Here is a 55,894-nt window from a genome sequence, read left to right on the forward strand (position 1 = left end):
CAGTATTCACTTGTGTTGTGCTTGTTGCGTTCGTCCGGCCGCGCCCCCTTGATTGTTGGGGGCGGGGCCTGCGGCGTCTGGTCGACGTGAGTAGCGTGCGGTCATGCGCTTCTCCTGGGACCTGATCGCACCCGTGATGCCCGTGCCGTACGTGCCGACCCTCGGCCCCGTCCGCCAGGACGACCCGCTGCCCGACCTCTTCGAGGCGGTCGTCGAGACCGCGGGCACCGACCGCTTCCTGCCCTACGACAAGGACCAGCGATGGTTCGAGAGGAAAACCGAACACGTCATGGCCGACGCCATCGAGCACGACCGGCACCTGACCCTGATCCCGACGCTCGCCGAGCGGGCCGGGGGCGTAGTCAAGGTCCACGTGTACGGGTCGGCTCCGGACAGCCTGTCGGCCGGCTCCGACCTGGCCCGCAAGCTCGCCGCCGTCCACGGCGCGAGGCAGGCCCGCGTGGTGTGGTTCCTCGGCCCCGACCAGCCCGAGGCGTACGCCCGTGGCGTCGGGACGCGGGTCCAGCTCAAGGAGTTCACCGGCGGCCCCGGCGAGGCCCCCGGCGTCCAGGTGGTGGAGTACGACCAGCTCGACGAGCCCGAGCGGTTCGGCGTCTTCGCGGACCTGATGGCGGCCGACGGCTTCGCGTTCCTTCACGAGCAGATGGTCGACAGGGCCGTGGGTCCGGTGCTGTGCGTCCTCGACGAGGGGGCGGTGGCCGGCGCCATCGGCCCGATGGAGACGATGACCGACGCGGTAGGGCGCGAGAGGCTGCTGCCGCAGTACTTCGGCGTCCTGCCGCAGTACCGGGGCGTCGGCTACGGGCGGGCGCTGTGGCGGGCGGCCATGCGCTGGGGCCAAGAGCACGGCGCCGACTACCAGTTGCTCCAGACCGAGGTCGGCGGCGCCTCCGACCGGCTGTGCACGGCCGAGGGTCTGACGTCCCTTGGGTTCGTCAACCAGAAGGCTGCATGAGCGAACAGATGCACGGTCGCATGGCTCTGGGATGCTGGGGAACACGGGCGGGTGTCCTCAACCCCTCCCGGTAACCGGACCTTTGTGTGCAAGATAGTTGTCCACGAAAATGGTTGGCTTTGGGAATGAACTCGCCGTGCCCCGTGCGCGGTGGGGCGGCTCTGGCCCTTGCTCCGCAGGCAGGTCCACGAGTCGCTAAGCGAGTCCGGCACCCCTTGCTCCGCAGCGAGGCGCCGGACTCGCGGAGGTGGGCCCGGCAGACCTAATGCCGGGCCCACCGTTTATTCGGCGACCTCCATCGCCTGGATGCGCCCGCGGTGTGCAACCGGCCAAGATTGTTCGGTGAATGGCTGAGACGCGAGCGGTCCCGTTGCGCGCCGACTCGCCCGTCCTAGCAGGCCGCGTGAGGGTGCGCCAGAGCGTGCGCCAGTTGGCGCACCAGACCGTCACAAGGCGTGGAGATGCGGGGGGATGTGTGAAAGTGCGGGAGCATTCGACGAGGTCACAGCATCGCCGCAGGTCAGAGGGCGTTCCGGGTCAGGTTCAAGTCCGGCTCCGGGCACCTTCCGCCATCGGCGTCACCCCCCTCAGAGCACCGAATCACCGCACGACCGTTGGCACTCGGCTCCATGCGGTCGGAAGACTCACGCCCGAGCCGGCGAAGGAACGTTCACTCGGCGGCCGGTTGCTGCTGGCGCGGTTGCTGCATCGGGGCGGGGTAGAGGCGGTCGTCCTGGAGAGCCGCGACCGGGGGTACGCCGAGCGGCGGCAGCGGGCCGGGATCCTGGAGCAGGGGACGGCCGACGCGCTGCGCGCCGTCGGGGCCGGGGAGCGGATGGACCGGGAGGGACTGCGGCACGACGGGATCGAGCTGCGGTTCGGCCGGCGCCGGCACCGCGTCGACTTCCCCGCGTTCACCCGAGGGGGTGGAGGGCGACCGGGTGCGGATCCCCTTCCGGCACCAGGGGCGCGAGGACGTGCTGAGTGCGACTACGCCGTCGGCTGCGACGGGTTCCGGGGGCTCGCAAGCCTTCCCGGCCGGGATCTCCCGGGTGTCCGAGCGGTCGTCCCCTACGCCTGGCTCGCCGTCCGTCTCCCGGCTCTACCTCCAGGTGCCCCCCGGAACGGAGGCCGGGCGGTGGGGCGACGAGGAGATCCGGGACGAGCTGGAGCGGCGGTTCGAGACGGGCGACGGCTGGTGGCATGTCGGAGCGCATGGGGGTGACCGACTTCCGGGTGATGGCCCCGCACGGTCGGCCGTCCGTCCGTGGCCGGGAATCAGTCGTCCGCGTAGCGTGTTGCGCAGCACGGCAGGGGAAAGATCCTCCTCAAGTATCACGTCGATCCTTTGCCAATCCATTACCCTTGAGGCCAAGGCTGCACTCGGCAGCCATGGAGGAGTGAAATGAGGAGCAGCAACCCGGTCTTCTCGCGACGGGGGTTCAGCCGCGACAACGGCTACGCCGGCTTCAACACCGCACCGCAGGCCGGGTACGCACAGGGCAACCCCTACGCGCAGAACCCGTACGCGCAGAACCCCTACGCGCAGACGGACGCCCCGTACGGCGCCCCGCCCCAGGCCCCGGTCACCACCGACCGGATGACCATGGACGACGTCGTCGTCCGCTCGGCCCTCACGCTCGGCACGGTCGCCGTCGGCGCCGTCCTCGCCTGGGCGCTGCTGCCGGTCTCGGGCACCAGCTACGGCCTGGCCATCGGTGCCGCGCTGGTCGCGTTCGTCCTGGCGATGGTCCAGAGCTTCAAGCGCACCCCGTCGCCCGCGCTGATCCTGGGGTACGCGGCGTTCGAGGGTGTCTTCCTCGGCGTCTTCAGCGAGATGTTCAACAGCCGGTGGAGCGGCGCGCCCTTCCAGGCGGTGCTCGGCACCATGGCGGTCTCCGGCGCCACCCTGCTGGTCTACAAGGCCGGCTGGATCCGCGTCACCGCGCGCTACGCCCGCATCGGCATCGCCATCGCGATCGCCTTCATGGTGGTCATGGCGATCAACCTGCTGCTGGTCGCCTTCGGCGTCGCCGAGGACGGCGGCCTGCGCAGCTTCGGGCCGCTCGGCGCGCTCGTCGGCATCATCGCGATCCTGCTCGGCGCGTTCTTCCTGACCCTCGACTTCAAGCAGATCGAGGACGGCATCGCCTACGGCGCCCCGCGCAACGAGTCCTGGCTCGCCGCGTTCGGTCTCACCATGACCCTGGTGTGGATCTACGTTGAGATGCTGCGGCTGGTCGCCATCTTCAGCAGCAACGACTAGCGCGTCCGCCGGTCACCGGCAGGGCCCCGGGCGATCCGCCCGGGGCCCTGTGCCGTTCAGAGCAGCTTGCGCGCCGCCCTCCTCAGGTCGTACTCGTGCACGATCGCCTTCGCGTGGCCGTACGCGAGGTCGTACTCGTGCCGGAGCCAGCTGACCTTCTCCTCGAAGCGGAACAGGGACGGGCCTTCTTCGACGGTGCGCAGCCAGTCGGAGACTTCACGACCGGTGCAGTGGGGGATGCGGGCGAGCAGATTGCGGTGGGTCTCCTCGGAGAAGACGTGGGACATCGGCGCCTCCGAACACAAAGGGGATGTAAGCCGGTCCTTCAGGTCACCGTGCCTGAGCGTTCGCGTATTGGCAACAGTGCGGCACGTTACGCTCGGCGCGTGGTTGATACGACGCCCTTGGCCCAAGCAGTGGATCACTTCGCCGACCGGTTGCGGGCGGCACCGCAGAGCCGGCTGCAACGGAGCGCTGCCGCGGAGGCGCTGGCGCTGGCCCGGGAGTTGTCCGCGTGGGCACAGCGGGTGGAGTCGCCCGGGGCCGAGCCCCGGGTGATGCCGGACGCGGGGATGTTCGCCGCCGCCGACCAGATCCTCGTCGCCGCGCACGACCTGGAGGTCGTGCTGCAGAGCGACGATCAGGTCGCCGAGGCCGTGCGGCTGGTGGAGGAGGCGCGCGCGAGGGCGGGGGTCTGAGACCGCCCTCAGAGGGACGCGATCACCCGGTCGGCCAGGATGTACACGGTCTCCTCGCCGCACGCGAACGTCAGCGTGTAGGCGCCGGAGATGCCCGAGCCGCCCAGCAGGTACGGGGCCTCGCCGGACTCCAGGGCCGCCGCCAGGCGTTCCGCCGTCTCTCGGTGGCCCGGGGTCATGCACAGGGTGGTGCCGTCGGCGAAGACGTAGACGTCGAGGGTGCCCAGCGGGCCGGGGCGGACGTCGGAGAGTTCGACGCGCCCGGCGGCCAGCTCCTCCAGCGCGGTCACCGTGCGCTCGTGGTCGTTCACGGCCGGCGACTGCACCGGGACGAAGTCGGGGTGCGAGGGGTGCCGGCGGCGGGCCGCGGCGAGTTCGGGGGACTCCCCGGCGAACTCGTCGGTGTCGCCGCCCGGCTCGGACACCGGCTCCAGCGGCTCCAGACCGGCGAAGTCCGCCTGCCGGGGCAGGAACACGTCGGCCTCGGGCAGACCGAACAGCGTGGGCGCGTCGGAGGCGTCACGCGCCTCCTGCGCCGCCCAGAAGGCGCGCGCCTCGGCCAGCTCCCGCTCCCGCTCCTCGGCGAGCGCCTCGGCCACGGCCGCGCGTATCCGGTCGGCGTCGGCGCTGGTGCGGGCGCCCGGCAGGGGGACGTGCGCGGTCGCGGCCTGGTTCTCCGCGAGCTGCCGCTGGAGCTCCGTCAGCTGCCTGCGCAGCTTCAGGACGGTGCGCAGGACGGCGACGCCCACGGCGCCGGTGGCTGCCGTGGTGAGCAGCAGGGCGATCGGCATGGCGCTCACTGACATACTCCCGGTTCAAGGTCGACCCCCGCCTTCCTACATCAGCTTGAAGGGCGGACTAACCAGCTGTCAGTGCGTAACGTCACGAAACGGACAGGACTTTGGCTTCGTGGTTTCGTCGTGCGCCATGCTGACCCGCGCTGACCTGCACCGATGTGCCGGGCGAGCGAGATAGGTCACATCCTGGGGGAGATTGGATCACGGAAAGGCCCAGAACCTTGGCGTTTCCTCGGTTCTGGGCCCTTCTGCCACGTAAAGTGGCCGATTCGCTACGGGCGGTGGGTCAGCTGAGGCGCTCGATGACCATCGCCATGCCCTGGCCGCCGCCGACGCACATCGTCTCCAGGCCGAACTGCTTGTCGTGCCACTGCAGCGAGTTGATCAGGGTGCCGGTGATGCGGGCGCCCGTCATGCCGAAGGGGTGGCCGACGGCGATGGCGCCGCCGTTGACGTTCAGCCTGTCGAGGTCGATGCCCAGCTCCTGGTACGAGGGGATCACCTGGGCGGCGAAGGCCTCGTTGATCTCGACCAGGTCGATGTCGCCGATGGTGAGGCCGGCGCGCTGGAGGGCCTGCTTGCTCGCCTCGACCGGGCCGAGGCCCATGATCTCCGGGGAGAGACCGGAGACACCGGTGGACACGATCCGGGCGAGCGGGGTCAGGCCCAGCTCGCGCGCCTTGGTGTCGGACATGATGACGACCGCGGCGGCACCGTCGTTGAGCGGGCAGCAGTTGCCGGCCGTGACCAGCCCGTCCGGGCGGAACACCGGCTTCAGGCCCTCGACGGCCTCCAGGGTGACCCCGGCGCGCGGGCCGTCGTCCTTGCTGACCACCGTGCCGTCGGGCAGCGTCACCGGGGCGATCTCGCGCTCCCAGAAGCCGTTCTTGATGGCTTCCTCGGCGAGGTTCTGCGAACGGACGCCGAACTCGTCCATCTCCTGGCGGGTGATGCCCTTGACGCGGGCCAGGTTCTCCGCGGTCTGGCCCATCGCGATGTACGGGTCGGGCAGCAGGCCGTCCTCGCGCGGGTCGTGCCAGGTCGTGCCCTCCTGCTGGGCGACGGCCTCGGTGCGGGCCTGCGCCTCGGCGAACAGCGGGTTGTAGGTGCCCGGCATGTCGGAGGTGCCGTTGCGGTAGCTGGAGACCATCTCGACACCGGCCGAGATGAAGACGTCGCCCTCGCCGGCCTTGATGGCGTGCAGCGCCATGCGGGAGGTCTGCAGGGAGGAGGAGCAGTAGCGGGTGACCGTGCAGCCCGGCAGGTGGTCCATGCCCATCTGCACGGCGACGATCCGGCCGAGGTTGTGACCCTGCTCGCCGCCGGGGAGGCCGCAGCCGAGCATCAGGTCGTCGATGTCCCGCGGGTCCAGCTCGGGGATCTTGGCGAGCGCCGCCTGGACGATCGTGGCGGCCAGGTCGTCGGGGCGCAGGTCCTTCAGGGAGCCCTTGTTCGCGCGGCCGATGGGAGAGCGGGCGGTCGAGACGATGACGGCTTCGGGCATCACGGCTCCAGTGGAAGGGGGTTGGGCAGGGCCGGTTGGGAAGTTACCCGGCCGTACTTGAGAGGTCATCGGTGTCGGGGTGTGACACTGACCGCACTTTCTAAGCGCTTGCTTGGCTGTAGGGGGAGCCGGTCAGAGCGACGGGGTCGCCGGCTCGGCCTCGGGGACCCGCCGCCGGCGCCGCCGCTTCAGCAGCGCCCAGGGACCCCGCGGACCGGTGGGCATCGCCGCCGTCACCTCGGTACCGGCCTCCGACGCGGCCTCGGCCGCCGCCCGGGCGACCGGCAGGAAACCCTCGCGGCGCGACACGTCCGGCCGCTCCTCCTCGGCCGGCCACAGGCCCAGCGCCGCGCACACCGTCGGCAGCACCGCCATCGCCGCCGTCGCGTACCCCTCCGCCGAGGGGTGGTAGTTGTCCGGCCCGAACAGCTCCCGCGGGTTGGCCTCGAACTCGGGACCGAGCAGGTCGCCCAGCGACACCGTGCGCCCGCCCTGCTCCACCACCCCGATCGTCTGGGCCGCCGCCAGCTGCCGGGACGTCCGCCGGGCCAGCCAGCGCAGCGGCTGCTGCACCGGTTCGATCGTGCCCAGGTCGGGACAGGTGCCGACCACCACCTCCGCGCCGGCCGTGCGCAGCCGGCGTACCGCCGCCGCCAGGTGCCGTACCGAGCGGGTCGGCGGCATCCGGTGGGTCACGTCGTTCGCGCCGATCATGATCACGCAGATGTCCGGGACGGGGGACGGGGACGACAGCACCAGGGCCACCTGCCGGTCCAGGTCGTCGGACCGGGCCCCGGGCGACGCCACGTTCCGCAGTTCCACCGGCCGCTCCGCCACCGCCGCCAGCCCGGAGGCCAGCAGCGCGCCCGGGGTCTGGCCCGCCCGGTGCACACCCTGCCCCGCCGCCGTGGAGTCGCCGAGCATGGTCAGGCGGAGGGGTGGTTCGCCGGGGATGTCGTACGCGTGGCCGTACACGCCGTCGGCCACCGGCACCCGGCCGCTGCTGCCGTTGCCCACATGGCGCCGCGCCAGCCGCAGCTCCGCCAGCACCAGACCGACCACGGCCGCGCCGGCCAGTCCGACCCCGCCGCCGCCGTAAGCCGCCCCGGCCGCGATACGCCGGGCCACCCGTGCCCTCGACATGCTCGTCATGCGTCGCCGACACCTCCTCGTAGCCGTACACCCACTCCTTGCCCCGTACGGACCGTGCGTCAATCTCAACGCCCTGTGAACGACCGCGCTCGCCACACCGCTGGCCTTAGGCTGGCGACACCACTACGAACAGTTCTTTTTGCAGCGACCGGAGACAACGGTGCGATACCACGACTCGATGATCAGCCTCGTCGGCAACACCCCGCTGGTGCGGCTCAACAACGTGACCAAGGGCATCCAGGCGACCGTCCTGGCCAAGGTGGAGTACTTCAACCCGGGCGGCTCCGTGAAGGACCGCATCGCCCTGCGCATGATCGAGGCCGCCGAGGAGAGCGGGGAGCTGAAGCCGGGCGGCACGATCGTCGAGCCGACCAGCGGCAACACCGGTGTGGGGCTTGCCATCGTGGCCCAGCAGAAGGGCTACAAGTGCATCTTCGTGTGCCCCGACAAGGTGAGCACCGACAAGATCAACGTGCTGCGGGCCTACGGCGCCGAGGTGGTCGTGTGCCCGACCGCCGTCGCGCCGGAGCACCCGGACTCGTACTACAACGTCTCCGACCGGCTGGTCCGGGAGACCCCGGGCGCCTGGAAGCCCGACCAGTACTCCAACCCCAACAACCCCCTGTCGCACTATCACTCGACCGGCCCCGAGCTGTGGGAGCAGACCGAGGGGAAGATCACCCACTTCGTGGCGGGCGTCGGCACCGGCGGCACCATCTCCGGCACCGGCCGCTACCTGAAGGAGGCCAGCCAGGGGAAGGTGAAGGTCATCGGCGCCGACCCCGAGGGCTCGGTGTACTCCGGCGGCTCCGGGCGGCCGTACCTGGTCGAGGGCGTCGGTGAGGACTTCTGGCCGACCGCCTACGACCGCGGTGTCGCGGACGAGATCGTCGCCGTCTCCGACAAGGACTCCTTCCAGATGACCCGCCGACTGGCCAAGGAGGAGGGCCTGCTGGTGGGCGGCTCCTGCGGCATGGCCGTCGTGGCCGCGCTGGAGGTCGCCTCGCGGCTCGGCCCGGACGACGTCGTGGTCGTGCTGCTGCCCGACAGCGGCCGCGGCTACCTCAGCAAGATCTTCAACGACGAGTGGATGGCCGACTACGGCTTCCTGGAGGACGAGGGCCCCAGCGCCCGCGTCGGCGACGTCCTGAACGACAAGGCGGCCGGTGCCATCCCGTCCCTGGTGCACATGCACCCGGAGGAGACCGTCGGCGAGGCCATCGAGGTGCTGCGCGAGTACGGCGTCTCGCAGATGCCCGTCGTCAAGCCGGGCGCCGGCCACCCCGACGTCATGGCCGCCGAGGTCGTCGGGTCCGTGGTGGAACGGGAGCTGCTGGACGCCCTGTTCAGCAAGCGGGCCTCGCTGGAGGACCCGCTGGAGAAGCACATGTCCGCCCCGCTGCCCCAGGTCGGCTCCGGCGAGCCGGTCGGCGACCTGATGTCCGTGCTCGGCTCGGCCGACGCGGCGATCGTGCTGGTCGAGGGCAAGCCGACCGGTGTGGTCAGCCGGCAGGACCTGCTGGCCTTCCTGGCCAAGGGCGGCAACAAGTAGCGAACGGCCGGTGAACCGCCCGCGACCTCGGGGGACTTGGGGTGCGGGCGGGGTTCGCGCAAGTGGTACGAGCGTGTCACGTGTACGCAGCACCTGCTTAACACGCGTCCGGCACAGTAGTGGGTGTCGGCAGGGAGGGGCTCTCCTCCCGGGCCGGCACCGAACGGCGCCAAGGACCTCCGGAGCGGCTCCCGGACCTCCATGGACGCCACGGACGCGGGGGCCCGGCCTGACCCGGCCCGCGTCCCTCGCGGGGACCGCCGTCGTCCCGCCCCCCGGCAACGGGGGTGCGGCGGTCCCCGCGCAAACCCCCTCCGGCCGGCACCGGCCTCAGACGGTGGCCCAACTCCCCAGCAGCGCCAGGCGCTCCGCCGTCTCCGAGCCGGGTTCCGGGGTGTACGCCACGATCGTCTGCTCCGGGTCCGTCGGGGTCGTCATGGTCTCGTACGGCAGGGTCAGCAGGCCCGCGACCGGGTGCCGTACCTTCTTCACGCCGTACGCGCACTCCCTGACCTCGTGGTCCGCCCACAGCCGGCGGAAGTCCTCGCTCCTGACGGAGAGTTCGCCGACCAGGGCGCACAGCTCGGGGTCGGCGGCGTACCGGCCCGCGCTCACCCGCAGGTGGGCCACCGTCTGGGCGGCGACCGCGGACCACTCCGGGTACAGCTCCCGGCCGGCCGGGTCCAGGAAGACCTGCCGGGCCACGTTCCGCTCGCCCGGGGCCAGCCGGCTGAAGCCGTACACCGCGTCGCCGAGCGCGTTCCAGGCCAGGACGTCCATGCGGCGGCCCAGCACGAACGCCGGGCTGTGCTCCATGGCGTCCAGGAGGAGCTGCACCCCGGGGCGGACCCGGGACGTGCCGGCCGGCTGTCTGCGCTGCCGGCGGGGACGGGCCACCGTACGCAGGTACGCCTGCTCGGTCTCGTCCAGCCGCAGCACCCGCGCGACGGAGTCCAGGACGGCGTCGCTGACGCTCGCGCCCCGGCCCTGTTCCAGCCGGATGTAGTAGTCGACGCTGACGCCGGCGAGCTGGGCCACCTCCTCGCGGCGCAGCCCCGGCACCCGGCGCCGCCCGTGCGCGGGCAGCCCGACCTCCTCCGGCCGGATGCGGGCGCGGCGCGAGCGCAGGAAGTCGCCCACCTCTGCTTCGGTCCAGTCCCCGTTCATGCGCCGATCGTAGGCGAGGGGCGCGGCCCCCATCCTGGTACTGGCAGACCCAGGAAAACCGTATCCCTGGGTACGGCCGCCGGACGCGGCGAGAGTGGTGCCGGCCGCCGGGGAACCGCCCCGGCGCGAACCATCAGGGGGAACACCCATGTCGTACGCGAACCTCTCCGGCCGTACCGCCGTCGTGACCGGAGCCGCCAGCGGGATCGGCGAGGCCGTCGCCCTGCACCTGGCCGCCGGGGGCGCCCGGGTGGCGCTGCTCGCCCGGCGCGCGGACCGGCTCGACGCGCTGGTGGAGAAGATCCGGGCCGAGGGCGGCGAGGCGCTCGCCGTGACCGCGGACGTCACCGACGACGCGTCCGTCGAGGCGGCCCGGGACCGGGTCCACGAGGCGTTCGGCGCCGTCGACCTCGTCGTCAACAACGCCGGTGTCATGCTGCCCAACCCGATCCTGGAGGGCCGGCTCGACGAGTGGCAGCGGATGCTCGACACCAACGTCACGGGCGTGCTGCGGGTCATCCGCGCCTTCGGCGCCGGCCTGGTGGTCGCCGCCGGCGAGGGCCGCACCGCGGACCTGGTGAACATCTCCTCGATCGGCGCCCACATCCCCTTCCCGAACTACGCGGTCTACGGCGCCACGAAGGCCGCCGTCACCTACCTCTCGCAGTCCCTGCGCACCGAGTTCGGGCCGCAGGACGTCCGGGTCACCAACATCGAGCCGGGGCTGACGGAGACCGAACTGAAGACGCACGTCGACAGCGCGGAGCTGTCCGGGCAGCTGGACGGCATGTTCGAGGTGATCGGCGCCCTGGCGGCGGCGGACGTCGCGGACGTCGTCGCCTACGTCACCAGCCGCCCCCGGCACGTCAACCTGCGCCAGATCATGGTGCTGCCGACCCGGCAGGCCTGACGCCCCGGGGGGCCGGTCACCCGTCCCGGGGCGAGCGGTCGCCGCCGCCCCGGCCGGCGAGCAGCTCCGGGTGCAGCCGTACGGCCTGCACCGCGTTGACGCCGACGACGCCGAGCCAGGTGACCACCATCCCGGACAGCCCGGCGAAGGCGCCGGCGATCGAGGACAGCGGGATCGCCAGGACCAGCGTGATCAGGGCGAAGCCGTAGCGCTCGCCCCAGGAGTCGGCCGGCCTCGGCCGCCGGGTCTCGCGTGCCGTCTCCAGCTGCTGCTCGGCCAGCTGCCGCCGCACCCGGCGGTCCACCGTGTCGTCGATCCGCTGTCCGACCTTCTCCAGGAAGGACTCCACCAGCGCCGTGTCGTAGTCGTCGCCCAGTTCCCGGCGGGCCCGCACGGTCGCGTCGAGGTCCTTGCCGAGGTCGGGGTCCGCCCGGAGGGCGGCGTCCCGCGGCTCGCGTGTGGTCATGTCGGTCAGCCTAGGCAGCGGCCGGCTGCGCCGCACTGGGGCCAACCCCCCGGTCCGGGGCCGGACCGGCCACCGCGTCGCCGCGCGCGAGGGCGAGGGCGTCCCGGCTCCGGGCGCCGTGGTCATGCGGTCCCCCCACCCCGGGCTGTATAACGGTATGCAGCGACATACTGCATGAATAGGCGGCCCGTGTTCGTCCATGCCCCGGCGCTGTACTCTCCCGGGGCGTCGAGGAATCCGGAGGGGGAGTTACGTGATGAGCGGGACCGACAGCCCTGCCAACCGATTGCAGGCGCTCTTCGAGGGCCACCGGCTCACGCCGACCCAGCGCCGCATCGCGCACAGCATGGTGCGCCGGGCCGCCGACGTGCCCTTCCTGTCCAGCGTGGAGCTGGCCGAACTGGCCGGGGTCAGCCAGCCTTCGGTGACCCGGTTCGCGGTCGCCCTCGGCTTCGACGGCTACCCCGCCCTGCGCCGGCACCTGCGCGAGGTCGTCCCGGCCGAACCGGCCGCCGAGGCCTCCGCCTACAACGAGTACCAGCAGGCCGTCGAGGCCGAGATCGAGAACCTCAAGCACCTGGCCGAGCTGCTCGCCGACCCGCGCCCGGTGCAGCAGGCCGGCCGGATCCTCGCCGCCTCCCGCCCGCTGCCGGTGCTCGGACTGCGCGCCGCCGCCTCCCAGGCCTACGGCTTCGCCTACTTCGCCGCCAAGGTCCACCCGGACGTCCGGCTGCTCAACGAGGGCGGCACGATGATCCACGACCGCGTCGACGCCGCCGTCCGCGCCGGCGCCACCGCCCTGCTGTGCTTCGCGCTGCCCCGGCACCCCCGCGAGGTCGTGGACACCCTCGCCTACGCCAAGGACGCCGGACTGACCGTCGTCACGGTCGCCGACTCGGCGTTCGCGCCGGTCGCCAAGCACTCCGACCTGCTGCTGCCCGCCGCCGTCGGCACCGGGCTCGCCTTCGACACCGCGTGCGCGCCGATGCTGCTCGGCCGGGTGCTGCTGGAGGCCCTCTGCGACGACCTGCCGGACGCCCAGGCCCGGCTGGAGGAGTTCGACACGAAGGCGGCGGCTCGCGGTCTGTTCGTGGAGTGACCGGGCCCCGCCGCTCTCATGTTCGTCTCACGTTCTGCTATTAGCGTCCCTGCGAGACACATGCGCTGTGGACACGTGACACGGGAGGCCGACGTGGCGCGCGGAGGACAGGGGCTGGCCCGGGTGGCCGTCGTCGTACGGGCGGGCGCCGCCCCGCTGTGGTGGCTCGGCGTGGTCGCCGGGGGCATCGGGACCGTGCCGGAGGGAGTGACCGGGCGCCGGATCGGCGCGCTGGCCGGGGCCGTGCTGTTCCTGGTCGGCGCGGCCGTCGTGGCACTCGTGCGGCGGGGCCGGTACACCGCCCTCGCCCGCGGGGCGGCCCGCGCGGGCAAGTACGACGTCCTGCAGGACCGGGCGGTGACCGTGCGCGTCTGGCGCCGGGGCCACCGCTGGTGGCTGCTGCTGGGCGGGGCGCTCGCGCTCGGCTCCGCCTTCGCGGTGCCCGCGGCCGGCGGCATGCTGCTGGCCGGGCTCGGCACCGGGCTGCGGCTGAAGGCCGCCTGGCTCGGGCGGCTGGAGCGGGCGCGGGAGACGCTGCTGTGGGTGCGCGTCGACTGGCTCGACCGGCGCGGCGGACGCCCGGCGGGCAAGGCCGTGAAGGGCCTGCGCGGTACCGGCGTCGCGGCCGGCGACGCGGCCCCGGGCGGGGCCCGCCGCCGTACCGCCGCACTGGTCTGATCCGCTGTCAGACCTCCAGGTCCTCCTCGATCCGCTTCAGCTGGTGCCGGGCCATCGCCAGGTTGGCCCGGCTGGCGTCGAGGACCAGGTACAGGAACAGACCGTTGCCGCCCCGGCTGCTGAGCAGACGGATCAGGTGGTACTGGTCGGACAGGGTGATCAGGATGTCCTCGATGCCGGCCTTGAGGCCGAGCATCTCCATCGTGCGCATCTTGGCGCGGATCACGTCGGTGTTGCCGGCGGCGGCCACGTTCAGGTCGAAGCTCTTGCTGCCGCCCATCGTGCCCAGCGCCATCCCGCTGGTGTAGTCGACGAGCGCGACGCCGGTGGCGCCCTCGATGGAGGTGAGGGCTTCCTTCAGTGCGGTCTCGGTGTTGGCCATGGTGGTCCCTTTCAGCTGTCGGTTGCGGTGCGTGCCTCGGCGGCCGTGGTGCGGGGCGCGCGGGGGGTGCGGGTACGTACGGGGGTGGTCCTGGGCAGCGGGCGTAGGGCCTCGGCGGCGTCCAGCAGCTCTCCGATGCGGGCGCCGGCCCGGCGGCCCTCCAGGTGCAAGCGGCCGACGTTGACCCGGTCCTGGGCGAGCAGGGTCAGGACGGCGGTGCGGCCGGCCGCGTAGGTGGCGATGTAGCCGCGCTCGCCGCGCACCAGCAGCTCCCGGAAGCCGCCGTGCCCGGTGGCGTCGGCGACCCGCACGGCGACGCCGAGCGCGGCCGCGGTGAGCGCGGCCAGGCCGTCCGGGTCGACGCCGGGGGTGTCGTGGGCGACGACGAGGCCGTCGACGCCGGCCGCGAGGGCGCCGGTGAGCTGCGGCACCCGGGTACGCAGCCGGCGCAGCTCCTCCACGACGGTGCGCAGGTCCTCTTCGGCCACCATCAGGTCTCTCCTCTCGGCGGGGCGGTGCCGTTCAAAGCGCCTCCAGTGCATCCCTGAGCCTCTTCAGCAGCGCGATGTCGGGGTCGGTGGTGACCTGGTAGGGCGGGAGCGGCGGCGGGGCGGGTGCCGTGGACGCGGGTGCGATCTGCCCGGCCGCCGTGAGCCGGCGTACGTCGACCAGCGTGTGGAACGCCTGCCGGCCCAGGTTCCGGGCGATGTCGGCGGCCGTGCGGACGCCGTCCACCCGGTCCAGGACGGCCCGCTGCCGGGGGGTGACCGGTGCGCCCGGGGCGCGGCCGGCGGCCGGGTCCGCGCGGATCAGCGGGGCGCTGTCGGCGGCCGGGTCGGACCACAGCCGGTGCAGCAGCAGCCGGCGGCGCAGCGTCTCGCGTTCCAGCGCGACCACGGGGACCGAGGGCAGCGGGCCGAGGTGGGGCGCGTGGTCGTACCGGAACCGCCCGGGGGTGCTGCTCGGGGCCAGCGCGAAGTACCCGGCGTCGTACAGCGCGTCCAGGTGGCACAGCTCCAGCGCGCCCGTGGGCAGCACCCCGGAGCGCAGCAGGAGTTCGGCCGCGTGCAGCGGGCCCGGGGTCCGGGCCGCGGCCTGCTGCCAGGCGGCGCCCGCGAGCGTGCCGTGGGCCGTGAGGAGCACGTCGAGACCGGGGGCGAGGGGGCTCTCGGCGTGCACCACCCGGCCCTCGGCGAGGTGCAGGACGCCGTGTTCGCGCACCAGGACGCCGGTGGCCCGCTCCTCGGCGAGCCGGGTCAGCATCGGGGACAGGGCGCGGGTGGCCGCCTTGTCCCGCACGGGCAGGGCCGGCTGCGGGGCGCTGATCACGGTCATCCCAGCACCAGCCGTGCGGCCATCTCGCCGAGCCGGATCCGGGCGAGCGCGAGGTTGCCCTCCTCGCGGCCGAGCCACAGGTGCAGGAACACGCTGCTGTCGAAGGACGTGTCCACGAAGCGCAGCAGGTGGTAGCTGTCCCCGTTGCTGATGATCACGTCCTCCACGGGTGGCAGGTCGTCGCCGGCCGCCGCGAAGGTGCCGTGCTCGGCGGCCATCCGGGCCAGTTCGGCGGCCTCGGCGGCGGTCGTCTCGTGGTCGCCGCCGGGCGCCTCCCCGACCGTGCCGAGCGCCAGTCCGCTCGTCCAGTCCACCAGCGCGGCCCCCCGGGCACCGGGCAGCCGCATCGCTTCCAGTAGGCACTCGTCGATTCCGGGCACCGTGGCTCCCCTCCCGCCTGGGACTCCGGTTGAGTGACGCCGACACTACGCAACGTAGACGCGAGGGGTGAGGCCTTTGGCATTTTCCGGTGGAACATGCGTCCGGCGTACTAGTGTGGGTCAACTGACGTGGGTGCCAAGGCGGTTGAACCATTTGTTCGAGTGGTGACCGGGGTCTGTCAACGGCTCCCGGGAGCGCGGAGGGTGGTGAGCGCGGACGCGTGCGCCCCTCCGGATTCGGCCACCACCTCCGCGAGCGTCTGCGGCTCCCGCACGACCGCGAAGGCCGCGCCCCCGGCGCCGTCCGGCACATAGCCGTAGATGCCCGGCCGGGCCAGGGAGTTGTAGGCGTAGTGGTGGGCGAAGCCGTACGCGCCCGTGTCCAGCGCCGCCGCGTAGTCGCCCTGCTCCAGCAGCGGCAGCGCGCGCCCCTCGGCGAGCAGGTCGCCCGAGAAGCAGGCCGGTCCGGCCACGTCCTGCACCACCTCCGGCCCCGTCTTCGGCCGCCCCCCGGCGTCGTACGCGGCGATCCGCAGCGGCCACGTCCCCGGCACGTACACCGTCCGCGCCGCCACCTGCACGCCCGCGTGGGTCACCGCGATCCGCCGGCCGCCCGCGCTCTTGGCGTACTCCACCCGGGCCACCACCGTCCCGTGCCTGGCCAGCAGCGACCGCCCGAACTCGGTCACCAGCCCGTACCGCCCGTCGAACAGCCCCGGCACCCGGCCGGCCAGCTCCCGCGCGTACGCGGCGTACGTGGGCTCGGCCGCCTCCGACGCGACGTCCACCGGCAGCCCGCCGCCGATGTCGATCGTGTCCACCTGCCGCCGCCCCACGGCCGCGTTGATCTCCTCGGCGAGCGCGTACACCTCCGCCACGCCCCGCGCCAGCAGCGGCAGCGGGATGCCCTGCGAGCCGGTGTGCGCGTGCAGCCGGGTCAGCCACGGCCGCTCCGCGTACGCCCGTACGACCCACTCGCGCGCCCCCTCGTCCCGCAGGGCCACCCCGAACTTCGAGGTCCGCGTCGCCGTGGAGGTCGCCCCGATGGTGCCGGCGCCGATCTGCGGGTTGACGCGGAGCCCGAGCGGGGACCGGGCGGGGGCGGAGCGCACGAGGGCGTCGAGCCGGTCCAGCTCCTGCGGGTTGTCGGCGTTCACCGCGACGCCCAGGGCCAGCGCCTCGCGCAGCTCCGCCGGGGTCTTCGCCGGCGAGTCCAGCACCGTCCGGGCGGGCGGCACCCCGGCGGCCCGGGCCAGCGCCAGCTCGCCGGGGCTGGCCACCTCGGCGCCGATGCCCGCCTCGTGCAGCAGCCGCACCACCGGCACCAGCGGGGTCGCCTTCACCGCGAAGGCGTGCAGCACCGGGGTGCCGGGCGCCGTCACGGCGTCGAACGCCGCTCGCAGCGCCGCCGCCGACTCCCGGATCCCGGTGACGTCCAGCAGGCCCGCCACGGCCGCGTCCGGTCCCAGCAGGCCCTGCTCGACGGCCGCACGCACCGCCTGGTCCCGCCGCTCCGCCCGCTCCCGGGCCCGGCCGTCGATGTCCGCCATGGATCTCCCCGTCCTGTCTCGGCTACCGGTGCTTCCAGCCAAACACCCGCCGTACGCGGACGCGGCCCTCCCGCGTATTGACTAGCTCTATTCAGGAAGACAGGATGTGAATAGACGTAGGCACAGGAGGAGGCTGACGATGTCGGGACCCCGCCCCGTACGAGCACCGCGCGGCACGGAACTGAGCGCTCTGGGATGGCAGCAGGAAGCCGCCCTGCGGATGCTGCAGAACAACCTCGACCCCGAGGTCGCCGAGCACCCCGACAAGCTCGTCGTCTACGGCGGCACCGGCAAGGCCGCCCGTGACTGGCGCTCCTTCGACGCCATGGTCCGCACCCTGAGGACCCTCAAGCAGGACGAGACCATGCTGGTCCAGTCCGGCCGCCCGGTCGGCGTCATGCAGACCCACGAGTGGGCCCCGCGCGTCCTCATCGCCAACTCCAACCTCGTCGGCGACTGGGCCAACTGGGAGGAGTTCCGCCGCCTGGAGGCCCTCGGCCTGACCATGTACGGCCAGATGACCGCCGGTTCCTGGATCTACATCGGCACCCAGGGCATCCTCCAGGGCACCTACGAGACCTTCGCCGCCGTCGCCGCGAAGAAGTTCGGCGGCACCCTCGCCGGGACCATCACCCTCACCGCCGGCCTCGGCGGCATGGGCGGTGCCCAGCCGCTGGCCGTGACCATGAACGACGGCGTCGCGATCTGCATCGACTGCGACCCGCGCGCCATCGAGCGCCGCATCGAGCACCGCTACCTCGACGTCCGGGCCGACTCCCTCGACCACGCCCTCCAGCTGGCCACCGAGGCCCGGGACGCCCGGCGCCCGCTGTCCATCGGCGTCCTCGGCAACGCGGCCGAACTGGTCCCGCAGCTCCTCGCGATGAACGCCCCCATCGACATCGTCACCGACCAGACCTCCGCCCACGACCCGCTGTCCTACCTGCCGGTGGGCGTGGCCTTCGAGGACATGGCCTCCGAGGCGGCGAAGGACCCGGCCGGCTTCACCACCCGCGCGCGTGAGTCCATGGCGAAGCACGTGGAGGCCATGGTCGGCTTCATGGACGCCGGCGCCGAGGTCTTCGACTACGGCAACTCCATCCGCGGCGAGGCCCAGCTGGCCGGCTACGGCCGCGCGTTCGCCTTCCCCGGCTTCGTCCCCGCCTACATCCGCCCCCTCTTCTGCGAGGGCAAGGGCCCCTTCCGCTGGGCGGCCCTGTCCGGCGACCCGGCTGACATCGCCAAGACCGACAAGGCGATCCTGGAGCTGTTCCCCGAGAACGAGTCCCTGGCCCGCTGGATCAAGCTGGCCGGCGAGCGGGTCCACTTCCAGGGCCTGCCCGCGCGCATCTGCTGGCTCGGCTACGGCGAGCGCGACAAGGCCGGCGAGCGCTTCAACGACATGGTGGCGAGCGGCGAGCTGGCCGCGCCCCTGGCCATCGGCCGGGACCACCTGGACTGCGGATCCGTCGCCTCCCCGTACCGCGAGACCGAGGCCATGCTCGACGGGTCCGACGCGATCGCCGACTGGCCGCTGCTGAACGCGATGGTCAACGTGGCTTCCGGCGCGTCCTGGGTGTCCATCCACCACGGTGGCGGGGTCGGCATGGGGCGGTCGATCCACGCCGGTCAGGTGACGGTGGCCGACGGCACGAAGCTGGGCGGCGAGAAGATCCGGCGCGTCCTCACCAACGACCCCGGGATGGGCGTCATCCGACACGTGGACGCGGGCTACGACATCGCGGAGTCCGTCGCGGGCGAGCGGGGGGTCCGGGTGCCGATGCGTGAGGGTGACGAGGCGTGACCCAGGCCCAGGAGCCGCAGCCCGGCGGGGGCAGCTCCTTCCACGAGATGTGGGCGGAGCTGCTCCCCATCGGGCGGCACCCCGAGTCGCGCGGTTACCGGCGCTACGCCTGGACCGGGGCCGACGCCGACTGCCGCGCCTGGTTCCGGCAGCAGGCCGAGGACCGGGGGCTGGCCTACGAGGTCGACCGGAACGGGAACCAGTGGGCCTGGCTCGGCGACCCCGCCGCCGGGGACGCCGTCGTCACGGGCTCCCACCTCGACTCCGTGCCGGACGGCGGGGCCTTCGACGGGCCCCTCGGCGTGGTGTCCTCCCTCGCCGCGCTGGACGAACTGCGCGCGCGGGGAGCGGAGTTCACCAAGCCCCTCGCCATCGTCAACTTCGGGGACGAGGAGGGGGCCCGGTTCGGGCTCGCCTGTGTCGGATCCCGGCTCACCGCCGGGCAGCTGACCGTCGAGCAGGCGCACCGCCTCACCGACGGGGACGGGATCAGCCTGCCGCGCGCCATGGAGGCGGCCGGCTACGACCCCGAGGCCATCGGGCCCGACCCCGAGCGGCTGGCCCGGATCGGCGCCTTCGTGGAGCTGCACGTCGAACAGGGCCGCGCGCTGGACCTGTCCGGGGACCGGGTCGGCGTCGCCAGCGCCATCTGGCCGCACGGCCGCTGGCGGTTCGACTTCCGGGGCGAGGCCAACCACGCCGGCACCACCCGGCTCGTGGACCGCCGCGACCCGATGCTGTCGTACGCCGAGACGGTGGTCGCCGCCCGCCGCGAGGCCGAACTCGCCGGTGCCGTCGCCACCTTCGGCAAGATCTCCGTCGAGCCCAACGGGGTCAACGCGATCCCGTCCCTCGTGCGCGGCTGGCTCGACTCCCGCGCCGCCGACCAGGACACCCTGGACACGGTGGTGGGCGGCATCGAGAAGGCGGCCCGGGAGTACGCCGACGCCCACGGCATCGACCTCGACGTCGTCCGGGAGTCCTTCACCCCCGTCGTGGAGTTCGACCACGCCCTGCGGGACGAACTCGCCCGCATCCTCGGCAAGGACACCGGCCTGACGGTGCCCGTCCTCGGCACCGGCGCGGGACACGACGCCGGGATCCTGTCCGGGAGCATTCCGACCGCCATGCTGTTCGTGCGCAACCCCACCGGTGTCTCGCACTCCCCGGCCGAGTCCGCGGCCGAGGACGACTGCGTGGCCGGGGTGCACGCACTCGCCGACGTACTGGAAGGGCTGGCCTGCAGGTGACCCAGGGAACCTACTGGTTGGAGCACGCCTGGCTCGGCACGACCGTCGAGCCGGGGGTGACCGTCGAGGTCGCGGACGGGCGGATCAGCGCCGTCCGCACCGGGACGCCCGCCCCGCCGCCCGGCGCCGAGGTGCTGCGCGGGCTGACCCTGCCGGGGCTCGCCAACGCCCACAGCCACGCCTTCCACCGGGCGCTGCGCGGCACGGTCCAGATCGGCTCCGGCACCTTCTGGACCTGGCGCGAGGTGATGTACTCCGTCGCCGACCACCTGACCCCGGAGACCTACCACGCCCTGGCGCGCGCGGTGTACGCCGAGATGGCTCTGGCCGGCATCACCTGTGTCGGCGAGTTCCACTACGTGCACCACGCCCCCGGCGGCACCCCCTACGCCGACCCCAACGCCATGGGCGAGGCGCTGATCGCGGCCGCCGCCGAGGCCGGCATCCGCATCACCCTCCTCGACACCTGTTACCTCTCCTCCGGCTTCGGCGAGGCCCCGAACACCCACCAGCTGCGATTCTCCGACGGCAGCGCGGAGGCCTGGGCGACACGCTGTGCAGTTCTCAAGGAGCGGGATCACGCACGGATCGGGGCGGCGATCCACTCCGTACGGGCCGTGCCCGCCGCCCAGTTGGCGACCGTGGCGGGCTGGGCGCAGGAGCGGCGGGCCCCGCTGCACGTGCACCTGTCGGAGCAGACCGCCGAGAACGACGCCTGCCTCGCCGCGCACGGCCGCACCCCCACCCGGCTGCTCGCCGACCACGGCGTGCTCGGGCCGCGCACCACCGGGGTGCACAACACCCACCTCACCGACGAGGACATCGCCCTGCTCGGCGGCTCGGGCACCGGCACCTGCATGTGCCCCACCACCGAACGAGACCTGGCCGACGGCATCGGCCCGGCCGTCGCCCTCCAGCGGGCCGGCTCCCCGCTCTCCCTCGGCTCCGACAGCCACGCCGTCATCGACCTGCTCGAAGAGGCGCGCGCGATGGAGCTGAACGAGCGGCTGCGCACCCGCACCCGCGGCCACTGGACGGCCGCCGCCCTGCTGCGGGCCGCCACCGCCGACGGCCACGCCGCCCTCGGCTGGGACGAGGCCGGCACGATCGAGACCGGCGCGCTCGCCGACCTGACGACGATCGCGCTGGACTCGGTCAGGACGGCCGGGCCACTGCCCCGACTGGGCGCCGAGACGGCCGTCTTCGCGGCGGGCGCGGCCGACGTGCGGCACACGGTCGTGGGCGGCCGGCATGTCGTACGCGACGGGGCGCACACGCTCGTACCGGACGTGCCGCAGGCCCTCGCGCGGGCGGTCGAAGCCCTCCGCGCCTGACGATCACCCACGAGGACACCATGAGCAGCAGCACCGTCATCACCAACATCGCCACACTGGTCACCAACGACCCCTCCCTGGGCGACGGCTCCCCCCTCGGTCTGATCCAGGACGCGGCCGTCGTCATCGACGGCGACCGTGTCGCGTGGACCGGTGAGTCAAGCAAAGCACCCGCCACTGACAACCGGGTCGACGCGGGCGGCCGGGCGGTGCTGCCGGGCTTCGTGGACTCCCACTCCCACCTGGTGTTCGCGGGCGACCGGACGCAGGAGTTCAACGCCCGCATGTCCGGCCGCTCCTACACCGCGGGCGGCATCCGCACCACCGTCGCGGCCACCCGGGCCGCGAGCGACGCGGAACTGGAGGCGAACCTCACCCGTTACCTCGACGAGGCCCTCCGCCAGGGCACGACGACGTTCGAGACCAAGTCGGGCTACGGCCTCACCGTCGAGGACGAGTCCCGCGCCCTGCGCCTCGCGGCCAAGCACACCGACGAGGTGACGTACCTCGGCGCGCACATCGTCAGCCCCGACTACGCCGACGACCCGGCGGCCTACGTCGCCCTGGTCACCGGCGAGATGCTGGACGCCTGCGCGCCGCACGCCCGCTGGATCGACGTCTTCTGCGAGAAGGGCGCCTTCGACGGCGACCAGGCCCGCGCGATCCTCACCGCCGGCAAGGCGAAGGGCCTGCATCCGCGCATCCACGCCAACCAGCTCTCCCACGGCCCCGGCGTGCAGCTCGCCGTCGAACTGGACGCGGCCAGCGCCGACCACTGCACCCACCTCACGGACGCGGACGTGGACGCCCTGGCCAACAGCGCCACGGTCGCCACCCTGCTCCCCGGCGCCGAGTTCTCCACCCGCGCCGAGTGGCCGGACGCCCGCCGCCTCCTGGACGCCGGTGCGACGGTCGCCCTCTCCACGGACTGCAACCCCGGCTCGTCGTTCACCTCCTCCGTCCCCTTCTGCATCGCGCTGGCCGTCCGCGACATGCGGATGACCCCGGACGAGGCGGTCTGGTCGGCCACGGCCGGCGGCGCCGCCGCCCTCCGCCGCACCGACATCGGCCGCCTCACCCCGGGCGCCTTCGCCGACCTGACCCTGCTGGACGCGCCCAGCCACGTCCACCTCGCCTACCGGCCGGGCGTGCCGCTGGTCAGCGGTGTGTGGCGGCGGGGGGTCCGGGTGGTGTGACGACGGGGACGCTCACCTCGCCCCCGCACGCCATCGCTGGCCGCGGCTGTCGGACAGGGCGCGCAGGGACACGCCGTCGCCGTCGGCCGGGGTCACCGCCGTCTCGATGGCGATGGCCGGGCGGATCGTGCCGTCGGGGTCGACGGTGAAGCGGAGGTTCTCGCCGTTGCGGCCGTCGATTGAGTCGCATTCCCAGATGCCCACGCCCCGGTCGACCGAGCCCCGGCTGTCCAGGCAGACGTCGTCGTCGGCCGCCGAGCGGAGCACGCCCAGGGAGGCGTCGACGCTCCAGCGCTGGGTGGCGGAGGAGTCGCAAGCGGCCGTGACGACGTCGTTGCCCTTCGACAGGTCGCCGTCGCGGATGTCCAGGCAACGGCCCGTGGCGAGGTTGACGACCTGGGCGTAGGCGGCGCCCGGCGGGGCGGGCGGAGGCGTCGGGCTGGGGGTCCGGCGGCGGGGCGGGGCCGGAGCCGGGCGGTGTGACGTCGGCGTGGGGGACGGGGACTTGGAGGTGGGGGACGGGGAGGGAGAGCGGGACGGGGGGATCGAGACCGTTGCCGTCACCGTCACCGACGAGGGCGCGGGGGTTACCGCCGCCGGGCGCCGGTCGGTGGAGTGCGCGGGGCTGAACAGGAAGATCAGGAGCGGGATCAGGGCCACGCCCAGGGCCGCCGAGCCGAGCAGGAGGGGGCCGCGGAGCGGCCGGCCCGGTGTGCCCGCCGTCGCGGGCACGGCGGCGGGTCCGGGGCGCTCCTCCTGGCGCAGGTACGCCGTTCCGCGCCACGGCAGCAGACCCTCGGCGAGGGTCTGCCGGGGTGCGTCCCGCAGCGCCCGCAGCTCCTCGAGCGCGGCCGCGCAGTGTGGGCAGCGCGCCATGTGGGTGTCCAGGTCGGCGCTGCGGCGCGGGGCGTCCGGCCGTACCGCCTCCTCGATCAGCCGCCGGAAGTCCGGGCAGCGCGGGTCGTCGGAAGCAGCCAGCCGGTGCCGCAGGCAGGCCCGGGCCAGGGCGGCGAGGGCTCGCGGGGTGTCGTGCGAGACGTCCGCGAGGCCGATGCCGAGGAAGGCGGCGGTGCGCTCCTCGGGTTCCGCGTCGAGGACGCCGTACCAGAGCAGTCCCTGGGCGCGGGACGGCAGTGACTGGAAGGCCGGGAGCAGGGGTGGGGTCGGGCCCTCGGGGTGGCCGGCCGTGGTCAGCACCAGCAGCAGGCCCGGGTCGACGCCCGCCGCGCGTTCGCCGCGCGCCCAGCCCGCCGCCAGCCGCACGGTGAGGAGCAGCAGCCGGTGGCGCAGGGGGACGGGCGGGTCGACGCCCCGGGCCGTCTCGCGGGCCGCCGTGGTGAACGTCTCCGCCGCCAGCCGGCGGGCCGCGGACTCACTCGTCGCGCACAGCCGGGCGTAGGCGAGGACCGCCGGGTGGTGCCGGCGGCGCAGCTCCTGCAACGCCGGGTACGCCGTGGGCGTGGGCGAGCGCAGCAGTTCGGTCAGCCGTGCGTCCGGCGCGTCTTCGTGGTCCCCCGCCATGGCGTGGTCCCCCTCGGCCATGCAACACCCTCCGTCCCGAGAAGGCAGCTGACATACCAGCCAGTTTGGGGACCCATAGTGGTGGACGGCGGCGGCCGCGGAAAGAGGTTGCTGTGAGGAACCGCATAACGGTTGGGGTGTGGGGCACCCGTGAGCCGGTGGCGTGCGTCCCGGGGACGGCGAAGCGGCCCGGCGTCCTCGGCCGAGCCGCTTTCCGCATCCGCGAGCGCCGCCGGTGTCACTCCTCCACGGTCAGCCCCTTGCGCAGCCGGACCAGGGTGCGCGAGAGCAGCCGGGACACGTGCATCTGGGAGATGCCGAGTTCCTCGCCGATCTCCGACTGGGTCATGTTCGCCACGAACCGCAGGGAGAGGATCTTGCGGTCCCGGGGCGCGAGTTCGGCGATCAGCGGCTTGAGCGACTCGATGTACTCGATGCCCTCCAGGCCGTGGTCCTCGTACCCGATACGGTCCGCGAGCGCGCCCTCGGTCTCGTCCTCCTCGGGCTGGGCGTCCAGCGAGGAGGCGGTGTACGCGTTCGAGGCGGCCATGCCCTCGACGACCTCGTCGTTGGAGATGCCGAGGCGTTCGGCGAGTTCGGCGACCGTGGGGGCGCGGTCCAGCTGCTGGGCCAGCTCGTCACCGGCCTTGGCGAGGTCGAGCCGCAGCTCCTGCAGCCGGCGCGGGACGCGCACGGACCACGAGGTGTCACGGAAGAACCGCTTGATCTCGCCGATGATGGTCGGCATCGCGAAGGTGGGGAACTCGACGCCGCGGGAGAGTTCGAAGCGGTCGATCGCCTTGATCAGGCCGATGGTGCCGACCTGGATGATGTCCTCCATGGGCTCGCTGCGGGAGCGGAAGCGGGAGGCGGCGAACTTGACGAGCGCGAGGTTCAGCTCGACGAGGGTGTTGCGGACGTACGCGTGCTCGTACGTCCCTTCCTCCAGCGACTCCAGCCGCTCGAAGAGGGTCTTGGACAGGGCCCGCGCGTCGACCGGGCCGATCTCGTCGTACGGGGGGATCTCCGGGAGCCCCTCGAAGAGGTCGAGGGTGTCGATGGGATGATCCAGTTGGTCCGGTGGGGGTGTCGACGTCGCGAGCGGGGTATGCGATGCGTCGAGCCGGGGTGACATGGGTGTCCTCCATCGTTCTCGGCATAAGGCTGCCGAAGCCAGTGGGTGCACTGCGGTGTGCGGCGCCTCCGAAGCCGGCGTGTAGGGGTGTGTGTCCTTACTAGCCCTACCCGGTGGAGCGAGTGAGTCGCAAGTGCGTTCTGTGTCGATATGTCCGATTGTGTGCGGATGTTCGGGTGTCGGAGTGCGCATGGAAGGCGTAATGTTCGAGGGCATCAGCAGCCACGACCTCGGGAGAGAGAGACGGCATGGACCACGGGACGGTCGGCAGCGCACAGTCGGGCCGGCTTCTGGTGGAGGTGCGGGAAGAGGGCTCCAGCGCCGTTGTGACACCGGCCGGCGAGCTGGACCACCACACCGCCGATCTTCTGCGTGAGCCCCTCGACGACCTACTGGACAAGGGCTTCGCGCGGCTCGTCGTGGACTGCTCACGCCTGGAGTTCTGCGACTCCACGGGACTGAACGTCCTGCTCGGCGCCCGGCTGAAGGCGGAGGCCGCCGGAGGCGGCGTCCACCTGGCCGGAATGCTGCCGGTGGTCGCCCGCGTGTTCGAGATCACCGGAGCCGAGGCGGTCTTCACCGTCCACGATTCCGTGGAGGCGGCCCTGGCCGACGGTGCCGACTGAGCCGCCACCCCCGCCCGGACCGCCGCGCGCACCGGCTCCCGAGGGCGTCGTCCGCGTCACGTCCAATACGGGGGTGTTCCGCCGGATCGGCCGGGCAGGAGAGGGCAGAGGAAGGCAGGAGGCGTCCTGCCGACCGCCGGATCCTCCGGGACCGGCGAACGACCTGACGGAACGCGCGTCCGACGCGCGGACGGGACGGGACCCCGCCCGGGCGGCGGAGGAACAGCCGACCCGCCGGCGGACGGGGACGGGGACGACCTGCGTACGACCAGCGGACGGCGTACGGACCGGCCGGCGCCGACGGTGCCGGACCTATGGCCCGGCCGCCGGCCGGACTACTGACCGGATATTGAATCGTGAACTGGTGAATCGGTGAGGTGAAGCGCTGATGAGCACCACCCGGCCTTACTCGCCGGGCGACCGCGGCCCGGAGCCCAGCGGCGCTTCCGGGGCGTCCGAGGGGGAGGCGCCGGCCACTGGCGCAGCCACGGGGGCAGCCGCGCCGTCCGTGCCGTCCGTGTCGCCCGGGGCGGCCGACGGCGCGCCGCAGGCCCGGGGCCGGCAGGCCCGCAGACTCCGCCTGGAAGGGGAGAGCGGGGTGGTCCCGCTCGCCCGCGACTTCACCCGCCAGGCGCTGTACGCGTGGGGCTGGCTGCCGGCCGACTCGGCCGACCAGCGGGCCGCCGCCGAGGACGTGCTGCTCGTCGTCTCCGAACTGGTCACCAACGCCTGCCTGCATGCCGAGGGTCCCGACGAACTGCGCCTGGCCTGCGACAACAAGGTCATCCGGCTCGAGGTCTCCGACCGGGGCACCGGCCAGCCGACCCCGCGCACCCCACACCGCGCCGGCCGCCCCGGCGGCCACGGCATGTTCATCGTGCAGCGGCTGTGCCTGGACTGGGGCGTGCTCCGCGCCCCCGGTACGCCGGGCAAGACGGTCTGGGCGGAACTGGGCGCCCCGGCCTGACCCTCGTACGCGGCACCTCTTCGCGCACGCCGGATCGCCACAACTCCGGCGTGTGACGCGTCTTCCAACCTCACGGCCCCCGGCGTACCTTGACGGCCCAATCTGATGTGCCGTCAGGAATGAATGGGGTGGACCGAACGTGTCGTACCCGAAACGAACCGCCGCGCTCGCGTCCGCCGCGGCCCTGGCCGGCTCGGCGGTGCTGCTGGCCGCGCCGGCCGCCCACGCCGGCGTCGTCGACGTCAACTACCGCTGCCAGACCCCGATCGGTGTCAAGAGCGCCGTCTCGCCCATCGACATCAAGGGCGTCCGGAGCGGCAGCGGCTACAAGATCACCATGTCCTGGCAGAAGGGCGTCTCCTCCAGCCCGGTCGAGCTGGGCAAGGGGGCGATGAGCCCGAGCGCCACCATCAGGCTGGGCGGCGCCGACAGCGGCACGCTCGCCGTCAGCGGGCCCGCCAACGCCGCCGCGATCCCGGCCGACACGCCCATCAAGATCAGCGACTTGAGCGGCACCTACACGCCGAAGAAGAGCGGCAAGGTGACCTTCACGCCGGGCACGCTGACCATCAAGGCGCTCGGTACGACGACGACCTGCACGCCGACCAACAGCCCGAAACCGTCCCTGACCCTGGACGTGACGGCGGCCGGCGGCTCGTCGTCCTCTTCCTCGTCATCCTCCTCTTCCTCGTCGTCCTCCTCGTCGGGCGGCACCTCCTCCGACGGGCAGCTGCCGCAGACCGGTCCCGAGGACTCCGCGGTCGCCCTCGGCACGCTCGGCGGAACGGTTCTCCTCGCCGGCGCGGCGGGCACCCTGTGGCTGACCCGGCGCGACCGGACCGCCCGCCGCTGACCGGGACCGGCCGTCTCTGACCGGGACCGCCCGGACCGCCGCCCCTGACCGGGACCGGCCAGACCGCCCACCGCTGACCGGGTCCGGCCGGACCGCACCCCGCCGCCGCCCCGGCGCCGCCCGTCGAACCGTCCGGCCATCACCGCTGGAGCCGCCCATGCCGCCCGCGCCGCCCCCTTCGCGGATGCCACTGCTCGTCACCCTGCTCCTGCCGCTCACGCTGCTGACCGCCGCCCCGCCCGCCCACGCGCAGTCCGGCGGCTGGTCGCTCGCGCCCCTGGGCGGCGGGCGCCCCGCGTTCTACGCCGAGGGCGCGCCCGGGGCGGTGCTCCAGGACACGGTGGCCGTGACCAACCGCGCCCGGACACCGCTCACCGTCCGGCTGCGGGGCACCGGCGTGCCGGCGACCCTCGCCCGCGCCGCCCTCACCGTCCCGGCCCGGACCCGTGCCGAGGTGCCCTTCACGGTGACCGTGCCGCGGGGGGCCGCGCCCGGCGACCGCACCGGCGCGATCGTGGCGCGCGACGCGCACGGCCGAACCGCGACCGTGCCGGTCCGTGTGCGCGCCGTCGGCCCGGCGCTGGCCGCGCTGACCGTCGAGCACCTCGCCGTACACGCCGACCGGATCACGTACGAGCTGGTCAACCGCGGTACGACCGTCCTCGCACCGACGCTCGCGGTCCGCGCCGACGGGCTCTTCGGCCCGGTCCTGGACCGCGCCCCGCGCACCCTGCCGGTCCGGTTGGCCCCGGGCGCCCGGTGCACGCTCAGCGAGCCCTGGCCCGGCCGGCCGGCGCTGGACCGGGTCCGCGTGCGGCTGACGGTGACGGCACCGGGCGGTGCGCACGACACCGCGAGCACCTCGGCGGCGTACGTCCCGTGGGGCGCGGTGGCCGGCACGGCGGGTGGGGCGGCGGCGGTCACGGCGGTGATCCGGCGCAGGCGGCGCGGCGCCCGCTGTTCGACAGGGGTGGTGGCGTGAAGCGGGGGGCGCTGGTGGTTCTCGTGGCACTGCTGGTGGGACTGGCCGGACCGGTCGAACAGGGGGCGGCGGTGCAGCGGCCGGCGGTGAGGCTGTCGGCGGCGCAGTCCGGGGTCGGTGGGTCGGTCACCGTCAGCGGGACCGGCTGGCGGCCGCGCACGCTGCTGATGATGCTGGTGTGCGGCCGGGCCACCCCGGCCCAGGGAGTCGTCGGCGGCACCAACTCCTGTGCCAACGGCGATGGCCGGGCCGTGACCACCGGCGCCGACGGCACCTTCCGCCGGAGACTGCCGGTCGCCGAACCTCCCGTCCCCTGCCCCTGCGTGGTGCACGTGGCCACCGTCACCGGCGCCGGGGCCGAGGCGGACGCCGTCCTCCAGGTCGCCGGACACCCCGTGGCCCCGCTGCCCGCCGAGCGCTCCGCCGGCCGGCTGGCGGTGCTCTCCGACACCCGGCTGACCGGCTCCAGTGGGCTGCTGACCTGGTTCGGGGCGCCGCCCAGCCGCACCCTGGTGGTCACCGTCGGCAACACCGGCACGAGCCCGATCGAGAACCCGGTGTTCCAGGTCGGCACCGCGCACGGCGTGTTCGCCCCCGAGTGGGACGAACGGCAGTGGCACGGCACCCTGGCGCCCGGGAAGAAGGCGCAGGTCGAGCTGCCGGTCGAACTGCCCGCGGGGGCGCACGGCGACTACACCGTGACGCTGCGCCACCGCGGCCGGGTACTCGCCGAGCAGCCGTGGGGCGTGGGCCGGCCGTGGGGCGTGACCCTGTTCTGGATCCTGCTCTGCCTGGTCGTACCGGCCGCCCTGTTCCGCATCGGCATGGCGGTGGTGGACCACCTCCGCCCGCACCGCCCCGGCGGCACCCCCCGCGCGCCCCGGCCCGCCCCGCGCCTGCGCCTGCCGCTCCCGCGCTCCCGCACCGCCCGGCCCCTGGCCGCCCGGGCCGCCCCCACTCCGACCCTGCCGTGGTTCACCCCGGACTCCGCTCCGGGCGGCCCGGCCGGCCGGTCCTCCGCACCGCACGACCACAGCCCGACGAGTCCTACGACTCCCACCACGAAGGGACCCACGTGAGCATGCGAAGGAGAGGCACAGCGGCCGGGAGCACGGGCGCCCTGCTGGTGCTCTGTGCGGCGGGCGTCCTGCTGGGCCCGATGGTGGCGCCCGCGCAGGCGGCCGAGGTGGCCTACGCCACCCACTGCGTGCCGCCCGCGGGCATCGACCCCGTCGACGGCACCACGAAGGTCGAGATCACCGCGCCGGCCACGGCCAAGGTGGGCGACACGGTGGACATCGGGTGGAAGTTCGTCCAGGCCGCGTCCAGGAACCCGGACATCATCGACCTGCCCGCGAACTCGGTCCAGCCGTCCGGCGTCCTGAAGGCGGCCGGCGCGCAGACCGCCGACATCGCCCTGCAAGGTCCGCGGGAGAACCCCGCCATCCCCAAGGGCGGGAACATGGTGCTGTCCGACATGAAGGGCAGCCTGAAGCTGACGGCGGCCGGCGAGGTGACCCTGACGCCGGACGCCTACACCGTCAACGCGATGTCGACCGACACCAGGTGCGCGCCCAAGGAGGCCGTGCAGAAGGCGGCGACGATCCGGGTGACGGCGGGCGGCGGTACGGCGACCGCCACCGCGCCCCCGACGAAGTCGGCGCCCCCCACCCACTCGGCCACGGCCACGGCGACCGGCGGCACCGGGCAGACCGACTTCCCCGGCAAGGAGGTGCAGGTCCCCTACGCCTGCAAGACCCCGATAGGCGACAGGAGCGCGACCTCGCCGGTGCGGATCGACGCGAAGAAGGACGGCGGGAGCTACGCCCTCACCGTGCGGTTCGGGAAGTCGGTGATGGACAGCCCCGTCGACATCCCGAAGGACTCCGTGAAGCCGTCCATGGAGGTGGTGCTGGGCGGCGCCGACAAGGGCACGGTGCACGTGGAGGGACCGACGAACGCGAGCCCCGTCAAGTCCGGCGAGCCGATCGAGATCCCCGACCTCACCGGCACCTACAAGCCCGGCGCCGGCGGCACCTCGACGCTGTCCCCGGGCATCCTCACGGTCAAGGCCCTCGGCACGACCACGACCTGCACCCCGACGAAGACGGAGGTCTCCCTCACCCTGGACACCACCGGGCAGCCGGGCGGCGCCGCCGGCGGGACGTCGACGTCGGGCGGATCCTCGGGCACCGCCACGACCGGCGGCGACAACGGCGACAGCGGCTCCGGCGGCCTGGCCGAGACGGGCGCGGGCGACCACGGCGCCCTGAAGGCCCTCGGCCTGATCTCGGGAACGGCGATCCTGCTGGGCGGCGCGATCTTCACGGTGCTTCCCAGACGAAGGGCGCGATAGCCGACCCGGGGGGCGCGGGGAACTGCGCGACAAGCCACACCCGACCCGCGGCCACCCAGACGCCATGGTCTGAAGGACACTCGGCGCCCCCGTACACACCAGGAGGGCCGCCACACCCACCCGGGTGCAGCGGCCCTCCCGGCCAAGTCCCGAAGGACTAGTGCACGTTGCCCATCAGCTTCTTCACCTTGCCGCGGTACATCCACACCGCGACACCCGCGACCACGGCGAGACCCGCCTCCAGGGCGACGAAGCCCATGCGGTCGAGGTTGACGCCGCCGACGGCCGGGTTGGACAGCAGGGCGGTGACGGAGTCGCCCGCGGTGACCGCGAGGAACCAGACACCCATCATCTGCGAGGCGTACTTCTTCGGCGCCATCTTGGTCGTCACGGACAGACCGACCGGAGACAGCGTCAGCTCACCGATGGTCTGCGCGAAGTAGATGGCGACCAGCCACATCGCCGCGGCCTTGTGACCGCCCTCCGCGATGGACAGCGGGGCGAGGAAGACGAAGAAGGACGCACCCACCAGCACCAGGCCGGAGGCGAACTTCACGATGGTGCTCGGCTCCTTGCCGCGGCGGTTCAGCCACAGCCACAGCCAGGCGAAGACCGGCGCCAGCGCCATGATCATGACCGGGTTGACCGACTGGTACCAGGAGACCGGGAACTCCCAGCCGAAGATGGTGTTGTCGGCCCGCTTCTCGGCGAACAGCGACAGGGTCGAGCCACCCTGGTCGTAGATCATCCAGAACACGGCGGCGGCGACGAAGAACCAGATGTACGCCGACACCTTCGACCGCTCGGCGGAGTCCAGGTCCTTGTCCCGCAGGATGCGGGTGATGACCATGATCGGCACGAGCAGGCCGATGAGGGTGAGCGGGATCAGCGCCCAGTTCAGGGTGAAGTGGCCGGTGCCGCCGACGACGCCGTAGAAGACCACGGCGACGGCCAGCCAGATCAGGCCCTTGCGCAGGGTGGTCGCCTTCTCGGCGGGCGTCAGCGGGGTCGGGACCTCGCTGCTCTTCGGGTTCAGGTGGCGGCCGCCCAGCAGGTACTGGGCGAGGCCCAGCGCCATGCCGAGCGCGGCCAGCGCGAAGCCCAGGTGCCAGTTGACGTTCTCACCGACGGTGCCGATGACCAGCGGCGCGACGAAGGCACCGAGGTTGATGCCGATGTAGAAGAGCGTGAAGCCGCCGTCCCGGCGCGGGTCCTCGGGGCCGTCGTACAGGTGGCCGACCATCGTGGAGATGTTGGCCTTCAGCAGACCGGAACCGATGGCGACGAGACTCAGGCCGACGTAGAAGCTCGCGGCGGCGGGCAGCGCGAGGCACAGGTGGCCGAGCATGATGACGATGCCCGCGACGGTGACCGTCTTGCGGGGGCCGAGCACCCGGTCGGCGAACCAGCCGCCGGGCAGGGTGAGCAGGTAGACGAGCGACAGGTAGACGGCGTAGATCGCCGTCGCCGTGCCCGCGTTCAGGTGCAGGCCACCCGGGGCCACCAGGTACAGCGGGAGCAGGGCCCTCATGCCGTAGTAGGAGAAACGCTCCCACATCTCGGTCATGAAGAGAGTGGCCAGTCCGCGGGGGTGGCCGAAGAAGGTCTTCTCGGAACCGGGGGTGCCCGGGTGGACCGAGTCCTTCGTCAGGCTGGACGCCATGGTCGTTCCTTGCTGGTCGGGACGCGGCTGCTGGAGCGTTGCGCGCCCGGTGGGGGTGCGGCCGGCACCGGCAGGTCGGTCGTCCACCCCCACGCCCAGGGGGAGCCCGCTCCGGATCACGGAGTGGCGGACGGCGACCACCGGGATCCACGCCCCACGACGCTTCAGCGCGCCCGGAGCCCGGCCAGAGGTCGTTCCTTTCAAGGCTGATCTTGGTCAGCCCGCACACGAAAGAGACCTTCAGCGTCACTGCCCGCCAAAGGTCCCCGGTGTACTACAGGCGTTCAGATCACCATACGGCAGGACACTGCCGGATATGGAAGGACTTGAGACGCGGATCACAGGTGTCGCGGGAACCGTGCGCGGGAATTCGAAGGTCCTTCCCAGGATCGCATCCCCAGGTCAATGGTTCGTACCAGCAGGCCCGGAAGGTAAGAAGCCCGGGAACCGATCACACCCCGGCACCGCACCCGGGCGGTCTACCATCACCTCATGACCCGTGTACTGCTCGCCGAGGACGACGCGTCCATCTCGGAGCCGCTGGCCCGCGCCCTGCGCCGGGAAGGTTACGAGGTCGAGGTGCGCGAGGACGGACCCGCCGCGCTCGACGCCGGAATGCAGGGCGGCGTCGACCTGGTCGTGCTCGACCTGGGCCTGCCCGGTATGGACGGCCTGGAGGTCGCCCGCCGGCTGCGCTCCGACGGCCACGCCGTGCCGATCCTCATCCTGACCGCGCGCGCCGACGAGGTGGACACCGTCGTCGGCCTGGACGCGGGCGCCGACGACTACGTCACCAAGCCCTTCCGGCTCGCCGAACTGCTCGCCCGGGTGCGGGCCCTGCTCCGGCGCGGCGCCGCCGAGCCGCAGCAGCCGCCGGCCACGCACGGGGTGCGGATCGACGTCGAGTCGCACCGGGCGTGGATGGGCGACGAGGAACTCCAGCTCACGGCCAAGGAGTTCGACCTGCTGCGGGTGCTGGTGCGGGACGCCGGCCGGGTGGTGACCCGGGACCAGCTGATGCGCGAGGTCTGGGACACCACGTGGTGGTCGTCGACCAAGACCCTCGACATGCACATCTCCTGGCTGCGCAAGAAGCTCGGGGACGACGCGGCGAACCCCCGGTACATCGCCACGGTGCGGGGAGTCGGCTTCCGGTTCGAGAAGAGCTGAGCTCCCCCGGAGGGGGCACCCCCAGCCGCTGGGCACTGACCGACATGAGGGGTCGCGTGGTGGGGGCTCGGGCGGCCGCCCGGCCGCCGGTCCGCCGTGACCGGTCGCGCCGTTCCCCGCGCCCTTCGGGGCGTGCCCCACTGGATAAAGCTCCCCGGAGAATCCCATGCGCCGACGTCTCATCCAGTCCACCCTCGCCGTCGTCCTCGTGGTGATCGCGGTCTTCGGCGTCTCCCTCGTGATCGTCGAGACGCGGACGATCAGCAACAGCGCCCAGGAGCGGGTGGAGTCGGAGGCGGTGCGGCTGGCCAGCATCGTGGACAGCCGGATCCTCGCCGCGGAGAACGTCAACGCCGATGTTCTGCGCAACCCGGTCAGCAAGGACCAGTACGCGGTCATCAGCCTGCCCGGCAGGCCGCCCATAGAGATCGGCGGCAAGCCCCAGGGCGACACCATCAGCTACACCCAGCACGGTGAGGAGGGCGAGACGGTCACCGTGCAGGAGCCCCGCTCCGCGGTGACCCGCGAGGTCGGCCGGACCCTGCTGATCATCGGGCTGGTCGCGCTGCTCGCCGTGGTGGCGGCCGTGCTCCTCGCCGTACGGCAGGCCAACCGGCTCGCCTCCCCGCTGACCGACCTCGCCGAGACCGCCGAACGCCTCGGCTCCGGCGATCCGCGCCCGCGCCACAAGCGCTACGGCGTCCCCGAGCTGGACCGGGTCGCCGATGTGCTGGACGCCTCCGCCGAGCGGATCGGGCGCATGCTGACCGCCGAGCGGCGCCTCGCGGCCGACGCCTCCCACCAGCTGCGTACCCCGCTGACCGCGCTGTCCATGCGGCTGGAGGAGATCACCCTCACCGACGACCCGGACACGGTGAAGGAGGAGGCGACGATCGCGCTGACGCAGGTCGAGCGGCTGACGGACGTCGTGCAGCGGCTGCTGACGAACTCCCGCGACCCGCGCACCGGCTCCGCCGTCACCTTCGACCTGGACGAGGTCATCCAGCAGCAGCTCGCCGAGTGGCGGCCCGCCTACCGCAGCGTCGGCCGGGCCATCGTCAGCTCCGGCAAGCGGCACCTGCAGGCGGTGGGCACCCCGGGCGCGGTCGCCCAGGTGCTGGCCGCGCTGATCGAGAACTCGCTCATGCACGGCGGCGGCACCGTCGCCCTGCGCACGCGGGTCACCGGGAACCAGGCGGTGATCGAGGTCACCGACGAGGGGCCGGGTGTGCCGGCGGATCTCGGCGCGCGGATCTTCGAGCGCACGATCAGCGGGCGGAACTCCACCGGGATCGGCCTGGCCGTCGCCCGGGACCTCGCGGAGGCCGACGGCGGCCGGCTGGAACTGCTCCAGGCGCAGCCCCCGGTCTTCGGCCTGTTCCTGTCGCGCACACCGCCCTCCCGCAAGCCGGACGAGGAGCGGCCCACGGTCCGCTAGCCGGCGCGGGGGTGACTACGGGACGCGCTGCCGCGGCGGCTGCTTCTTCGACTCCTGCTCCAGGATCGACTCCGCGCTCGCCACGGTCTCCCGGGCCGGCAGCGCCCGGAACACCCAGCTGCGGTACGACCAGAACCGGAACAGGGTCGCGACGCCGATGCCGACGAACTTGAACACGTTGCTCTGCAGCGGGCTGTCCCAGCCGAAGGTGTAGGTCGCCAGGTAGAGCACGCCGTTCTCGATGACCAGGCCGACCGCGCTGAACAGCAGGAACAGCGTGAGTTCCTTGGTGCGCCCGCTCTTGTCGCGGTCCCGGTACGTCCAGTAGCGGAAGCCGACGTAGTTGAAGACGATGGCCACGACGGTCGCGATGATGCTGGCGCGCACCACCGGCAGGTCCGAGACGTGCCGGACCAGGTTGAACACGCCGAGATTGACGAGGACGCCGGCACCGCCGACGGCCCCGAACTTGACGACCTCGCGTACGAGCCGTTGCAGCCCCGAGGAACGAGGTTCCATGGCTGTGCAGCTCCCGTCGGTAGGTTTCGTCGACCCCGCCATGCTAGCCGTGCGGGCCCTCCGGTGCCTGTGGACCGGGCCACTGCCCGGAAACGGGTCGGAAAGAACAGGGGAAGCCCTCGGTAAGAGTCCGCGGGAGGGATGCGAACCGGCCTCCCCGGAGTGGCCGATACCCTAGGGGTGTGACGTTCCCGGTAGTCGGCATGGTCGGCGGGGGGCAGCTCGCGCGTATGACGCACGAAGCGGGCATCCCGTTGGGCATCAGGTTCAAGCTTCTCAGTGACACTCCGCAGGATTCCGCCGCGCAGGTCGTGAGCGATGTCGTCATCGGCGACTACCGCGACCTGGAGACGCTGCGCGCCTTCGCGCGCGGCTGCGACGTGATCACCTTCGACCACGAGCACGTGCCCACCGAGCACCTGCGGGCCCTGGAGGCGGACGGCATCCCCGTCCGCCCCGGCCCGGAGGCGCTGGTGCACGCCCAGGACAAGGGCGTGATGCGGGCCAGGCTCGACGCGATCGGCATCCCGTGCCCCCGGCACCGGATCGTCAGCGACCCGGAGGATGTCGTCCGGTTCGCCGCCGAGGGTGACGGTTTCCCCGTCGTCCTCAAGACGGTCCGCGGTGGCTACGACGGCAAGGGCGTGTGGGTCGTGGACTCCGTCGAGGAGGCGGCCGAGCCCTTCCGCGCCGGCGTCCCCGTGCTCGCCGAGGAGAAGGTCGACTACGTCCGCGAGCTGGCCGCCAACGTCGTCCGCTCCCCGCACGGCCAGGCCGTCGCCTACCCGGTGGTGGAGTCGCAGCAGGTCGACGGGGTCTGCGACACGGTCATAGCCCCCGCGCCCGACCTCGAGGAGGACCTGGCGCTGCGGGCCGAGGAGATGGCGCTGACCATCGCCAAGGAACTGGGCGTCGTCGGCCACCTCGCCGTCGAGCTGTTCCAGACCCGCGACGGCCGCATCCTCGTCAACGAGCTGGCGATGCGCCCGCACAACTCCGGCCACTGGACCATGGACGGCGCGATCACCTCGCAGTTCGCCAACCACGTCCGCGCGGTCCTGGACCTGCCGCTGGGCGACCCGCGCCCGCGCGCCAGGTGGACCGTGATGGTCAACGTGCTGGGCGGCGACTACCCGGACATGTACTCCGCCTACTTGCACTGCATGGCCCGCGACCCCAAGCTCAAGATCCACATGTATGGCAAGGACGTGAAGCCCGGCCGCAAGGTCGGACACGTCAACACCTACGGCGACGACCTGGACGAGGTGCTGGAGCGCGCCCGTCACGCAGCCGGCTACCTGAGAGGCACCATCACCGAATGAGCCCCGTTGTTGGCATCGTCATGGGGTCGGACTCCGACTGGCCCGTCATGGAAGCCGCCGCCAAGGCCCTGGACGAGTTCGAGATCCCCTACGAGGTCGACGTCGTCTCCGCGCACCGCATGCCCCGCGAGATGATCACGTACGGCGAGCAGGCCGCCGACCGCGGCCTGAAGGTGATCATCGCCGGTGCGGGCGGTGCCGCCCACCTGCCCGGCATGCTGGCCTCCGTCACCCCGCTGCCGGTCATCGGCGTGCCGGTGCCGCTGAAGTACCTGGACGGCATGGACTCGCTGCTCTCCATCGTGCAGATGCCCGCCGGGGTCCCGGTCGCCACGGTCTCCGTCGCCGGTGCCCGCAACGCCGGTCTCCTCGCCGCCCGGATGCTCGCCGCGCACGACGAGGACCTGCTGCACAAGATGCGCGACTTCCAGCAGGACCTCAACGACCAGGCCACCGAGAAGGGCAAGCGGCTGCGCGCCAAGGTCGAGGGCGCGGGCAGCGGCTTCGGCTTCGGGAAGTGACCGCCGTGGCGGCCGCCCTGGACGAAGCCCGCGCCCTGCTGCGCGACTTCCCCGTGGTCGACGGGCACAACGACCTCCCCTGGGCGCTGCGCAAGCAGGCCGGCTACGACCTGGACGTCCTGGACATCGCCGGCGACCGGCACGAGCAGCTGCACACCGACCTGCCGCGGCTGCGCGCGGGCGGCGTCGGCGCCCAGTACTGGTCCGTGTTCGTGCCCTGCGAGGAGCCGGACCCGGTCGCGGCGACGCTGGAGCAGATCGACTGCGTCCGGCAGCTGCTGGACCGCTACCCGGCGGACCTGGCGCCCGCGCTGACCGCCGCCGACATGGACGCGGCCCGCCGGGACGGCCGTATCGCCTCGCTCATGGGCGCCGAGGGCGGCCACTCCATCGCCAACTCGATGGGCACCCTGCGCGGCCTGTACGCGCTCGGCGTGCGCTACATGACGCTCACCCACAACAGCAACGTGGACTGGGCGGACTCCGCGACCGACGAACCCGGCGTGGGCGGCCTGTCCGCCTTCGGCCGCGAGGTCGTACGCGAGATGAACCGCCTCGGCATGCTCGTCGACCTCTCCCACGTGGCGGCGACGACCATGCGGGACGCGCTGGACGCCAGCTCCGCGCCGGTGATCTTCTCGCACTCCTCCGCCCGGGCCGTGTGCGACCACCCGCGCAACGTCCCCGACGACGTCCTGGAGCGCCTGCCCGCCAACGGCGGCATGGCCATGGTCACGTTCGTGCCCAAGTTCGTGCTCCAGGCCGCCGTCGACTGGACGGCCGCCGCCGACGCGAACATGCGCGCCCACGGCCTGCACCACCTGGACACCAGCCCCGAGGCGATGAAGATCCACCGCGCCTTCGAGGAGCGCCACCCGCGCCCGGTCGCCACGGTGTCCACGGTCGCGGACCACCTGGACCACATGCGCGAGGTCGCCGGCATCGACCACCTGGGCATCGGCGGCGACTACGACGGCACCGCGTTCACCCCGGACGGCCTGAACGACGTCTCCGGCTACCCCAACCTGCTCGCCGAACTGCTCGGGCGCGGCTGGTCCACGGCCGACCTGGCCAAGCTGACCTGGCAGAACGCGGTGCGCGTCCTGGGCGCCGCCGAGGACGTGGCCCGGGACCTGCGGACCACCCGCACGCCGTCCCTGGCCACCATCGAGTCGCTCGACGGCACGCCCGGCGAGAGCTGACCGGGGTACCCCCGAACGCCCCACTCACCAGGAAGGGTCCCTCCGCTCCGTGCGACCGTGTCGGTACGCCAGCCACTGCACGCCGTAGCTCACGACCGACGTAGCCGACGAGACGTACGGAGCCCGACATGGCCGACCTCCAGGACGAGAGCCCCAGCACGACCGAGGTCGGCGAGGACGACTGCCTGCCGGACGACCCTGGTCCGGTCCCGGCCTCGCTCGACCGGGCGTACCACCGTCCCGCGCAGCCGGCCGGCGAGCTCCTGGAGCGGGCGCACGCCCTGCTGGCCGGCCACCCGGTCGCCGACGGCTACAGCGGCCTGCCCTGGGCCCTGCGCCATCTGCCCTGGTACGACCTGGAGCTGGGCGAGGCCGCCATCGACACGGACGTGCCCCGGCTGCGCGAGGGGCACGTCGCCGCGCTGTTCTGGTCGCTGCACCGGCCCGAGGCACCGGACGGGGAGCGCGCCGTCACGGCCACCCTGGAGCAGCTGGACCTGGCCCGCACGGTCGTCGAGTCCCACGCGGAGAGCCTGCGGCTGGTGCGCACCGCCGGGCAGGTCATCGACGCCCGCAACCGCGGCCGGGTCGCCGTGCTGCTGGGCCCCGCGCCCGGCGCCGCCCTGGGCGACTCCCTGGCCCTCCTGCGCATCCTGCATGCCCTCGGGCTGCGCGTGCTCACCCTCACCGACACCGCCTGGGCGGGCTCCTCGGGGCTGACCCGGTTCGGGGAGGAGGTCGTCCGCGAGATGAACCGGCTCGGGGTGCTCGCCGACGTCTCCGGAGCCGCCCCGGACACCGTCGAGCGGACCATCGCCCTGTCCAAGACCCCGGTGCTGTGCAGCCGCTCGGCCGCCCGCGCGCTGCGCCCGCACCCCGCCAACCTGCCCGACGAACTCCTCGCCGCCCTGGGCCGGGCGAAGGGCCTGTGCCAGGTGCCGCTGACGGCCGAGCAGACCGGCCCGACCGTCCCCGACGTCGCCGACCACCTCGACCACGTCCGGGACGTGGCCGGCCCCGACTGCGTCGGCCTGTCCGGCACCTACGACTCCGGTGCCGTCCACCCCCGGGACCTCGCCGACGCCTCCCGCTACCCCCACCTGATCGCCGAGCTGCTCCGGCGCGGCTGGTCCGAGACCGAGCTGGCCCTGCTGACCTGGGGCAACGTGCAGCGCGTGCTGCGCAGCGCGGACTTCGTCGCGCGGGCCGCGCAGCAGCGCCGGGAGGCGTCCACCGCCAGCATCGCCGAGCTGGACGCCTCCTAGAACGTCACGACCGCTCGATCCGGCACAGACAGAACGGATGCCCGGCCGGGTCGGCGTACACCTGGAAGTCCTTCTTCTCGCGGTCCTCCAGGTCCAGCGGGCGGGCGCCCAGCTCCAGCACCCGCTCGTGCGCCGCGTCCAGCTCCGCCCAGGTCGCACCCGCGTCGAAGTCCAGGTGGAGCTGCTGGCCGTTGCGGTCCGCGCGCGGCCACTCCGGCGGGGTGTGCCCCTCGGCCCGCTGGAAGGCGAGCCGGGGACCGCCCGGGACCTGGAGCACCACCCAGTCGTCGTCCTCCGCCCGCGGGGTCCCGCCGCCCACCGCCGCGTAGAAGGCGGCCAGCGCGTGCGGGTCGGGGCAGTCGAGCACGACGTTACGGAAACGGGCCACGGACGCCATGGAGTTCTCCTTCGGAGCGGTCGGGCGCCTGCAGGTTCAGCAGGCGCACAGGCAGAACGGGTGCCCAGCCGGGTCGGCGTAGACACGGAAGGTCCGCTCGCGGTCGTCCGCGTCCAGCGGTGTGGCGCCCAGCTCCAGCACCCCCTTCTCGGCCGCGTCCAGGTCCTCCACGGCGAGGTCCAGATGGAACTGCTGCGAGTGGTCCGGCGCGGGCCACCGCGGCGGTACGAAGCCGGGCGCCTGCTGGAACGCCAGCGCCGGCCCGCCCGGCACCTTCAGGTCCACCCACGTGCCGTCCTCGGGGTTCTCCTCGACCGTGCCGCCGAGCACGCCGGCGTAGAAGCCGGCCAGCGCGCGGGGGTCGGAACAGTCCAGGACGACGACGTCGAGCTTGGCGAGCGCCATGACTACCTCCTCCGGAAGTTACCCACAGAGCCGGGTAACCGGTAACGGTTACTGCATGCTCCCGCATCGGAGGTAACGTCGCAAGCATGAGCGAGAGATCGGCCGCCCCCGGCGGCCTGGCCCTGATCGAGTCCCTGGTGAACACGCTGGACATCGAGACGGGCGCCGACTCGCTGGACACGCCGGAGGGCCGCGGGCGCCTCGGGATCACCGAGACCGGGCTGGCCGACGCGCGGGAACTGCGCGAGTCGCTGCGGGCCGCGCTGCTGGCCCACGCCGGCCACCCGCCGCACCGCGCGGTGACCCCGCTGGGCACCCTGCTGGCGCGGGCCCCGCTCCACGTCGCCGTCGACGAGCGGGACGGCTCGGCCCGGCTCGTCCCCGCCGAGGAGGGCCCGCTGCTCTCCCGGGTCGCCGCCGCCGTCGCCGAGGCGCTGGTCGCCGGCACCTGGACCCGGCTCAAGGCGTGCGAGGCCGGCACCTGCCACTGGGCGTACTACGACCGCAGCCCCGCCGGCCGAGGCCGCTGGTGCTCGATGCAGGTGTGCGGGGCCCGCGCGAAGATGCGCCGGTACCGGGCGAAGGGTGCGTGAGTCACAGCGGTGTGGTGCAGAATGCGGACAGACGCCGGTTCGGCCGACTGAGCCTCGGCCGAACCGGCGTCACCCGAGGCCGTCGCCTCCTATGCGGTGGGGCGGCCCATCGCCCGGTACGTCCAGCCCGCCCGCCGCCACTGCTCCGGGTCCAGGGTGTTGCGCCCGTCGAGGATCACCCGGGCCGTCGCCACCTCGCCGAGCGCCGCCGGGTCCAGCTCGCGGAACTCGCCCCACTCGGTCAGGTGCAGCACGACGTCGGCGCCCCGGACGGCCGCCAGCGCCGAGTCGGCGTACCCCAGGGTGGGGAAGACCTTGCGGGCGTTGTCCATGCCCTTCGGGTCGTACACGGTCACCTGGCCGCCCTGCAGGTGGATCTGCCCGGCCACGTTCAGCGCGGGCGAGTCGCGGACGTCGTCCGAGTCCGGCTTGAAGGTGGCGCCGAGCACCGCGACCCGCTTGCCCAGGAAGGAACCGCCGCCCAGCGCCTCCCGGGTCATCTCCACCATCTGCCCGCGCCGGCGCATGTTGATGGAGTCGATCTCCCGCAGGAAGGTCAGCGCCTGGTCGGCGCCCAGCTCGCCCGCCCGGGCCATGAACGCGCGGATGTCCTTGGGCAGGCAGCCGCCGCCGAAGCCGATCCCGGCGCGCAGGAACTTCCGCCCGATCCGGTCGTCGTACCCGATGGCCTCCGCCAGCTTCGCCACGTCACCGCCGGCCGCCTCGCACACCTCGGCCATCGCGTTGATGAAGGAGATCTTCGTGGCGAGGAAGGAGTTCGCGGCCGTCTTCACCAGCTCGGCGGTGGGGAAGTCGGTGACCACGAACGGCGTGCCGTCACCGACCGGACCGGCGTACACCTCGCGCAGCAGCTTCTCGGCCCGCTCGCTGCGCACCCCGACGACGATCCGGTCCGGGTGCAGCGTGTCCTCGACGGCGAAGCCCTCGCGCAGGAACTCCGGGTTCCAGGCCAGCTCGGCGTCCGCGCCGGCCGGGGCGTGCTCGGCGAGGTAGGCGGCCAGCCGGTCGGCCGAGCCCACCGGCACGGTCGACTTGCCGACCACCAGGGCCGGACCGCGCAGGTGCGGGGCGAGGGAGGCGATCGCGGAGTCGACGTGACTCATGTCGCAGGCGTACTCGCCGTGCTTCTGCGGCGTGTTCACGCACACGAAGTGCACCTCGCCGAACGCGCCGACTTCGGCCCAGTCCGTGGTGAACCGCAGCCGCCCGGTGGATCCCTCGATCCCGGCCACGTGCCGGCGCAGCAGCTCCTCGAGCCCCGGCTCGTACATCGGGGTCTCGCCGCGCTCCAGCAGGGCGATCTTCTCCGGTACGACGTCCAGGCCCAGCACCTCGAAGCCCAGCTCGGCCATGGCCGCGGCGTGGGTGGCGCCGAGATAGCCGGTGCCGATCACGGTGATCTTCAGGCTCATGGGTGTGCTCCAGCTCCGGTCCGTCGTTCCTGCTCGGTCATGCGGTGCCTGAGCATAGTCGGGCCGTTCAGCGGGCAATTTTCCAGCTGTCACCAACCTCACGTAGGCGTGTTCACACAGGCCCTCTAAAATTCAGTTACTTAACGGTAATTAGCGTCAGTATCACTGCGTCTTTGGAGCGTGAGACACCGTGGCCGGATCGGCTGACTTCGACCTGTACCGCCCGTCCGAGGAGCACGACATGCTCCGGGACGCCGTCCGTTCCCTGGTCGAGGCGAAGATCGCGCCGTACGCCGCGGCGGTGGACGAGGAGGCCCGCTTCCCGCAGGAGGCCCTCGACGCCCTCGTCGCCAACGACCTGCACGCCGTGCACGTCCCCGAGGAGTACGGCGGCGCCGGCGCCGACGCCCTCGCCACGGTCATCGTGATCGAGGAGGTCGCCCGCGCCTGCGTCTCCTCCTCCCTCATCCCCGCGGTGAACAAGCTCGGCTCGCTCCCGGTGATCCTCTCCGGCGGCGAGGACCTGAAGAAGAAGTACCTGACCCCGCTCGCCAAGGGCGACGCGATGTTCTCGTACTGCCTCTCCGAGCCGGAGGCGGGCTCGGACGCGGCCGGCATGAAGACCAAGGCCGTCCGCGACGGCGACTACTGGGTGCTCAACGGCGTGAAGCGCTGGATCACCAACGCGGGCGTCTCCGAGTACTACACGGTGATGGCGGTCACGGACCCCTCGAAGCGCTCCAAGGGCATCTCGGCCTTCGTGGTCGAGAAGTCGGACGAGGGCGTCTCCTTCGGCGCCCCGGAGAAGAAGCTCGGCATCAAGGGCTCCCCGACCCGCGAGGTCTACTTCGACAACGTACGCATCCCCGCCGACCGCATGATCGGCGAGGAGGGCACGGGCTTCCTGACGGCCATGAAGACCCTGGACCACACCCGCATCACCATCGCCGCCCAGGCCCTCGGCTGCGCCCAGGGCGCCCTCGACTACGCCAAGGGCTACGTCCAGGAGCGCAAGCAGTTCGGCAAGGCGATCGCCGACTTCCAGGGCATCCAGTTCATGCTCGCCGACATGTCCATGAAGATCTCGGCGGCCCGCGCCCTCACCTACCAGGCCGCCGCCGCCTCCGAGCGCGGCGACGCCGACCTCACCTACCTGGGCGCCGCCGCCAAGTGCTTCGCCTCGGACGTCGCCATGGAGGTCACCACCGACGCCGTCCAGCTCCTCGGCGGCTACGGCTACACGCGCGACTACCCGGTGGAACGCATGATGCGCGACGCCAAGATCACCCAGATTTATGAAGGCACGAACCAGGTCCAGCGGATCGTCATGGCCCGCAACCTGCCGTAACCGACATGCGGGACGCCGCTCCCCGGCGTAGGACGGAAGCACATGGGGCCCGCCCCGGGCCCCACCCCCCGTCCCAGGAGGAGCCATGACCCAGTCCCAGTCCGGAATGATGCCCGCCCTCACGCAGCAGATGCAGGACTGCATCGAGGCCTGCATGAACTGCCACAACATCTGCGAGGAGACCATGAGCTCCTGCATGCAGCAGGGCGGCCAGGCACAGATGCAGGTCATGCGGGCGCTCATGGACTGCTCCGAGACGACCCGCATGTGCGCCGACATGATGATGCGGCGCTCGCCCATGTCGGGCGAGATGTGCATGCTCTGCGCGAAGGTCTGTGACATGTGCGCCGAGGCGTGTATGTCCATGCCCGACGACCGGCAGATGATGCGCTGCGCCGAGGCGTGTCGCCGCTGCGCGGAGACCTGCCGGGCGATGGCGGGCGCCAGCATGTGAGCCCACCGCGCACGGCCGGGGGCACCCCGCGGGGTGCCTCCGGCCCGTCGCGCGCCGCCGTCAGTTGCCGGAGACGGTGACCTTCTCGTCGTTGTTCAGCTGGTTCACCAGCGTCTTCACCTTGGCCTTGTCCCAGACGAGGTTGCCGCCGGAGGAGCCGGAGATCGGCATGTTCATCGAGGTGCCGTCACCGCCGCTGACGCCCTTCATCGCCCAGAACATCGAGGCCAGGTCCCACAGGCCCATGTCCTTGTCGACGATCAGGGAGTCCAGGCCCGCGCCCATGGTCGGGTAGAGCTTGAACGGGTTCAGCACCGTCGACGGGGTGGCCACCTGGTGGGCCAGCGCGGCCAGGAACTTCTGCTGGTTCTTGGTGCGCTGCAGGTCGGACGCGGCGAACGCGTGCCGGGTCCGGACGAACGCGAGCGCCTGCTGGCCGTTCAGGGTCTGCTTGCCGGCCTCGAAGTCGGCGCCCGACCACTTGTCCTTGAAGCCCTTGTCGATGTCGATCTCGACACCGCCCACCGCGTCCACGATGTTCGCGAAGCCCTGGAAGCCGATCTCCACGTAGTGGTCGATGTGCAGGCCGGTGTTCGCCTCGACCGTGCGGACCAGCAGCGTCGGCCCGTCCTCGGCGTAGGTGGCGTTCAGCTTCGCGTGCCGGCCCTGCGCCGGGTAGACCTTCCCGGACGTCGACCCCTTGTACGACGGGACCACCACGTCCGAGTCGCGCGGCAGCGAGATCAGAGTGTCGCCGTTGTCACCGACGTGCAGGATCATCATGGAGTCAGTGCGCTTACCGGGCGCGCCCCCGGTGTGCAGCTTCTTCTCGTCCTCCTTGGACATGCCCTCACGGCTGTCCGAGCCGACGATCAGGTAGTTCGTGCCCGCGCCCGACTCCGGCCGGTCGATGACCTTCGACAGGTCCACCTCGCGGCGCAGCTTGGAGTCGGCCCAGAAGTAGGTGGCCACCGACGTGACGACCAGCACGGTCGCCAGCGTGATCGCCGTCCACTTGATCCGGCGCCGCCAGTTCGGCGCGGGGCGCGGGGCGCGGGTGGACGCGCCTTCCGGGCCGCCCGGGCCCCGGCCGCCGGGGGCGCCGTAGACCTGGCCCGTGTTGTAGCCGCTGTCGTAGTCGCCGTAGCCGGCGCCTTCCTCGTGTCCGCGGCCGTCGACGTACGACGGCTGCTGCGGCACACCGGCCCCGTACGGCGGCGCCGCCGGGCCGGGGTCGCCGTACGCCGAGCGCGGCCCGGGCGGTACCGCCGGGCCGCGCTGCACCTGACGCATCACGCGGGCCCCCTCCGGCTGTGCGCCGGCACTGCCGCGTCCGTAGCGCGGGCCGCGGTTGTCGTCGGACCATCCCTCGGGCCAGTCATTCATGGGCCCCAGTGTGCAGGGCGCCGATATGTGCTCGACAAGAGATGTCGGGAAATCAGGGCCCCGCTGTTGCGAACCCGACACAAAGTCCGCGAATGAGCCGTCGGCATAAGGTGGAGGGCATGACAGACCAGGCCACGGACGCGGATCCGGACATGCAGCCGGACATCCCGGGCAAGCCCACGTCCGCCTCGCGCACCACCCTCAGCCACATCATGACCCACAACGACACCAACCTGCTGGGTACGGTGCACGGCGGGGTGATCATGAAACTGGTCGACGACGCGGCGGGCGCGGTGGCCGGCCGGCACTCCGGTGGTCCCGCCGTCACCGCGTCCATGGACGAGATGGTGTTCCTGGAGCCGGTCCGCGTCGGTGACCTGGTCCACGTCAAGGCGCAGGTGAACTGGACCGGCCGGACCTCGATGGAGATCGGTGTCCGGGTGCTCGCCGAGCGCTGGAACGAGTCGGACCCGGCCACCCAGGTCGGCTCGGCGTACCTGGTCTTCGCGGCCGTCGACGCCGACGGCAAGCCCCGCCGGGTACCGCCGGTGATACCGGAGACCGACCGGGACCGCCGCCGCTACCAGGAGGCCCAGATCCGCCGCACCCACCGCCTGGCCCGCCGCCGGGCGATCCGCGAGCTGCGGGAGAAGAGGGCGGCGGAGGGCTTCGAGGACTAGGGGCCTCTCTTCCGGATCCTGCCGGTGTCGCGGGGAGCGCTCAGCACACCACCTCGTTGCCCCGCACCACGTTCTGCTCCGGCCGTGCCGGGTCCTCGAAGCGGACCTTCCGTACCTTTCGCACGTCGGTGAGGTCCGTGCCGGTCGTCACCTTCAGCAGCGGCCCCTGCCCCGGCACCGCGCGCAGCTCGCTGCCCGGCAGGGCCGCGGCCAGGGAGCGGGCGGAGCGGTCCCAGCGGGGGTCGTAGGAGATCACCGTGCGCGCCACACGGGCGGGCGCGGTCACCGGCAGGCGGGTGGTGGCGAAGCCGGTCGCCGCGAGTGCCGCGTCGACCCGCTTGCCCAGCCCGACCGTGCCGCTGCCGTTCGCCACCTGCACCCGGATGGTGTCCGGGGCCACCTCCACCGGCAGCGGCGTCTGCGCCGGGTCGCGGTGCGGCCGGTCCCCGGCCAGCGGCTTGTCGTCGCGCAGCGCCCCGAACAGCTCGCCGGCCTTCGCCGGGTCCCACTTCAGGGTCGAGCCGATGCCCTTGACCTGGAAGTTCAGCTGCCCGATGGGGACGGTGGCGAACTCCGACGAGGAGGGGGAGAACTCCCGCATCGCGCGGCCGAGGTCGAGCAGCTCGTCGGTGCCGAAGCCCTCGTCGGCGCGGACCGAGCCGAGCACCGCCCGGGTGACGTCCCGGAACCGCATCGGGTTCAGCAGCACCCCGGAGGAGGTCGTCTTCTCCAGCAGCGCGGCCAGGAACCGCTGCTGCCGCTTCATCCGGCCCAGGTCGCTGGCGCCGTCGATGTGCCGGGCGCGCACGTACTGCAGCGCCTGCCCGCCCAGCAGGGTGTGGGTGCCGGGCCCGAGGTCGAGCCCGGTGTACGTGTCCTTCAGTGGTGTCGGCGTGCACACCTTGACCCCGCCGAGCACGTCGACGGTCTTCATGAAGCTGGTGAAGTCGACCTCCAGATAGTGGTCGATCTTCAGGTGGGTCATGTTCTCGACCGTGCGGATGGTCAGCTGGGGGCCGCCCTCGGCGTAGGCCGCGTTGAGCTTGACCGGGTGCGGGCCGTGCCGCTGCCCCGAGTTCGTGTCGACGTGCGCGGGCATCTCGGCGTAGGAGTCCCGCGGCAGGCTCACCACGGTGGCCCGTTCCCGGTCCTCCGAGATGTGCACGATCATCATCGTGTCGGTGCAGTGGCAGGGCTGCCCGCCCAGCCGGTACGCGCGCCGGTCCTGCTCGCTGATCTTGTCGCGGCCGTCGGTGCCGACCAGCAGCAGGTTCATGCCGTGGCCGGCCCGGGGCCGGTTCTTCATGTCCTTGAAGGCGTCGATCCGGGCGATCCCCGCGTCCAGGCTGGCGACGACCGCGTGCCCGATCCCGGCGGAGGCGAGTACCACGACCGACAGCGTGGTGACCGCCCGCATGGCCCAGCGGGGCCGCCGCGGCGGCCGGACGGACCGTACCGGCCGCTCGGGCGGACGCGGCACACGGCGGGGCGGCTGGCGGCGTTGCGGAGGCGCGGGGGACCGAGGCGGGCTGGGCAAGGAGGACACCTCCGGACGAGGCCGTACGTGGGATCCGTGAGCACAGTAGGCCGATACGATCTCCAGCCCGCGTCGCCGGGCCCGGCGGCGCGCATCCGTGTCCCCCGTTCGCGGTAACGTGAGGCCCCTATGAACGCCAAGCCCGACGTGCGGCTCCCCGCCGTGTCAGTGATCATGCCCGTCCTCAACGAGGAGCGGCATCTGCGCGGGGCCGTCCAAGCGATCCTCGCGCAGGAGTACGCCGGCGAGATGGAGGTCGTGATCGCCCTCGGTCCGTCCACGGACCGCACGGACGAGATCGCCGCCGAGCTGGTCGCCGAAGACCCGCGCGTGCACACCGTCCCGAACCCGACCGGCCGCACGCCCGCGGCGCTGAACGCGGCGATCAAGGCCTCCCGGCATCCGATCGTGGTCCGCGTCGACGGCCACGGCATGCTCTCGCCGAACTACATCGCGACCGCGGTCCGCCTGCTGGAGGAGACCGGCGCGCAGAACGTCGGCGGCATCATGCACGCCGAGGGCGAGAACGACTGGGAGCACGCGGTGGCCGCCGCGATGACCTCGAAGATCGGCGTCGGCAACGCGGCCTTCCACACCGGCGGCCAGGCCGGCCCCGCCGAGACGGTCTACCTCGGTGTGTTCCGCCGCGAGGCGCTGGAGCAGCAGGGCGGCTACAACGAGGAGTTCATCCGCGCCCAGGACTGGGAGCTGAACTTCCGGATCCGCGAGGCGGGCGGGCTCATCTGGTTCTCGCCCGAGCTGAGGGTGTCGTACCGGCCGCGGCCGTCGGTGCGGGCGCTGGCCAAGCAGTACAAGGACTACGGCCGCTGGCGGCACGTCGTCGCCCGCTACCACTCCGGCTCCATCAACCTGCGCTACCTCGCCCCGCCGGTGGCGGTGTGCGCGATGGCGGCGGGTCTGGTCGTCGGCGCGGTGCTGACCCCGTGGGGCCTCGTGATCCCCGGCGGCTACCTGGCCGCGATCGTCGCGGGCTCCCTCCCGGCCGGCAGGGGGCTGCCTGCGAAGGCCCGGCTGCAGATCCCGGTGGCCCTCGCCACCATGCACATGTCCTGGGGCTGGGGCTTTCTGACCAGCCCGAAGTCCCTGGCGAAGAAGGTCATCGCCTCCCGGCGGCCCGCGGTCCTCGACACCGTCTGACACGCCCGCGAAGGGCCCCTCCCGGCTGGGGAGGGGCCCTTTGCGCTGCGCCGGTCCGTCAGTGCCACTGGTAGGGCTTGTACACGTCCATGCAGGTCGGCTTGTCCGAGGCGTTGGCGGCGTCGGTGCCCTCGGGCAGGTCGCCGGCCTTCGGGGCGGACTCCTTGGGGTAGGCGGTCCCGGTGCGCCAGTCCGCGCCGACGACGACCGTGACCCCCGACACGTCGGTGGACTTCTGCACCTGGCTCATCGGGATGCCCAGCGCCTTGGCCACCGCCTGGGCGTCGCCCTCCAGGTCCGCGCTCGGATACCGCACGACCGTCTTGTCCTGGGACAGGCTCCCCGAGGTGTCGGCCTGCGCCCGGGCGTAGCCCTTCTGCACGAGCACCTGGCCGATCGCCGACGCCCGCTGCGGGACCGCGGCCTCGGCGGAGGTCCGGGTGGCGTTCTGCACCAGCACGCCGAGCCGGGCCGCGTCGAGCGAGGGGGTCTTGGCCGGCTTGTCCTTGCCCTTGCCCTTCTTGGCGTCGGACTTCCCGCCGTTCTTGTCGAACGGCACGTCGTCCTGGAGCATCTGCCACACCTTGTCGGCCTTGGCCTTGTCCGGGACGACGTGGTTGTCCGGGTCGTTCGGGTCCGGGACGTTGGGCATCGTCACACTGGTGATGCGGTCGGTCGGCACCGACTTCATCTCCATGCCGAGGTCGTACAGCTTCTTGACCGTGCCGATCTCCTCGGAGACCTTCAGGGACTTGGTGGCCGCCTCGGCCAGGTCCATCAGCCGGCCGGTGTCGGTGAACACGTTCTGCTGCTTCAGCGTGCGGATCATCGAGTTCAGGTACATGTGCTGGGCGCGGGCCCGCATCAGGTCGCTGCCCCAGGCGTGCCGGGTGCGCAGCCACTGCAGGGCCTGCTCGCCCTTCACCTTGTGCGATCCCCTGGTGAGCTTCAGGCCGGAGCCGCCGCGCTGGCTGGGGGTCGAGTGGTCCCAGACGTTCTGGTTCACACAGACCTCGACACCGCCGATCGCGTCCGCCATGCGCACCACGCCCGCGAAGTCGATCGTCATCCAGTGGTCTATGTAGACCCCGGTGAGCTCCTCCCAGGTGAGCAGCGTGCAGCCGGCTCCGCCGCGGGCCAGGGTGACGTTGATGATGTCGTCCGTCGGCGGGTAGTCCTTGCCGTCCGGGTCCTTGCACTCGGGGATGTGCACCCGGGTGTCCCGCGGGATGCTGACCATGGAGGCGCTCTTGCGGTCCGCCGAGAGGTGGATGAGCATCTGCACGTCCGCGAGGGGCGGGTCGCCGACGTGGTCCCGACTGCCGCCGAGCTTCAGGTTCTCCTTGGAGTTCCGGCTGTCGGAGCCGATCAGGAGGATGTTCAGCGGGGTCTGGCCGGCCGCGTTGGGGGCGGTCCGGTGCGCCTTGGAGTCGTCGCCGTTGGCGCGCCGGCCCTTCTGGATGTTGCCGTTGAGATGCTGGTAGTACAGATATCCGGCGCCCGCCGTGCCGAGTATCACCACCGCCAGCACGGTCGCCGACCAGCGCAGCACGCGGCGTCTGCGCCGTCGCCGGTCGGTCTGCGGACCGCCGGCCCGCCGGCGGCCGCCGTGCCGCCCGGAACGCGCCGGGGCGTCCGTGGTTTTCGACGCGAGCGACATCGTGTCCTCGACCGCCGGAGCCTCCCCGCGCACCTCGCTCTGCGCCAAACTCCCTGCCCTCCCCACCCTTGCGCCAAGCAACGGGCCCGTCCCGCGTCCGGTTAGACGCTTGACGGGCCCATAGGGTTACCTACCCGGCGCACTTCACCTTGTCTGCCGTGGACTTGTCGACGTCCGGCGCCTTCGTCGGCGTCGTGAGGGGCACACCCGCCCCCTTGAAGTCCTTGCCCAGGGTCAGCGTCATCGCCGGCAGCCCCTGGGAGTTGGTCACGCTCTTGCCCGGCTTCATGGCGGCCCCGGACAGCCCCAGGATCGCGGCCAGCCGGCGTGCCTGGGCCGCCTGGTCGGGCGCGTACTCCAGCGTGGTCCGGCTCAGCACGGCGGGCGCGTTGCCGGAGTTCTCCGACTTGGTCACGCCCTCGTCGTTCTGCAGCCAGTTGAGCACCCCCTGGGCGCTGCCGGACGCGGCCCCGCCGTTCATGATGCGCACCCGCACCTCGGAGGCGGGCGCCTTGCTGCCCTTGAGCCGGGCGGCCTGGGCGTCCTTCGCCGCCTTCTGCCTCTTCTTCACGTCGGTGAAGGAGACGTCGTTGCGGATGGCCTCGAAGACCGCCGGGGCCTTCGACTCGTTGAGGACGACCGTGGACTTGACCTTCTCGGCCGGGTTGTCCACGACCGGCACCGTGGTGAAGGTGAGGTTCTTCGGGTTGAGCTTGCCCAGCTCCAGACCCAGGTCCTTCAGCTTGCCGATGCTGTCCAGCTTGTCGTCGACGGTCAGTGCCTTGGTGCCCGCCTCCGCCAGCTTCAGCATCTTCGTCGGACTGGTGAGCGTGGCGTTGCCCTTCAGCTTGCGCATCAGCGCACCGAGGAACTGCTGCTGGAGCCCGATGCGGCTCAGGTCGCCGCCGAAGCCGACGGAGTGCCGGGTGCGCACGAACGCCAGCGCCTGCTCGCCGGAGATCTTGTGGGTGCCCTTGCTCAGCTTCAGGTGGGAGTCCGGGTCGTCGATGTCCTTGGCCAGGCACACGTCGACGCCGTCGACCGCCTCGGTCAGCGTCTTGACCGCGTTGAAGTCCGCCACCATGAAGTCGTCCGGCTTGATCCCGGTCAGCTCGGTCACCGTGCGCATGGTGCAGCTCGGCGTACGGTCGTCCTGCCCGAGGCTGGTGTTGAAGCGGACGCCCTCGGAGCCCGGGATGACCTTCCGGCTGCCGTCCTCCTGCTGGGTCGGGCAGTCCGGGATGTCCACGATCAGGTCGCGCGGGATGCTCAGCGCGGTCGCGTTGGACCGGTCCTTGGAGACGTGCAGCAGGATCGTGGTGTCGGCGTGGCCGACGCTGCCGGAGTCGCCGTAGCCCTCGTTGCCCTTGCCGGTGCGCTTGTCGGTGCCGATCAGCAGGATGTTGATCGCCTCGTCCTTGCTGAAGCCACCGGTGCCGGCGCCGTCGTCGGACACCGAGGTGATGTTGTCGTTGAGGTGCTTGATGTAGAGGTAGCCGGCGGCCGTCACGGCGACCAGCACGAAGGCCATGGACCCGCCGGTCCACAGCAGCACCTTCTTCGCCGTCGACTTCTTCTTCACCGGCCGCCGGGCGGCGCGCCGCCCCTGCGGTGCCTCCGGTTCGGCGCTCCGGCGCCGGGCCGAGCGCGGCGCCGGCACATCGGTGCCCCGCTCCCGGGGCTGCTGCCGGTTCTGCCCGGCCGGCTGCCGGGTACGGCCGGGCGCCGCACCGCCCCCGTCCCCGGAGGACGGTCTGCGCGGTCCGGGAACCGGCGGCTGCGCTGCGGAAGGGCTCAGTCGCAGTTCGTATTCGCCGGTGTTCGGATTGAGTACCCACTGGTCTGCGGGGTCGATGTTGTCCGCCCGCCCACGGCCTTGCGCGTCCACGGTTGTCCGAATCCTCCGTCGGGGCCACGCGGCGCCTTCCCCCTCCAAGGCGCTCGGGTCTCGGTGAAACAGTGCACGGCCCCGACAAAGCCCGTCGGACCTCGCGGCCAGGTGCACCGGATCGCTCACACTATCCGCCCAGTTCAGCGTCGAGCGACGCCGGTGACAAATTCCACCTGCCTACAACCGGGCAATCCCCCTCATTTTCTGAACGTTCTTACCCAGCGCCTTACTCACAGGTCTGTTCGGCCGCGGTGTTCCCGCGAAACGTCGGCGCGGGCGAGGGGCCGTCCGGCCCGCCCGACCCTGTGTCCCGCCCGGGAACATCCTGTGAACTCTCCTGGGTCACCACCACCGGCTGGTCGGCCCGCAGCCGCGCGAACAGCTTCTCGGCCTCCGGCTCCACGAGTTGATCACGGTTGGCGTCGTAGACGTACGACTCCCTCGGCACCGTCAGGAACTGCACCCGTTCCGTGGGGATGTCACGCAGCCCGCGCACCAACTGGTACAAGCCACGCAGACTGGCCAGTTCCGGGTCGGTGGTCAGCGAGGAGGTCGCCGCGTCCAGCACCGGATACAGCTTCACGGGGTTCAGCAGCACGTCGCTGCTCTGCACCTTGTTGACGAGCGCGCCGAGGAACCGCTGCTGGCGTTCCATCCGCTCGGTGTCGCTGCCGTCGCCGAGCGACTTGCGGGCCCGGACGAACCCGAGCGCCTGCTCCCCGTCGAGCGTGACCTTCCCCGCGGGCAGTGTCAGCTGCGCCGCCTCGTCGTCGACGGGTTCCTTCAGGCACACCTCCACCCCGTCGACGGCGTCCACCATCTCCATGAACCCGCTGAAGTCCACGACCATGTGGTGGTCGACGCGGATGCCGGTCAGCTTCTCGACGGTCCGGATCGTGCACGCCGAACCGCCCACCTGGAAGGCGTGGTTGAACATCGCGAACACGGGGTCGCTGCGCCTGCCGTCCTCCTGCCGGCAGTCCGGGATGTCCACCATCAGGTCCCGGGGCAGCGAGACGGCGGTGGCGCTGCGCCGGTCGGCGGCCAGGTGGAGCAGGATCGTGGTGTCCGACCGCTCGCTGCCGAGGTCCCTGCCGTACTTGCGGTTGCCTTCCCCGGCCCGCGTGTCGGACCCGATCAGCAGGATGTTCTGGGCGTCCCGGACCAGCGCGGTGGGCCGCTCCCGCTCGTACCGGGCGAGTTCGGCGGCAGCGGCGTCGTCGGCGGTGATGTTGGCGCTCAGCTTGGCGTAGACGGCCCAGCCGGCCCCGGTGGCCGCCGTGACCAGGACGGCCGCCCCCAGCGCGGAACCACACACCCAGCGCCGGCGCCGCCGTCGTATCAGCCCGTCCCCGGTGGCCGAGGCTCCCGACCCGGGACCGGGACCGAGGGGCTCGCCTGCGGTGTCGGTCACCATGGCGCCACCCCCTCACGGCCTACGAGCGTCGCGTCCTGCACTTACGACGATGGCGGGGGAGGGGGCCGGAAGCGCCCTGTACTACTCCGATCGGGGGAACGGCGAGGCCTCGGGGGCTGGGCCGCCGCGCCTCCCGCGCCCCCGCGGTCTCACCGCCTTACTGCCGTCACCCGCTCGCTCTCGACCCGCTTGGCGAGAGCGTCCTCGTCCAGCCGCTCCAGGCTCCGGCACAGCACCACGGACCCCCCGACGGCCAGCGGCGAGAACAGTCCCGCGCTCAGCCCCTCCCAGGTGTCGTACGGCAGCCCCGACAACAGCCTCGAACCAGGTCCCGTCAGCCCGAGCGCCCCCGCTTCGGAAGCGGCCCGCTCGACGACCTCCGCCCCGCTGAACTCGCGCCCCGCGACGATGAGCGCCGGCTCCTCGGGGTCCACCGGCGCGAACGGGGCGAACCGGTCGCCCTGTCCGGGTACTTCCACGGCGTAGTCGAGGAAGCCGACCGGAGGCTGCGGGAAACGCCCGCCCAACGGCCGCAGCGCCAGCGCCACCCGCTCGCCGGTGCAGGCGAGCGCCGCGTCGAGCGAGTCCGGCCCGCTCACCACCACGTCGGCCGCCGCCGGGTCCCCGCCGACGTCCGCGATCGCGCCCACCGAGGAACAGGCCAGCAGCCACACCGCCGTCTGCCAGTGCGCGGGCAGCAGCAGCGCGACCCGGTCGCCGGGCCCGGCGGACAGGTCGCCCTGGAGCAGGTTGGCGGTCTTGGCCACCCAATTGGCGAAGGTGGCCACGGACAGTTCGACGCGTTCGCCCGTGGCGTCGTCGTAGAAGGTCACCAGCGGGCGGCCGGGGTCCGCGGCGTGCGCGGAAGTCAGCAGGTCGGCAGGGGTGCGATCGGTGGCGTTCACCCGGGACAGGGTACGCGCGGCCGGGCGGGCGCGCCGGGTGGTGGGGCCACCGGTTCGGCGGAACGCGTCCCGACACACCGTCAGTTTACCGATGGACATATATGTCTGACTATGTCCAAGATCATGCACATGCGTGGATTCCTCACTTCCTGTCCTGGCGTCTCCCCGCTCACCGCCTGCTCGATCGGCGTCACCTTCGCCGCCGTCGTCGCGCTCGCCCCGGCGCTGCCGGCGTCCGCCGCGACGGCACCGGCCCGGTCCGCCGTGCCCGGCAGCACCCGGTCGCTGCCGCTCGTCCCCCGCGCCCGGGAGCGCGTCCCGGGCGCCGCCCCGGAACAGGGGCTGTACCGCACCGGCCTCGCACGGTTCACGCTGCTCGGCGTCGTCTGGGACGACCCGGGCAGCGAACTGCACGGCCGGGTGCAGGTGCGCACCCGGTCCGCCGCGACGGGCGCGTGGTCCGGCTGGCAGGACGTCGTGACGCACACCGCCGACCACGGTGCCGACCCGGGTACGGCGGAGGGCTCCGTCCGGCGGCTGCGCGGGGCGACCGCGCCGCTGTGGGTGGGGGAGTCGGACGGTGTGGACGTGCGG

General features: G+C 72.5%; 53 protein-coding genes and 1 pseudogene (1 of these 54 cut by a window edge). 30 read left to right on the forward strand and 24 right to left on the reverse strand.

Annotated elements, in window-relative coordinates; genetic code table 11:
- The first annotated feature begins 103 nt into the window (after positions 1-103).
- The 3 genes and pseudogenes from ABZ923_RS15335 to ABZ923_RS15345 all read left to right on the forward strand — a co-directional run bounded on the left by ABZ923_RS15335 (position 104) and on the right by ABZ923_RS15345 (position 3,242).
- A complete protein-coding gene (locus tag ABZ923_RS15335; protein WP_361471125.1) occupies positions 104-976 on the forward strand; it encodes a GNAT family N-acetyltransferase in 873 nt (290 codons plus the stop codon).
- A gap of 685 nt (positions 977-1,661) precedes the next feature.
- Positions 1,662-2,175: pseudogene (locus ABZ923_RS15340) on the forward strand (FAD-dependent monooxygenase); the annotation flags it as partial.
- Positions 2,176-2,381: 206 nt separating this feature from the next.
- Positions 2,382-3,242 (forward strand): Bax inhibitor-1/YccA family protein, encoded by an 861-nt coding sequence (locus ABZ923_RS15345; RefSeq protein ID WP_361471127.1) that lies wholly within the window; start codon positions 2,382-2,384, stop codon positions 3,240-3,242.
- 56 nt (positions 3,243-3,298) lie between these two features.
- On the opposite strand, the gene ABZ923_RS15350 is transcribed toward ABZ923_RS15345, so the two are convergent.
- The gene (locus tag ABZ923_RS15350) at positions 3,299-3,529 is read right to left on the reverse strand and encodes a DUF4287 domain-containing protein (protein ID WP_361471129.1); all 231 of its coding nucleotides are present in this window, start codon (positions 3,527-3,529) and stop codon (positions 3,299-3,301) included.
- 99 nt (positions 3,530-3,628) lie between these two features.
- On the opposite strand from ABZ923_RS15350, the gene ABZ923_RS15355 reads away from it, so the two are divergent.
- The gene (locus ABZ923_RS15355; RefSeq protein ID WP_361471131.1) at positions 3,629-3,940 is read left to right on the forward strand and encodes a hypothetical protein; all 312 of its coding nucleotides are present in this window, start codon (positions 3,629-3,631) and stop codon (positions 3,938-3,940) included.
- Between the two features lie 8 nt (positions 3,941-3,948).
- Here the strand turns inward: ABZ923_RS15355 and ABZ923_RS15360 are convergent, their stop codons facing one another.
- The 3 genes from ABZ923_RS15360 to ABZ923_RS15370 form a co-directional block, all read right to left on the reverse strand.
- Entirely contained in the window at positions 3,949-4,731 is a 783-nt protein-coding gene (locus ABZ923_RS15360; protein WP_361471237.1) for a hypothetical protein, read from the reverse strand.
- A gap of 292 nt (positions 4,732-5,023) precedes the next feature.
- Complete coding sequence (locus ABZ923_RS15365) at positions 5,024-6,241, reverse strand: acetyl-CoA C-acetyltransferase (protein WP_361471133.1); 1,218 nt, start codon at positions 6,239-6,241, stop codon at positions 5,024-5,026.
- 132 nt (positions 6,242-6,373) lie between these two features.
- Positions 6,374-7,393 carry an SGNH/GDSL hydrolase family protein gene (locus ABZ923_RS15370; RefSeq protein ID WP_361471135.1) on the reverse strand — a complete coding sequence of 340 codons (1,020 nt, stop codon included), beginning with the start codon at positions 7,391-7,393 and terminating at the stop codon, positions 6,374-6,376.
- Positions 7,394-7,553: 160 nt separating this feature from the next.
- Between ABZ923_RS15370 and ABZ923_RS15375 the strand changes: the two genes are divergently transcribed.
- Positions 7,554-8,945, forward strand: coding sequence for a cystathionine beta-synthase (locus tag ABZ923_RS15375; protein ID WP_361471137.1), 1,392 nt, complete (start codon positions 7,554-7,556; stop codon positions 8,943-8,945).
- Positions 8,946-9,275: 330 nt separating this feature from the next.
- Here ABZ923_RS15375 and ABZ923_RS15380 read toward each other — a convergent pair whose 3' ends face one another.
- Positions 9,276-10,112, reverse strand: a complete 837-nt coding sequence (locus ABZ923_RS15380) for a helix-turn-helix transcriptional regulator (RefSeq protein WP_361471138.1) — start codon at positions 10,110-10,112, stop codon at positions 9,276-9,278.
- Positions 10,113-10,260: 148 nt separating this feature from the next.
- Between ABZ923_RS15380 and ABZ923_RS15385 the strand changes: the two genes are divergently transcribed.
- Positions 10,261-11,022, forward strand: coding sequence for an SDR family oxidoreductase (locus ABZ923_RS15385; RefSeq protein ID WP_361471140.1), 762 nt, complete (start codon positions 10,261-10,263; stop codon positions 11,020-11,022).
- 16 nt (positions 11,023-11,038) lie between these two features.
- On the opposite strand, the gene ABZ923_RS15390 is transcribed toward ABZ923_RS15385, so the two are convergent.
- The gene (locus ABZ923_RS15390) at positions 11,039-11,488 is read right to left on the reverse strand and encodes a hypothetical protein (protein WP_361471141.1); all 450 of its coding nucleotides are present in this window, start codon (positions 11,486-11,488) and stop codon (positions 11,039-11,041) included.
- A gap of 256 nt (positions 11,489-11,744) precedes the next feature.
- Between ABZ923_RS15390 and ABZ923_RS15395 the strand changes: the two genes are divergently transcribed.
- Both ABZ923_RS15395 and ABZ923_RS15400 read left to right on the forward strand, forming a co-directional pair.
- Positions 11,745-12,587 (forward strand): MurR/RpiR family transcriptional regulator, encoded by an 843-nt coding sequence (locus tag ABZ923_RS15395; RefSeq protein ID WP_361471143.1) that lies wholly within the window; start codon positions 11,745-11,747, stop codon positions 12,585-12,587.
- A gap of 123 nt (positions 12,588-12,710) precedes the next feature.
- The gene (locus ABZ923_RS15400; RefSeq protein WP_361471238.1) at positions 12,711-13,265 is read left to right on the forward strand and encodes a hypothetical protein; all 555 of its coding nucleotides are present in this window, start codon (positions 12,711-12,713) and stop codon (positions 13,263-13,265) included.
- Positions 13,266-13,272: 7 nt separating this feature from the next.
- On the opposite strand, the gene ABZ923_RS15405 is transcribed toward ABZ923_RS15400, so the two are convergent.
- The 5 genes from ABZ923_RS15405 to ABZ923_RS15425 form a co-directional block, all read right to left on the reverse strand.
- Positions 13,273-13,647 carry a hypothetical protein gene (locus tag ABZ923_RS15405; RefSeq protein ID WP_361471145.1) on the reverse strand — a complete coding sequence of 125 codons (375 nt, stop codon included), beginning with the start codon at positions 13,645-13,647 and terminating at the stop codon, positions 13,273-13,275.
- Positions 13,648-13,658: 11 nt separating this feature from the next.
- Positions 13,659-14,138: a roadblock/LC7 domain-containing protein gene (locus ABZ923_RS15410; protein ID WP_361471147.1), complete on the reverse strand. Its 480-nt coding sequence runs from the start codon at positions 14,136-14,138 to the stop codon at positions 13,659-13,661.
- A 31-nt stretch (positions 14,139-14,169) separates the two neighbouring features.
- The gene (locus ABZ923_RS15415) at positions 14,170-14,982 is read right to left on the reverse strand and encodes a transcriptional regulator (protein WP_361471148.1); all 813 of its coding nucleotides are present in this window, start codon (positions 14,980-14,982) and stop codon (positions 14,170-14,172) included.
- Complete coding sequence (locus ABZ923_RS15420) at positions 14,979-15,362, reverse strand: hypothetical protein (RefSeq protein WP_361471149.1); 384 nt, start codon at positions 15,360-15,362, stop codon at positions 14,979-14,981. Before ABZ923_RS15420 ends, ABZ923_RS15415 begins: the two co-directional genes overlap by 4 nt.
- A gap of 179 nt (positions 15,363-15,541) precedes the next feature.
- Positions 15,542-16,912: a diaminopimelate decarboxylase gene (locus ABZ923_RS15425; RefSeq protein ID WP_361471151.1), complete on the reverse strand. Its 1,371-nt coding sequence runs from the start codon at positions 16,910-16,912 to the stop codon at positions 15,542-15,544.
- A 139-nt stretch (positions 16,913-17,051) separates the two neighbouring features.
- On the opposite strand from ABZ923_RS15425, the gene hutU reads away from it, so the two are divergent.
- The 4 genes from hutU to hutI are packed head-to-tail and all read left to right on the forward strand — an operon-like array spanning position 17,052 to position 22,496.
- On the forward strand, positions 17,052-18,716 hold the full coding sequence (hutU, locus tag ABZ923_RS15430; protein ID WP_361471153.1) for a urocanate hydratase: 1,665 nt from the start codon (positions 17,052-17,054) through the stop codon (positions 18,714-18,716).
- A 47-nt stretch (positions 18,717-18,763) separates the two neighbouring features.
- A complete protein-coding gene (locus ABZ923_RS15435; protein WP_361471239.1) occupies positions 18,764-19,966 on the forward strand; it encodes an allantoate amidohydrolase in 1,203 nt (400 codons plus the stop codon).
- Positions 19,963-21,300 (forward strand): formimidoylglutamate deiminase, encoded by a 1,338-nt coding sequence (locus ABZ923_RS15440; protein WP_361471155.1) that lies wholly within the window; start codon positions 19,963-19,965, stop codon positions 21,298-21,300. Before ABZ923_RS15435 ends, ABZ923_RS15440 begins: the two co-directional genes overlap by 4 nt.
- A gap of 20 nt (positions 21,301-21,320) precedes the next feature.
- On the forward strand, positions 21,321-22,496 hold the full coding sequence (gene hutI, locus ABZ923_RS15445) for an imidazolonepropionase (RefSeq protein ID WP_361471157.1): 1,176 nt from the start codon (positions 21,321-21,323) through the stop codon (positions 22,494-22,496).
- A gap of 12 nt (positions 22,497-22,508) precedes the next feature.
- On the opposite strand, the gene ABZ923_RS15450 is transcribed toward hutI, so the two are convergent.
- Positions 22,509-24,038 (reverse strand): RICIN domain-containing protein, encoded by a 1,530-nt coding sequence (locus tag ABZ923_RS15450; RefSeq protein WP_361471159.1) that lies wholly within the window; start codon positions 24,036-24,038, stop codon positions 22,509-22,511.
- A gap of 217 nt (positions 24,039-24,255) precedes the next feature.
- Positions 24,256-25,152, reverse strand: a complete 897-nt coding sequence (locus tag ABZ923_RS15455) for an RNA polymerase sigma factor SigF (protein ID WP_361471161.1) — start codon at positions 25,150-25,152, stop codon at positions 24,256-24,258.
- 248 nt (positions 25,153-25,400) lie between these two features.
- Between ABZ923_RS15455 and ABZ923_RS15460 the strand changes: the two genes are divergently transcribed.
- The 6 genes from ABZ923_RS15460 (at position 25,401) to ABZ923_RS15485 (ending at position 30,936) form a co-directional block, all read left to right on the forward strand.
- Complete coding sequence (locus ABZ923_RS15460; RefSeq protein WP_030341416.1) at positions 25,401-25,778, forward strand: STAS domain-containing protein; 378 nt, start codon at positions 25,401-25,403, stop codon at positions 25,776-25,778.
- A 388-nt stretch (positions 25,779-26,166) separates the two neighbouring features.
- On the forward strand, positions 26,167-26,745 hold the full coding sequence (locus ABZ923_RS15465) for an ATP-binding protein (RefSeq protein WP_361471162.1): 579 nt from the start codon (positions 26,167-26,169) through the stop codon (positions 26,743-26,745).
- Between the two features lie 139 nt (positions 26,746-26,884).
- Entirely contained in the window at positions 26,885-27,598 is a 714-nt protein-coding gene (locus ABZ923_RS15470) for an LPXTG cell wall anchor domain-containing protein (RefSeq protein WP_361471164.1), read from the forward strand.
- A gap of 184 nt (positions 27,599-27,782) precedes the next feature.
- Entirely contained in the window at positions 27,783-28,580 is a 798-nt protein-coding gene (locus ABZ923_RS15475; protein WP_361471166.1) for a hypothetical protein, read from the forward strand.
- Between the two features lie 23 nt (positions 28,581-28,603).
- On the forward strand, positions 28,604-29,659 hold the full coding sequence (locus ABZ923_RS15480) for a hypothetical protein (RefSeq protein ID WP_361471168.1): 1,056 nt from the start codon (positions 28,604-28,606) through the stop codon (positions 29,657-29,659).
- Between the two features lie 2 nt (positions 29,660-29,661).
- On the forward strand, positions 29,662-30,936 hold the full coding sequence (locus ABZ923_RS15485) for a hypothetical protein (protein WP_361471169.1): 1,275 nt from the start codon (positions 29,662-29,664) through the stop codon (positions 30,934-30,936).
- 157 nt (positions 30,937-31,093) lie between these two features.
- On the opposite strand, the gene ABZ923_RS15490 is transcribed toward ABZ923_RS15485, so the two are convergent.
- Positions 31,094-32,599, reverse strand: coding sequence for an oligopeptide:H+ symporter (locus ABZ923_RS15490; RefSeq protein WP_361471170.1), 1,506 nt, complete (start codon positions 32,597-32,599; stop codon positions 31,094-31,096).
- Between the two features lie 492 nt (positions 32,600-33,091).
- Between ABZ923_RS15490 and ABZ923_RS15495 the strand changes: the two genes are divergently transcribed.
- Complete coding sequence (locus tag ABZ923_RS15495) at positions 33,092-33,769, forward strand: response regulator transcription factor (RefSeq protein WP_361471172.1); 678 nt, start codon at positions 33,092-33,094, stop codon at positions 33,767-33,769.
- 166 nt (positions 33,770-33,935) lie between these two features.
- Entirely contained in the window at positions 33,936-35,207 is a 1,272-nt protein-coding gene (locus tag ABZ923_RS15500; protein ID WP_361471174.1) for an ATP-binding protein, read from the forward strand.
- A 15-nt stretch (positions 35,208-35,222) separates the two neighbouring features.
- Here ABZ923_RS15500 and ABZ923_RS15505 read toward each other — a convergent pair whose 3' ends face one another.
- Positions 35,223-35,726: a GtrA family protein gene (locus ABZ923_RS15505; RefSeq protein ID WP_361471176.1), complete on the reverse strand. Its 504-nt coding sequence runs from the start codon at positions 35,724-35,726 to the stop codon at positions 35,223-35,225.
- A gap of 182 nt (positions 35,727-35,908) precedes the next feature.
- Here ABZ923_RS15505 and ABZ923_RS15510 point away from each other — a divergent pair, with 182 nt between their 5' ends.
- The 4 genes from ABZ923_RS15510 to ABZ923_RS15525 all read left to right on the forward strand — a co-directional run bounded on the left by ABZ923_RS15510 (position 35,909) and on the right by ABZ923_RS15525 (position 40,036).
- Positions 35,909-37,048 carry a 5-(carboxyamino)imidazole ribonucleotide synthase gene (locus tag ABZ923_RS15510; protein ID WP_361471178.1) on the forward strand — a complete coding sequence of 380 codons (1,140 nt, stop codon included), beginning with the start codon at positions 35,909-35,911 and terminating at the stop codon, positions 37,046-37,048.
- Positions 37,045-37,569 (forward strand): 5-(carboxyamino)imidazole ribonucleotide mutase, encoded by a 525-nt coding sequence (gene purE / locus ABZ923_RS15515; RefSeq protein WP_361471180.1) that lies wholly within the window; start codon positions 37,045-37,047, stop codon positions 37,567-37,569. The genes ABZ923_RS15510 and purE overlap by 4 nt, the downstream gene beginning before the upstream one ends.
- 5 nt (positions 37,570-37,574) lie before the next feature.
- Entirely contained in the window at positions 37,575-38,771 is a 1,197-nt protein-coding gene (locus ABZ923_RS15520; protein ID WP_361471241.1) for a dipeptidase, read from the forward strand.
- A 128-nt stretch (positions 38,772-38,899) separates the two neighbouring features.
- A complete protein-coding gene (locus tag ABZ923_RS15525) occupies positions 38,900-40,036 on the forward strand; it encodes a dipeptidase (protein WP_361471182.1) in 1,137 nt (378 codons plus the stop codon).
- Between the two features lie 4 nt (positions 40,037-40,040).
- On the opposite strand, the gene ABZ923_RS15530 is transcribed toward ABZ923_RS15525, so the two are convergent.
- Positions 40,041-40,433, reverse strand: a complete 393-nt coding sequence (locus ABZ923_RS15530) for a VOC family protein (protein WP_361471184.1) — start codon at positions 40,431-40,433, stop codon at positions 40,041-40,043.
- 36 nt (positions 40,434-40,469) lie between these two features.
- A complete protein-coding gene (locus tag ABZ923_RS15535; RefSeq protein WP_361471186.1) occupies positions 40,470-40,838 on the reverse strand; it encodes a VOC family protein in 369 nt (122 codons plus the stop codon).
- Between the two features lie 86 nt (positions 40,839-40,924).
- On the opposite strand from ABZ923_RS15535, the gene ABZ923_RS15540 reads away from it, so the two are divergent.
- A complete protein-coding gene (locus tag ABZ923_RS15540; RefSeq protein ID WP_361471187.1) occupies positions 40,925-41,431 on the forward strand; it encodes a CGNR zinc finger domain-containing protein in 507 nt (168 codons plus the stop codon).
- Between the two features lie 89 nt (positions 41,432-41,520).
- Here the strand turns inward: ABZ923_RS15540 and ABZ923_RS15545 are convergent, their stop codons facing one another.
- A complete protein-coding gene (locus ABZ923_RS15545; protein ID WP_361471189.1) occupies positions 41,521-42,864 on the reverse strand; it encodes a UDP-glucose/GDP-mannose dehydrogenase family protein in 1,344 nt (447 codons plus the stop codon).
- 190 nt (positions 42,865-43,054) lie between these two features.
- Here ABZ923_RS15545 and ABZ923_RS15550 point away from each other — a divergent pair, with 190 nt between their 5' ends.
- Together ABZ923_RS15550 and ABZ923_RS15555 are read left to right on the forward strand one after the other, a co-directional pair.
- Complete coding sequence (locus tag ABZ923_RS15550) at positions 43,055-44,212, forward strand: acyl-CoA dehydrogenase family protein (RefSeq protein ID WP_361471191.1); 1,158 nt, start codon at positions 43,055-43,057, stop codon at positions 44,210-44,212.
- 85 nt (positions 44,213-44,297) lie between these two features.
- Positions 44,298-44,666: a four-helix bundle copper-binding protein gene (locus tag ABZ923_RS15555; RefSeq protein WP_361471193.1), complete on the forward strand. Its 369-nt coding sequence runs from the start codon at positions 44,298-44,300 to the stop codon at positions 44,664-44,666.
- A 60-nt stretch (positions 44,667-44,726) separates the two neighbouring features.
- Here the strand turns inward: ABZ923_RS15555 and ABZ923_RS15560 are convergent, their stop codons facing one another.
- Positions 44,727-46,052 carry an LCP family protein gene (locus ABZ923_RS15560; RefSeq protein ID WP_361471195.1) on the reverse strand — a complete coding sequence of 442 codons (1,326 nt, stop codon included), beginning with the start codon at positions 46,050-46,052 and terminating at the stop codon, positions 44,727-44,729.
- Positions 46,053-46,144: 92 nt separating this feature from the next.
- Between ABZ923_RS15560 and ABZ923_RS15565 the strand changes: the two genes are divergently transcribed.
- Positions 46,145-46,732, forward strand: coding sequence for an acyl-CoA thioesterase (locus tag ABZ923_RS15565; RefSeq protein ID WP_361471196.1), 588 nt, complete (start codon positions 46,145-46,147; stop codon positions 46,730-46,732).
- 40 nt (positions 46,733-46,772) lie between these two features.
- Here ABZ923_RS15565 and ABZ923_RS15570 read toward each other — a convergent pair whose 3' ends face one another.
- The gene (locus ABZ923_RS15570) at positions 46,773-48,149 is read right to left on the reverse strand and encodes an LCP family protein (RefSeq protein WP_361471198.1); all 1,377 of its coding nucleotides are present in this window, start codon (positions 48,147-48,149) and stop codon (positions 46,773-46,775) included.
- A gap of 249 nt (positions 48,150-48,398) precedes the next feature.
- Between ABZ923_RS15570 and ABZ923_RS15575 the strand changes: the two genes are divergently transcribed.
- Entirely contained in the window at positions 48,399-49,427 is a 1,029-nt protein-coding gene (locus tag ABZ923_RS15575) for a glycosyltransferase family 2 protein (protein ID WP_361471199.1), read from the forward strand.
- 58 nt (positions 49,428-49,485) lie between these two features.
- Here ABZ923_RS15575 and ABZ923_RS15580 read toward each other — a convergent pair whose 3' ends face one another.
- The 4 genes from ABZ923_RS15580 to ABZ923_RS15595 all read right to left on the reverse strand — a co-directional run bounded on the left by ABZ923_RS15580 (position 49,486) and on the right by ABZ923_RS15595 (position 55,300).
- Positions 49,486-51,087: an LCP family protein gene (locus ABZ923_RS15580; protein ID WP_361471243.1), complete on the reverse strand. Its 1,602-nt coding sequence runs from the start codon at positions 51,085-51,087 to the stop codon at positions 49,486-49,488.
- A 130-nt stretch (positions 51,088-51,217) separates the two neighbouring features.
- Positions 51,218-52,975 (reverse strand): LCP family protein, encoded by a 1,758-nt coding sequence (locus ABZ923_RS15585; protein ID WP_361471201.1) that lies wholly within the window; start codon positions 52,973-52,975, stop codon positions 51,218-51,220.
- Between the two features lie 229 nt (positions 52,976-53,204).
- On the reverse strand, positions 53,205-54,395 hold the full coding sequence (locus tag ABZ923_RS15590; protein ID WP_361471203.1) for an LCP family protein: 1,191 nt from the start codon (positions 54,393-54,395) through the stop codon (positions 53,205-53,207).
- Between the two features lie 149 nt (positions 54,396-54,544).
- A complete protein-coding gene (locus ABZ923_RS15595) occupies positions 54,545-55,300 on the reverse strand; it encodes a TIGR03089 family protein (RefSeq protein ID WP_361471205.1) in 756 nt (251 codons plus the stop codon).
- Between the two features lie 129 nt (positions 55,301-55,429).
- On the opposite strand from ABZ923_RS15595, the gene ABZ923_RS15600 reads away from it, so the two are divergent.
- A protein-coding gene (locus tag ABZ923_RS15600; RefSeq protein ID WP_361471207.1) for an N-acetylmuramoyl-L-alanine amidase crosses the window boundary here: on the forward strand, positions 55,430-55,894 show its 5' portion. It continues 1,050 nt past the right edge of the window; 465 of the gene's 1,515 nt are visible here — the first part of the coding sequence; the start codon lies at positions 55,430-55,432; its stop codon lies off the right edge, out of view.

Origin of the sequence: Streptomyces sp. NPDC046881 (assembly GCF_040645015.1) — a bacterium.
Classification (GTDB): Bacteria; Actinomycetota; Actinomycetes; order Streptomycetales; family Streptomycetaceae; genus Streptomyces.

Coding starts and splice junctions, on each gene's coding strand:
- ABZ923_RS15335 (WP_361471125.1), top strand. CDS start 104: ATGCGCTTCTCCTGGGACCTGATCGCACCCGTGATGCCCGTGCCGTAC.
- ABZ923_RS15345 (WP_361471127.1), top strand. CDS start 2,382: ATGAGGAGCAGCAACCCGGTCTTCTCGCGACGGGGGTTCAGCCGCGAC.
- ABZ923_RS15350 (WP_361471129.1), bottom strand. CDS start 3,529: ATGTCCCACGTCTTCTCCGAGGAGACCCACCGCAATCTGCTCGCCCGC.
- ABZ923_RS15360 (WP_361471237.1), bottom strand. CDS start 4,731: ATGCCGATCGCCCTGCTGCTCACCACGGCAGCCACCGGCGCCGTGGGC.
- ABZ923_RS15365 (WP_361471133.1), bottom strand. CDS start 6,241: ATGCCCGAAGCCGTCATCGTCTCGACCGCCCGCTCTCCCATCGGCCGC.
- ABZ923_RS15370 (WP_361471135.1), bottom strand. CDS start 7,393: ATGACGAGCATGTCGAGGGCACGGGTGGCCCGGCGTATCGCGGCCGGG.
- ABZ923_RS15380 (WP_361471138.1), bottom strand. CDS start 10,112: ATGAACGGGGACTGGACCGAAGCAGAGGTGGGCGACTTCCTGCGCTCG.
- ABZ923_RS15385 (WP_361471140.1), top strand. CDS start 10,261: ATGTCGTACGCGAACCTCTCCGGCCGTACCGCCGTCGTGACCGGAGCC.
- ABZ923_RS15390 (WP_361471141.1), bottom strand. CDS start 11,488: ATGACCACACGCGAGCCGCGGGACGCCGCCCTCCGGGCGGACCCCGAC.
- ABZ923_RS15395 (WP_361471143.1), top strand. CDS start 11,745: ATGAGCGGGACCGACAGCCCTGCCAACCGATTGCAGGCGCTCTTCGAG.
- ABZ923_RS15405 (WP_361471145.1), bottom strand. CDS start 13,647: ATGGCCAACACCGAGACCGCACTGAAGGAAGCCCTCACCTCCATCGAG.
- ABZ923_RS15410 (WP_361471147.1), bottom strand. CDS start 14,138: ATGGTGGCCGAAGAGGACCTGCGCACCGTCGTGGAGGAGCTGCGCCGG.
- ABZ923_RS15415 (WP_361471148.1), bottom strand. CDS start 14,982: ATGACCGTGATCAGCGCCCCGCAGCCGGCCCTGCCCGTGCGGGACAAG.
- ABZ923_RS15425 (WP_361471151.1), bottom strand. CDS start 16,912: ATGGCGGACATCGACGGCCGGGCCCGGGAGCGGGCGGAGCGGCGGGAC.
- hutU (WP_361471153.1), top strand. CDS start 17,052: ATGTCGGGACCCCGCCCCGTACGAGCACCGCGCGGCACGGAACTGAGC.
- ABZ923_RS15435 (WP_361471239.1), top strand. CDS start 18,764: ATGTGGGCGGAGCTGCTCCCCATCGGGCGGCACCCCGAGTCGCGCGGT.
- hutI (WP_361471157.1), top strand. CDS start 21,321: ATGAGCAGCAGCACCGTCATCACCAACATCGCCACACTGGTCACCAAC.
- ABZ923_RS15450 (WP_361471159.1), bottom strand. CDS start 24,038: ATGGCCGAGGGGGACCACGCCATGGCGGGGGACCACGAAGACGCGCCG.
- ABZ923_RS15455 (WP_361471161.1), bottom strand. CDS start 25,152: ATGTCACCCCGGCTCGACGCATCGCATACCCCGCTCGCGACGTCGACA.
- ABZ923_RS15460 (WP_030341416.1), top strand. CDS start 25,401: ATGGACCACGGGACGGTCGGCAGCGCACAGTCGGGCCGGCTTCTGGTG.
- ABZ923_RS15465 (WP_361471162.1), top strand. CDS start 26,167: ATGAGCACCACCCGGCCTTACTCGCCGGGCGACCGCGGCCCGGAGCCC.
- ABZ923_RS15475 (WP_361471166.1), top strand. CDS start 27,783: ATGCCACTGCTCGTCACCCTGCTCCTGCCGCTCACGCTGCTGACCGCC.
- ABZ923_RS15485 (WP_361471169.1), top strand. CDS start 29,662: ATGCGAAGGAGAGGCACAGCGGCCGGGAGCACGGGCGCCCTGCTGGTG.
- ABZ923_RS15490 (WP_361471170.1), bottom strand. CDS start 32,599: ATGGCGTCCAGCCTGACGAAGGACTCGGTCCACCCGGGCACCCCCGGT.
- ABZ923_RS15495 (WP_361471172.1), top strand. CDS start 33,092: ATGACCCGTGTACTGCTCGCCGAGGACGACGCGTCCATCTCGGAGCCG.
- ABZ923_RS15500 (WP_361471174.1), top strand. CDS start 33,936: ATGCGCCGACGTCTCATCCAGTCCACCCTCGCCGTCGTCCTCGTGGTG.
- ABZ923_RS15505 (WP_361471176.1), bottom strand. CDS start 35,726: ATGGAACCTCGTTCCTCGGGGCTGCAACGGCTCGTACGCGAGGTCGTC.
- purE (WP_361471180.1), top strand. CDS start 37,045: ATGAGCCCCGTTGTTGGCATCGTCATGGGGTCGGACTCCGACTGGCCC.
- ABZ923_RS15525 (WP_361471182.1), top strand. CDS start 38,900: ATGGCCGACCTCCAGGACGAGAGCCCCAGCACGACCGAGGTCGGCGAG.
- ABZ923_RS15530 (WP_361471184.1), bottom strand. CDS start 40,433: ATGGCGTCCGTGGCCCGTTTCCGTAACGTCGTGCTCGACTGCCCCGAC.
- ABZ923_RS15535 (WP_361471186.1), bottom strand. CDS start 40,838: ATGGCGCTCGCCAAGCTCGACGTCGTCGTCCTGGACTGTTCCGACCCC.
- ABZ923_RS15540 (WP_361471187.1), top strand. CDS start 40,925: ATGAGCGAGAGATCGGCCGCCCCCGGCGGCCTGGCCCTGATCGAGTCC.
- ABZ923_RS15545 (WP_361471189.1), bottom strand. CDS start 42,864: ATGAGCCTGAAGATCACCGTGATCGGCACCGGCTATCTCGGCGCCACC.
- ABZ923_RS15555 (WP_361471193.1), top strand. CDS start 44,298: ATGACCCAGTCCCAGTCCGGAATGATGCCCGCCCTCACGCAGCAGATG.
- ABZ923_RS15560 (WP_361471195.1), bottom strand. CDS start 46,052: ATGAATGACTGGCCCGAGGGATGGTCCGACGACAACCGCGGCCCGCGC.
- ABZ923_RS15565 (WP_361471196.1), top strand. CDS start 46,145: ATGAGCCGTCGGCATAAGGTGGAGGGCATGACAGACCAGGCCACGGAC.
- ABZ923_RS15570 (WP_361471198.1), bottom strand. CDS start 48,149: ATGCGGGCGGTCACCACGCTGTCGGTCGTGGTACTCGCCTCCGCCGGG.
- ABZ923_RS15575 (WP_361471199.1), top strand. CDS start 48,399: ATGAACGCCAAGCCCGACGTGCGGCTCCCCGCCGTGTCAGTGATCATG.
- ABZ923_RS15580 (WP_361471243.1), bottom strand. CDS start 51,087: ATGTCGCTCGCGTCGAAAACCACGGACGCCCCGGCGCGTTCCGGGCGG.
- ABZ923_RS15590 (WP_361471203.1), bottom strand. CDS start 54,395: ATGGTGACCGACACCGCAGGCGAGCCCCTCGGTCCCGGTCCCGGGTCG.